This is a genomic window from Nonomuraea sp. NPDC004702, assembly GCF_053601695.1.
Map to the genome: position 1 here is coordinate 113,090 of NZ_JBSGCE010000012.1, position 55,339 is coordinate 168,428.

General features: G+C 71.9%; 56 protein-coding genes and 1 riboswitch (1 of these 57 only partly in view). Of the genes, 26 read left to right on the plus strand and 30 right to left on the minus strand.

Annotated features, from left to right (window positions below; all coding sequences use genetic code 11):
- Window positions 1-3: 3 nt before the first annotated feature.
- The 3 genes from ACWEJ6_RS17665 to ACWEJ6_RS17675 all read right to left on the minus strand — a co-directional run bounded on the left by ACWEJ6_RS17665 (window position 4) and on the right by ACWEJ6_RS17675 (window position 3,512).
- Window positions 4-486 (minus strand): C40 family peptidase, encoded by a 483-nt coding sequence (locus ACWEJ6_RS17665; RefSeq protein WP_387666167.1) that lies wholly within the window; start codon window positions 484-486, stop codon window positions 4-6.
- Window positions 487-616: 130 nt separating this feature from the next.
- A riboswitch (cyclic di-AMP (ydaO/yuaA leader) is annotated at window positions 617-780 on the minus strand.
- Window positions 781-1,130: 350 nt separating this feature from the next.
- Window positions 1,131-2,057, minus strand: coding sequence for a C40 family peptidase (locus ACWEJ6_RS17670; protein WP_358294128.1), 927 nt, complete (start codon window positions 2,055-2,057; stop codon window positions 1,131-1,133).
- 132 nt (window positions 2,058-2,189) lie between these two features.
- On the minus strand, window positions 2,190-3,512 hold the full coding sequence (locus ACWEJ6_RS17675) for an NYN domain-containing protein (protein WP_358294130.1): 1,323 nt from the start codon (window positions 3,510-3,512) through the stop codon (window positions 2,190-2,192).
- 144 nt (window positions 3,513-3,656) lie between these two features.
- On the opposite strand from ACWEJ6_RS17675, the gene ACWEJ6_RS17680 reads away from it, so the two are divergent.
- Entirely contained in the window at window positions 3,657-4,736 is a 1,080-nt protein-coding gene (locus ACWEJ6_RS17680) for a phosphotransferase family protein (protein ID WP_452424674.1), read from the plus strand.
- On the opposite strand, the gene ACWEJ6_RS17685 is transcribed toward ACWEJ6_RS17680, so the two are convergent.
- Both ACWEJ6_RS17685 and ACWEJ6_RS17690 read right to left on the minus strand, forming a co-directional pair.
- Window positions 4,726-5,382, minus strand: coding sequence for a response regulator transcription factor (locus ACWEJ6_RS17685; protein ID WP_352353303.1), 657 nt, complete (start codon window positions 5,380-5,382; stop codon window positions 4,726-4,728). The genes ACWEJ6_RS17680 and ACWEJ6_RS17685 overlap by 11 nt on opposite strands.
- Window positions 5,383-5,402: 20 nt before the next feature.
- The gene (locus tag ACWEJ6_RS17690) at window positions 5,403-6,620 is read right to left on the minus strand and encodes a sensor histidine kinase (protein ID WP_452424676.1); all 1,218 of its coding nucleotides are present in this window, start codon (window positions 6,618-6,620) and stop codon (window positions 5,403-5,405) included.
- Window positions 6,621-6,983: 363 nt separating this feature from the next.
- On the opposite strand from ACWEJ6_RS17690, the gene ACWEJ6_RS17695 reads away from it, so the two are divergent.
- The 3 genes from ACWEJ6_RS17695 (at window position 6,984) to ACWEJ6_RS17705 (ending at window position 9,734) form a co-directional block, all read left to right on the plus strand.
- Window positions 6,984-7,475, plus strand: a complete 492-nt coding sequence (locus ACWEJ6_RS17695) for a PH domain-containing protein (RefSeq protein ID WP_387666152.1) — start codon at window positions 6,984-6,986, stop codon at window positions 7,473-7,475.
- Complete coding sequence (locus ACWEJ6_RS17700; RefSeq protein WP_452424678.1) at window positions 7,472-9,118, plus strand: PH domain-containing protein; 1,647 nt, start codon at window positions 7,472-7,474, stop codon at window positions 9,116-9,118. The genes ACWEJ6_RS17695 and ACWEJ6_RS17700 overlap by 4 nt, the downstream gene beginning before the upstream one ends.
- A gap of 214 nt (window positions 9,119-9,332) precedes the next feature.
- Window positions 9,333-9,734: an FtsX-like permease family protein gene (locus tag ACWEJ6_RS17705; protein ID WP_452424763.1), complete on the plus strand. Its 402-nt coding sequence runs from the start codon at window positions 9,333-9,335 to the stop codon at window positions 9,732-9,734.
- 222 nt (window positions 9,735-9,956) lie between these two features.
- Here the strand turns inward: ACWEJ6_RS17705 and ACWEJ6_RS17710 are convergent, their stop codons facing one another.
- The 3 genes from ACWEJ6_RS17710 to ACWEJ6_RS17720 all read right to left on the minus strand — a co-directional run bounded on the left by ACWEJ6_RS17710 (window position 9,957) and on the right by ACWEJ6_RS17720 (window position 14,706).
- The gene (locus ACWEJ6_RS17710) at window positions 9,957-11,396 is read right to left on the minus strand and encodes a hypothetical protein (RefSeq protein WP_452424680.1); all 1,440 of its coding nucleotides are present in this window, start codon (window positions 11,394-11,396) and stop codon (window positions 9,957-9,959) included.
- A 375-nt stretch (window positions 11,397-11,771) separates the two neighbouring features.
- Window positions 11,772-13,214 (minus strand): serine/threonine-protein kinase, encoded by a 1,443-nt coding sequence (locus tag ACWEJ6_RS17715; protein ID WP_452424682.1) that lies wholly within the window; start codon window positions 13,212-13,214, stop codon window positions 11,772-11,774.
- Entirely contained in the window at window positions 13,204-14,706 is a 1,503-nt protein-coding gene (locus ACWEJ6_RS17720; RefSeq protein WP_452424684.1) for a serine/threonine-protein kinase, read from the minus strand. The genes ACWEJ6_RS17715 and ACWEJ6_RS17720 overlap by 11 nt, the downstream gene beginning before the upstream one ends.
- Before the next feature lie 136 nt (window positions 14,707-14,842).
- Here ACWEJ6_RS17720 and ACWEJ6_RS17725 point away from each other — a divergent pair, with 136 nt between their 5' ends.
- Complete coding sequence (locus ACWEJ6_RS17725; RefSeq protein ID WP_397162238.1) at window positions 14,843-16,567, plus strand: DEDD exonuclease domain-containing protein; 1,725 nt, start codon at window positions 14,843-14,845, stop codon at window positions 16,565-16,567.
- 17 nt (window positions 16,568-16,584) lie between these two features.
- Entirely contained in the window at window positions 16,585-16,872 is a 288-nt protein-coding gene (locus ACWEJ6_RS17730; RefSeq protein WP_125630767.1) for an Lrp/AsnC family transcriptional regulator, read from the plus strand.
- A 279-nt stretch (window positions 16,873-17,151) separates the two neighbouring features.
- Here ACWEJ6_RS17730 and qcrB read toward each other — a convergent pair whose 3' ends face one another.
- Genes qcrB through ctaE form a run of 4 tightly spaced genes read right to left on the minus strand, consistent with a single transcriptional unit; the run spans window position 17,152 to window position 21,393 of the window.
- Window positions 17,152-18,810, minus strand: coding sequence for a cytochrome bc1 complex cytochrome b subunit (qcrB, locus tag ACWEJ6_RS17735; protein ID WP_387666139.1), 1,659 nt, complete (start codon window positions 18,808-18,810; stop codon window positions 17,152-17,154).
- On the minus strand, window positions 18,807-19,922 hold the full coding sequence (gene qcrA / locus ACWEJ6_RS17740) for a cytochrome bc1 complex Rieske iron-sulfur subunit (RefSeq protein ID WP_452424687.1): 1,116 nt from the start codon (window positions 19,920-19,922) through the stop codon (window positions 18,807-18,809). The genes qcrB and qcrA overlap by 4 nt, the downstream gene beginning before the upstream one ends.
- The gene (gene qcrC, locus ACWEJ6_RS17745; protein WP_352326595.1) at window positions 19,919-20,728 is read right to left on the minus strand and encodes a cytochrome bc1 complex diheme cytochrome c subunit; all 810 of its coding nucleotides are present in this window, start codon (window positions 20,726-20,728) and stop codon (window positions 19,919-19,921) included. The genes qcrA and qcrC overlap by 4 nt, the downstream gene beginning before the upstream one ends.
- Before the next feature lie 14 nt (window positions 20,729-20,742).
- On the minus strand, window positions 20,743-21,393 hold the full coding sequence (ctaE, locus tag ACWEJ6_RS17750) for an aa3-type cytochrome oxidase subunit III (RefSeq protein WP_125630774.1): 651 nt from the start codon (window positions 21,391-21,393) through the stop codon (window positions 20,743-20,745).
- Window positions 21,394-21,600: 207 nt separating this feature from the next.
- Between ctaE and ACWEJ6_RS17755 the strand changes: the two genes are divergently transcribed.
- On the plus strand, window positions 21,601-21,999 hold the full coding sequence (locus tag ACWEJ6_RS17755) for a hypothetical protein (protein WP_352353671.1): 399 nt from the start codon (window positions 21,601-21,603) through the stop codon (window positions 21,997-21,999).
- Window positions 22,000-22,005: 6 nt separating this feature from the next.
- The gene (gene trpD / locus ACWEJ6_RS17760) at window positions 22,006-23,052 is read left to right on the plus strand and encodes an anthranilate phosphoribosyltransferase (RefSeq protein WP_358294143.1); all 1,047 of its coding nucleotides are present in this window, start codon (window positions 22,006-22,008) and stop codon (window positions 23,050-23,052) included.
- Between the two features lie 101 nt (window positions 23,053-23,153).
- Here trpD and ACWEJ6_RS17765 read toward each other — a convergent pair whose 3' ends face one another.
- From ACWEJ6_RS17765 to ctaC, 4 genes are all read right to left on the minus strand, one after another.
- Window positions 23,154-24,353: a L,D-transpeptidase gene (locus ACWEJ6_RS17765; RefSeq protein ID WP_387666134.1), complete on the minus strand. Its 1,200-nt coding sequence runs from the start codon at window positions 24,351-24,353 to the stop codon at window positions 23,154-23,156.
- A gap of 141 nt (window positions 24,354-24,494) precedes the next feature.
- Window positions 24,495-24,908 (minus strand): cytochrome c oxidase subunit 4, encoded by a 414-nt coding sequence (locus tag ACWEJ6_RS17770; RefSeq protein ID WP_352353336.1) that lies wholly within the window; start codon window positions 24,906-24,908, stop codon window positions 24,495-24,497.
- Window positions 24,908-26,569 carry an aa3-type cytochrome oxidase subunit I gene (ctaD, locus tag ACWEJ6_RS17775; RefSeq protein ID WP_387666130.1) on the minus strand — a complete coding sequence of 554 codons (1,662 nt, stop codon included), beginning with the start codon at window positions 26,567-26,569 and terminating at the stop codon, window positions 24,908-24,910. Before ctaD ends, ACWEJ6_RS17770 begins: the two co-directional genes overlap by 1 nt.
- On the minus strand, window positions 26,566-27,399 hold the full coding sequence (gene ctaC, locus ACWEJ6_RS17780; protein WP_358294146.1) for an aa3-type cytochrome oxidase subunit II: 834 nt from the start codon (window positions 27,397-27,399) through the stop codon (window positions 26,566-26,568). The genes ctaD and ctaC overlap by 4 nt, the downstream gene beginning before the upstream one ends.
- A gap of 142 nt (window positions 27,400-27,541) precedes the next feature.
- On the opposite strand from ctaC, the gene ACWEJ6_RS17785 reads away from it, so the two are divergent.
- The 3 genes from ACWEJ6_RS17785 to ACWEJ6_RS17795 are packed head-to-tail and all read left to right on the plus strand — an operon-like array spanning window position 27,542 to window position 29,409.
- The gene (locus ACWEJ6_RS17785; protein WP_452424691.1) at window positions 27,542-28,684 is read left to right on the plus strand and encodes a cysteine desulfurase family protein; all 1,143 of its coding nucleotides are present in this window, start codon (window positions 27,542-27,544) and stop codon (window positions 28,682-28,684) included.
- On the plus strand, window positions 28,681-28,926 hold the full coding sequence (locus tag ACWEJ6_RS17790) for a sulfurtransferase TusA family protein (RefSeq protein ID WP_452424693.1): 246 nt from the start codon (window positions 28,681-28,683) through the stop codon (window positions 28,924-28,926). Before ACWEJ6_RS17785 ends, ACWEJ6_RS17790 begins: the two co-directional genes overlap by 4 nt.
- Window positions 28,927-28,980: 54 nt before the next feature.
- Complete coding sequence (locus ACWEJ6_RS17795; RefSeq protein WP_387666124.1) at window positions 28,981-29,409, plus strand: CBS domain-containing protein; 429 nt, start codon at window positions 28,981-28,983, stop codon at window positions 29,407-29,409.
- Between the two features lie 67 nt (window positions 29,410-29,476).
- Here ACWEJ6_RS17795 and ACWEJ6_RS17800 read toward each other — a convergent pair whose 3' ends face one another.
- The gene (locus ACWEJ6_RS17800; RefSeq protein WP_364331808.1) at window positions 29,477-30,463 is read right to left on the minus strand and encodes a carbohydrate kinase family protein; all 987 of its coding nucleotides are present in this window, start codon (window positions 30,461-30,463) and stop codon (window positions 29,477-29,479) included.
- Between the two features lie 108 nt (window positions 30,464-30,571).
- Window positions 30,572-30,925 carry an iron-sulfur cluster insertion protein ErpA gene (gene erpA / locus ACWEJ6_RS17805; protein WP_049566397.1) on the minus strand — a complete coding sequence of 118 codons (354 nt, stop codon included), beginning with the start codon at window positions 30,923-30,925 and terminating at the stop codon, window positions 30,572-30,574.
- Between the two features lie 157 nt (window positions 30,926-31,082).
- Between erpA and nadA the strand changes: the two genes are divergently transcribed.
- Window positions 31,083-32,240, plus strand: a complete 1,158-nt coding sequence (gene nadA, locus ACWEJ6_RS17810) for a quinolinate synthase NadA (protein WP_452424696.1) — start codon at window positions 31,083-31,085, stop codon at window positions 32,238-32,240.
- Between the two features lie 89 nt (window positions 32,241-32,329).
- Here nadA and ACWEJ6_RS17815 read toward each other — a convergent pair whose 3' ends face one another.
- From ACWEJ6_RS17815 to ACWEJ6_RS17840, 6 genes are all read right to left on the minus strand, one after another.
- Window positions 32,330-32,929: an SIMPL domain-containing protein gene (locus ACWEJ6_RS17815; protein WP_452424698.1), complete on the minus strand. Its 600-nt coding sequence runs from the start codon at window positions 32,927-32,929 to the stop codon at window positions 32,330-32,332.
- Between the two features lie 78 nt (window positions 32,930-33,007).
- Window positions 33,008-34,351, minus strand: a complete 1,344-nt coding sequence (locus ACWEJ6_RS17820; protein WP_452424700.1) for an alpha/beta fold hydrolase — start codon at window positions 34,349-34,351, stop codon at window positions 33,008-33,010.
- 25 nt (window positions 34,352-34,376) lie between these two features.
- Window positions 34,377-34,934, minus strand: coding sequence for a PspA-associated protein PspAB (pspAB, locus tag ACWEJ6_RS17825; protein WP_352323078.1), 558 nt, complete (start codon window positions 34,932-34,934; stop codon window positions 34,377-34,379).
- Window positions 34,935-34,941: 7 nt separating this feature from the next.
- Window positions 34,942-35,841: a zinc metalloprotease HtpX gene (htpX, locus tag ACWEJ6_RS17830; RefSeq protein WP_358294153.1), complete on the minus strand. Its 900-nt coding sequence runs from the start codon at window positions 35,839-35,841 to the stop codon at window positions 34,942-34,944.
- A gap of 5 nt (window positions 35,842-35,846) precedes the next feature.
- A complete protein-coding gene (gene pspAA / locus ACWEJ6_RS17835; protein WP_352323076.1) occupies window positions 35,847-36,125 on the minus strand; it encodes a PspA-associated protein PspAA in 279 nt (92 codons plus the stop codon).
- Window positions 36,122-36,925, minus strand: a complete 804-nt coding sequence (locus ACWEJ6_RS17840) for a PspA/IM30 family protein (RefSeq protein ID WP_364331825.1) — start codon at window positions 36,923-36,925, stop codon at window positions 36,122-36,124. The genes pspAA and ACWEJ6_RS17840 overlap by 4 nt, the downstream gene beginning before the upstream one ends.
- A gap of 151 nt (window positions 36,926-37,076) precedes the next feature.
- Between ACWEJ6_RS17840 and ACWEJ6_RS17845 the strand changes: the two genes are divergently transcribed.
- Window positions 37,077-37,661 carry a DUF3043 domain-containing protein gene (locus ACWEJ6_RS17845; RefSeq protein WP_358294154.1) on the plus strand — a complete coding sequence of 195 codons (585 nt, stop codon included), beginning with the start codon at window positions 37,077-37,079 and terminating at the stop codon, window positions 37,659-37,661.
- Window positions 37,662-37,770: 109 nt separating this feature from the next.
- Here the strand turns inward: ACWEJ6_RS17845 and ACWEJ6_RS17850 are convergent, their stop codons facing one another.
- Window positions 37,771-38,727 carry a hypothetical protein gene (locus ACWEJ6_RS17850; protein WP_452424703.1) on the minus strand — a complete coding sequence of 319 codons (957 nt, stop codon included), beginning with the start codon at window positions 38,725-38,727 and terminating at the stop codon, window positions 37,771-37,773.
- 56 nt (window positions 38,728-38,783) lie between these two features.
- Between ACWEJ6_RS17850 and ACWEJ6_RS17855 the strand changes: the two genes are divergently transcribed.
- A complete protein-coding gene (locus ACWEJ6_RS17855; RefSeq protein WP_452424705.1) occupies window positions 38,784-39,782 on the plus strand; it encodes an aldo/keto reductase family protein in 999 nt (332 codons plus the stop codon).
- Between the two features lie 62 nt (window positions 39,783-39,844).
- On the opposite strand, the gene ACWEJ6_RS17860 is transcribed toward ACWEJ6_RS17855, so the two are convergent.
- Window positions 39,845-40,051: a hypothetical protein gene (locus ACWEJ6_RS17860; protein WP_352323071.1), complete on the minus strand. Its 207-nt coding sequence runs from the start codon at window positions 40,049-40,051 to the stop codon at window positions 39,845-39,847.
- A 204-nt stretch (window positions 40,052-40,255) separates the two neighbouring features.
- Here ACWEJ6_RS17860 and ACWEJ6_RS17865 point away from each other — a divergent pair, with 204 nt between their 5' ends.
- Window positions 40,256-40,855, plus strand: coding sequence for an SCO2322 family protein (locus ACWEJ6_RS17865; protein WP_452424707.1), 600 nt, complete (start codon window positions 40,256-40,258; stop codon window positions 40,853-40,855).
- Window positions 40,856-40,929: 74 nt separating this feature from the next.
- The gene (locus tag ACWEJ6_RS17870) at window positions 40,930-41,916 is read left to right on the plus strand and encodes a bifunctional adenosylcobinamide kinase/adenosylcobinamide-phosphate guanylyltransferase (protein ID WP_452424709.1); all 987 of its coding nucleotides are present in this window, start codon (window positions 40,930-40,932) and stop codon (window positions 41,914-41,916) included.
- Between the two features lie 23 nt (window positions 41,917-41,939).
- On the opposite strand, the gene ACWEJ6_RS17875 is transcribed toward ACWEJ6_RS17870, so the two are convergent.
- Entirely contained in the window at window positions 41,940-42,740 is an 801-nt protein-coding gene (locus ACWEJ6_RS17875) for an ABC transporter ATP-binding protein (RefSeq protein WP_352323068.1), read from the minus strand.
- A gap of 35 nt (window positions 42,741-42,775) precedes the next feature.
- On the opposite strand from ACWEJ6_RS17875, the gene ACWEJ6_RS17880 reads away from it, so the two are divergent.
- Window positions 42,776-43,519, plus strand: coding sequence for an adenosylcobinamide-GDP ribazoletransferase (locus ACWEJ6_RS17880; protein WP_452424711.1), 744 nt, complete (start codon window positions 42,776-42,778; stop codon window positions 43,517-43,519).
- A 199-nt stretch (window positions 43,520-43,718) separates the two neighbouring features.
- Here ACWEJ6_RS17880 and ACWEJ6_RS17885 read toward each other — a convergent pair whose 3' ends face one another.
- The 3 genes from ACWEJ6_RS17885 to ACWEJ6_RS17895 are packed head-to-tail and all read right to left on the minus strand — an operon-like array spanning window position 43,719 to window position 45,912.
- Window positions 43,719-44,606 (minus strand): CPBP family intramembrane glutamic endopeptidase, encoded by an 888-nt coding sequence (locus tag ACWEJ6_RS17885; RefSeq protein ID WP_452424713.1) that lies wholly within the window; start codon window positions 44,604-44,606, stop codon window positions 43,719-43,721.
- Complete coding sequence (locus tag ACWEJ6_RS17890) at window positions 44,603-45,568, minus strand: hypothetical protein (RefSeq protein ID WP_452424714.1); 966 nt, start codon at window positions 45,566-45,568, stop codon at window positions 44,603-44,605. The genes ACWEJ6_RS17885 and ACWEJ6_RS17890 overlap by 4 nt, the downstream gene beginning before the upstream one ends.
- On the minus strand, window positions 45,565-45,912 hold the full coding sequence (locus ACWEJ6_RS17895) for a GntR family transcriptional regulator (protein WP_352353377.1): 348 nt from the start codon (window positions 45,910-45,912) through the stop codon (window positions 45,565-45,567). Before ACWEJ6_RS17895 ends, ACWEJ6_RS17890 begins: the two co-directional genes overlap by 4 nt.
- A gap of 105 nt (window positions 45,913-46,017) precedes the next feature.
- Here ACWEJ6_RS17895 and ACWEJ6_RS17900 point away from each other — a divergent pair, with 105 nt between their 5' ends.
- The 9 genes from ACWEJ6_RS17900 to ACWEJ6_RS17940 form a co-directional block, all read left to right on the plus strand.
- On the plus strand, window positions 46,018-47,487 hold the full coding sequence (locus ACWEJ6_RS17900; RefSeq protein ID WP_358294170.1) for a leucyl aminopeptidase: 1,470 nt from the start codon (window positions 46,018-46,020) through the stop codon (window positions 47,485-47,487).
- Between the two features lie 51 nt (window positions 47,488-47,538).
- Window positions 47,539-48,903, plus strand: a complete 1,365-nt coding sequence (lpdA, locus tag ACWEJ6_RS17905) for a dihydrolipoyl dehydrogenase (protein WP_358294172.1) — start codon at window positions 47,539-47,541, stop codon at window positions 48,901-48,903.
- A gap of 38 nt (window positions 48,904-48,941) precedes the next feature.
- Window positions 48,942-50,405 carry a 2-oxoglutarate dehydrogenase, E2 component, dihydrolipoamide succinyltransferase gene (sucB, locus tag ACWEJ6_RS17910; protein ID WP_397162258.1) on the plus strand — a complete coding sequence of 488 codons (1,464 nt, stop codon included), beginning with the start codon at window positions 48,942-48,944 and terminating at the stop codon, window positions 50,403-50,405.
- Window positions 50,406-50,470: 65 nt separating this feature from the next.
- Window positions 50,471-51,364, plus strand: coding sequence for a TIGR01777 family oxidoreductase (locus tag ACWEJ6_RS17915; RefSeq protein WP_452424718.1), 894 nt, complete (start codon window positions 50,471-50,473; stop codon window positions 51,362-51,364).
- A gap of 36 nt (window positions 51,365-51,400) precedes the next feature.
- Entirely contained in the window at window positions 51,401-52,138 is a 738-nt protein-coding gene (locus ACWEJ6_RS17920; RefSeq protein WP_358294177.1) for a Type 1 glutamine amidotransferase-like domain-containing protein, read from the plus strand.
- 37 nt (window positions 52,139-52,175) lie between these two features.
- Window positions 52,176-52,868 (plus strand): lipoyl(octanoyl) transferase LipB, encoded by a 693-nt coding sequence (gene lipB / locus ACWEJ6_RS17925; protein ID WP_358294179.1) that lies wholly within the window; start codon window positions 52,176-52,178, stop codon window positions 52,866-52,868.
- Window positions 52,869-52,924: 56 nt separating this feature from the next.
- Complete coding sequence (locus tag ACWEJ6_RS17930) at window positions 52,925-53,908, plus strand: M48 family metallopeptidase (protein WP_452424720.1); 984 nt, start codon at window positions 52,925-52,927, stop codon at window positions 53,906-53,908.
- Window positions 53,909-53,950: 42 nt separating this feature from the next.
- Complete coding sequence (gene lipA / locus ACWEJ6_RS17935) at window positions 53,951-54,880, plus strand: lipoyl synthase (protein WP_352353393.1); 930 nt, start codon at window positions 53,951-53,953, stop codon at window positions 54,878-54,880.
- 113 nt (window positions 54,881-54,993) lie between these two features.
- Window positions 54,994-55,339, plus strand: partial view of an AraC-like ligand-binding domain-containing protein gene (locus tag ACWEJ6_RS17940; protein ID WP_387666085.1) — the 5' portion only. The gene runs 611 nt beyond the window's last position; only the first 346 of its 957 coding nucleotides appear in the window; it begins with the start codon at window positions 54,994-54,996; its stop codon lies off the right edge, out of view.

The window sequence follows — 55,339 nt, forward strand, 5'->3', positions numbered from 1 at the left end:
TTGTCACGCGCCGGGACGCACCGCGCCGACGAACGACGACTTCCGCCATCCGCCCAGTTTGTCGATGCGCACCCGTTCGCCGGTCCGCGGCGAATGGACCATCTTGCCGTGGCCGACGTACATGCCGACGTGGCCCAGCCCGTTGAAGAACATCAGGTCGCCCGGCTTGAGATTGCGCCAGGAGACCTTGCGCTTGATGCGGGCGAACTGGCTGTTCGTCACGCGCGGGAGTCGTACCCCGGCCTTCTTCCAGGCGTATTGGACGAGTCCGGAGCAGTCGAACGCACCAGGGCCCGTGGCCCCGTACCGGTACGGGTCGCCGACCTGATGCTTGGCGACGGCGACGGCCCTGCGGGCCTTCGACGCCTGCCGCGCGGCCTTGGCCGACTTGGCAGACCTGACGGTCTTCGCCGACCTGGCCGACTTCGCAGTGGCCGCCTTGGCGGTGCTGGACACCGCGGTGAGCCTGGCGGCCGATTCGCTCACCGTCTGCGCCCCGGCCGGCACGGCATGGAGAACCGCACCTCCGGCCGTCACGGTCATCGTGAGTGCGACGCCCCTCAGGGCAAGACGGGACAGACGGGGGTTATGCAGGGAGGTAGACAGGATTTCTCCTTGTGTCTTCCACGAACGCCTACCGGGTTAGCTGACGGATTCGGGCCTGGAAGTCGCCCTACGGCGCGAAGACGCGCCGATTCACCCCTGATCCCGGGGGATGACGGGATCTTTGGGTCCCCGGCTCCGTGCCTCCTGGCTGCACGGACTCGGCAGGTCGCCGCCCGATGGTTGTGCCTGAACGGGGATATCGGCGGCGACCGCTGGATTTCTATCTGGTCCGCATCGGGGTTCCGATGTCGATCCGCGGTGCGCATGGCTTGCTGACCGCGACGCCAGAAACTACGCCGAGGGGTCAAGATTTGGCAAAGGGAGACTCGGCCTGTAAAGATCAGATAAAGGTGCAAGTAAAGGGTGAAACCCCTGCTGGACCTCAGGACTCCATTACCGCTTTGTGACCCTTCTCACACTTCCCGGCACAGCTGATTGTCAGGGCCCTTTCGCCCCGTTTGCCCCTTTCGCCGCAGCGCTCACGGGCATGCCGAAGCCGCCCGAGATTTCGGGCGGGGGCCGAGTCAGGGGCGGATGGCTCCGACGAGCGGGCGACCGTAGTCGGCGAGGCGGACGACCTTGACGACGTCGCCCGTCTGCGGCGCATGGACGATCTTGCCGCCGCCCGCGTAGATGCTGACGTGCCCGAGCCCCTCGCTGAAGATGAGGTCACCCGGCTGGAGGTCCTTGAGGTCCACCTTCCGGCTCGCGCCCCAGGCCCACTGCTGCCACGTCGTACGCGGCAGTGAGACGCCGGCGGCGCGCCAGGCGGCCTGCGTCAGCCCTGAGCAGTCGTAGCCGCGCGGGCCCGTGCCCCCGTAGATGTACGGCTTGCCCACCTGGGCGAAGGCGAAGTTCAGGACGGCCGCCGCGCTGCCCGAGGCGGGACCGGTGTACTTGATGCCGGTGCTGTTGGGATTGCCCGGGTTGTAGGCCCCCAGCTTGTCCAGGAGCTTCTTCTGCTGGCCGACCAGCTTCAGCACCTCGGCCCGCTCCCGCTGGACGGCGTCCCGCTCCTTGTCGGCGTCGGCGAGCGCGGTCTCGGCGTTGTCGCGCTCGGCCTTGAGCCCCTTGTTCTCGCGGTCGAAGGCGGCCAGCTTCTCCAGCCGCTCGCGCGAGAGCTGCCCGGCCATGGCCAGCCCGGCCAGCAGGTTCTCTGGGTCGTCGACGCCGACCATGCCGGGCAGGGAGGTGACGTCCCCGCCCAGCTTGTAGGAGTCCACCGCCACCCTGATGATCTCGGCGCGGAGGTCGGCGACCGTCTGCAGCTTCTGCTTGTAGCGGTCGTTGAGCCTGGTGTAGGCGTCCTTGGCCTTCTTGTAGTTCTCGGTCGCCGTGTTGTACCGGTCGACCACCTTGTCGGCCTTGTCGTTCAGCTTCTCCAGCTTGGCCTTGGCCTGTTTGAGAGTGGGCTTGGGATCAGCGAGCGCCGCACCCATCGGGACCGTCATCAGTCCGATCGCGAGACCCGCGGCCACCGTCACCCGGCCAAACCTCACAGCGTCGCCTCCCAGGGATTACACCTGGGGCGAAATAGTACAGAAGTGGCGGGTTGGGTCTCGCCAATAGTGCTAATTCGTAACTTATGCGCGGCCCAGCCGGCGCAGCAGCAGACCGGACGGAACCGGTCTGGCGCCCATCCGGCGTACGGACTCGGCGACCTCGCGGTCGGAGGAGACGACGGCCATGGCCCGGCCGGGCGGCTCGGCCCGGACGAGCTGACGGATCAGGTCGTCGGCGATCTCCCCCGGCGCGCTGAACAGCACCCGCACCCCGCGCGGCGCCACCACCTGCACCGGCGCGTTGAGCTCGGCGCCGTCGAAGACCACCGTCACCTCGACCCGGGTCTGGGCGACCAGTCCGCCGAGGCCGGTCATCAGCCGGTTGCGCTGGTCGGCGAGGGTGAGCGTGCCGTAGCCGGTCTTCGTGACGTTGTAGCCGTCGATGATCAGGTGGACCTGCGGCAGCGCCAGGAGCTGGTCGAGGAGCTGCGGGTCGTCGTCGGCCAGGGCCCGCGCGGGCACCCCGCGCACCCCGGGACGCTCGCCGGTGCTGGCCGCGACCGAGTCGGCGGGCCTGCTGATCGTGGTGGGCAGCGCCAGCTCCCTGCGCAGCCCGGCCGAGGCGTCCTGAAGGGCGTCGAGCAGCACCCTGATGCGGGCGTCCTCGATGCTGCGGCCCTCGCGGGCGGCCCGGCGGGAGGCTTCGAGCTGCCTCTCCACGTCGGCCAGGCGCTCGCGCAGGCGGCGCAGCTCGGCCTCGCCCGCGTTCCCGGCGGCGGAGGCGGCGTGCCGGGCGTCGTCGGCGGCCTGTTCCATCTCCTCGGCCCTGCGGGTGGCGGCCTTGGCCCGCTCGCGGGCGTCGTGGAGCTTGCGCCGCAGGTCGGAGTTCTCGGCGCGGGCCGCCTTGATCTGCTCGCGCAGCCGGTCGGCCTCCTCCTTGGCGGCGGTCTTCTGCGCGGCGAGCTGCTCGCGCAGCCGCGTGACGGCCTCCTCGCGCTCGGACCCCTCGGCCGCCACGGCGGACTGCTCCAGGTCGGCGCGGGCGGTTTCGATCATCTCCGCCCAGCCGGGGGGCCTGGTGAGATAGGCTGCGGCAGCCACCAGCACGGGGTCGGCGGCGGGCGGCACACTGCCCTCGGCCAGCGCGGCGACCAGCTCGGGCCATCCGGCGGCGACGGACTCCGCGACCAGTTCGCGGAACTTCTTGTCGTTCTCCAGTTGCGCGGCGATCGGCGCGCTGCCCAGCTTGGCGCGCTTGCGCGGGTCGAACTTCGCGATGCCGCGCAGCGGCGGCGGCACGGAGACGGCGGGCATCGTGCCGAGAACCTGGGCGGCCAGGTCGACGACGTTGAGGCGCACCTGCTCGGGAAGCGGGCGAGACAGGCCTTCACCCGCTGAACTCATCCCACTTGTCCCTTCGTGACATGCCCTTTCAGACAAGGGTACGGCTCTTGCGTACCTGACCGTAACGGTCCCTTGAACCTAGACAAGCGCTTGGTAGGGGGTATACGACTGAGCCGGGGCAGCGGTGCGGCCTGGAGGTGAGCGGTGACGGAACAGATGCGCACGTCCACGCGTGACCTGGCGGAACTGCGCGAGCGGGCGTCCCGCTGGCTGCGCGGACGGGTCGGCGGGGACGCCACGGTGTCGGAGCTGTCGCGGCCCTCGGGCAACGGCATGTCGAGCGAGACGCTGTTCTTCACCGCCACCTGGGCCGCCGGGACGCGGCGGTGCGTGGCCAGGCTCGCACCTGCGGCGGAAGCCGTTCCGGTGTTCCCCTCCTACGATCTGCGGGCCCAGTTCGAGGTCATGCGGCTGGCCAGGGAGAAAGCTGGGATCCCAGCGCCGAGACCGCTCTGGTTCGAGCCCGACCCCGCGCCGCTCGGGACGCCGTTCTTCGTCATGGAGCGGGCCGAGGGCGACGTGCCGCCGGACGTCATGCCGTACACGTTCGGGGGCTGGCTGCACGACGCCTCCCCCGGCGACCGGCGGCGGCTGCAGGAGGCGAGCGTCGGGCTCGTGGCGGCGCTGCACGAGACGCCGTACACCGGGCAGGAGGTCGCGGTGCTCGGCCCGCTCGCCCCCGGCGGCACGGACGGCCTGCGCGCGCACGTCGAGGCCCAGCGCGCCTACTACCGGTGGGCGCACGGCACCCGGCCGATCCCCGTGCTGGAGCGGGCCTTCGACTGGCTCGGCTCACACTGGCCGGACGACCCCGGCCCCGACGTCCTGACCTGGGGCGACGCCAGGATCGGCAACGTGATGTACCGCGACTTCACGCCGGTGGCGGTGCTCGACTGGGAGATGGCCGCCGTGGGCCCGCGCGAGCTGGACCTCTCCTGGATGATCTTCCTGCACCGCTTCTTCCAGGACCTCGCGGTGACGATGGGCCTGCCCGGCATGCCGGACTTCATGCGCCGCGACGACGTTTGCCAGAAATATTGCGAAATAACTGGCTACGAGCCCCGCGACCTCGACTTCTACGAGATGTACGCCGCCCTCCGCCACGGCGTCATCATGGCCCGGGTGTGGCAGCGCAGGATCCACTTCGGCGAGCAGCCCATGCCGGACGACCCCGACGACCTGGTGCTCCACCGGGCCGCCATCGAGGAGCTGCTCACCCGCTAGCGTCGTAGACCAGCAGCGCGATCTGCACCCGGTTGTTCAGGTCGAGCTTGGTCAGGATGCGCGAGACGTGCGCCTTGACCGTGGGCACGCTCATGAACAGCTCCCGCCCGATCTCGGCGTTCGACCTGCCCTGCCCCACGGCCAGCGCGACCTCGCGCTCCCGCTCGCTCAGCCGGCCGAGCAGCCCCCGCGCCCGCTCGGTGCGGTCGCGGCCGCCCCCGTCGGACACGTGCGAGATGAGCTGCCGGGTCACCGCCGGCGACAGGATCGGCTCCCCCGCGGCCACCCGCCTGACGGCGTCGACCAGGTCGCCGGGCGGGATGTCCTTCAGCAGGAACCCGGCCGCCCCCGCGCGCAGCGCCCGCACGACCTGGGCGTCGGCGTGGAACGTGGTCAGCACCACGACCTCGGGCGGCGAGGCGGTGCGGCGCAGCGCCTCGGTCGCGGTGAGCCCGTCGACGCCCGGCATGCGGATGTCCATCAGGACGATGTGCGGCCGGTGCTCGGCCACCCGCGGCGGCACCTCGGCCCCGTCGGCCGCCTCGCCCACGATCTCGATGTCCGCGGCCCCGCCGAGGATCATCGACAGCCCGGCCCGCACCATCGCGTCGTCGTCCACGATCAGCACCCTGATCGGCGCGTCCATCTGCCCTCCGTCGGTCAACGTCACTCCCCGTCCTGCTCCGGCGGCCACGGCAGCCAGGCGCGCACCCGGAACTCGCCGCCGGTCACGCCGTGCTCCAGCCGGCCGCCGGCCAGCTCGGCCCGTTCGGTCAGCCCGATGAGCCCGGCGCCCGCCCCCGGCATGCGCGGCCCGTGCCGCGACCACACCGGGTTGCGCACCTCGGCCGAGACCCCCTCGCCCGGCTCGCCCGCCACGGCCACGGCCACCGGCGCGCCGTCCGCGTGCTTGCGCGCGTTGGTGAGCGCCTCCTGCACGATGCGGTAGACGTTGCGGCCCACCCCGGCCGGGACGCCGTCCGCGGCGCCCAGGTCGAGGCGGACGTCCATGCCGGCCTGGCGGCACTCCTCGACCAGCGCGGGCAGGTCGGCGAGCGTCGGCTGCGGCCGGTCGGGCACCGGGTCGGCGGCCCCCGGCGGGGTGTGGCGGAGCACGCCGATCACCTCGCGCAGGTCCTGGAGCGCCAGGTGGGCGTTGCTCCTGATCGCCCCGGCGGCCCTGGCGACGTCCTCGGCGGGCGCGTCGGGACGGAACTCCAGCGCCCCGGCGTGCAGGCTGAGCATCGAGATGCGGTGGGCCAGCACGTCGTGCATCTCGCGGGCGATGCGCTCGCGTTCGAGCCGCTTGGCGTCCTCGGCGGCGGTCTCGGCCCGTTGCCTGAGCGACCAGACGAGCTGCCGCCTGGCCCGGATGACGATGCCCCAGGCGTAGACGGTCAGCACGATCGTGACCCCGAACGCCGCCCCCCACAGCGGCGTCAGGTCCTCCTGGGGCCGCAGCAGCACGTACGGGGCCAGGGTGACCAGCGCCAGCAGCGTGACGGGCCCCGACACCTTGAACGGCCGGTGCACCGCCACGGTGAACAGCGCCACCAGCGAGGCCCCGCCGACCAGCTCCAGGTAGGACGACAGCAGGATCGTCACCAGCGCGAACCCCACCGGCCAGCGCCGCCGCAGCCACACCCCCGCGCACGCCAGCGCGCCCACGATCTGCTCGACGACCAGCAGCGGCTCGGGCTCGTTCCTGATCTCCTCCAGGCTGATGAACGTCACGCCGCAGGCCAGCAGGAACAGCGCGATGTCGGAGACCCAGTCGAGGGTCGAGCGCCGCACCCGGCCCCCGCGCCCGTCGCCGAGCAGCGTGGACGGCAACGCCCACCGGTATTCCAGGGCCGGATCGCCCTCCCCCCGCAGTTCCCTCACATTCGTCGAGGTTATGCCCTGCGCGGGAGCCGGCGACAGCGACCAAAGTCGGTGTCGCCGCAGACCGATGGCCGAGGCCGGCGGGCCGCCGCGGCGGCGAGTGTGGACGGCATGAAAGCGGTGGTGGAGGTGTTCGGCTGGCTGCTGATCCTGCAGGGGGTCGGCGGGCTGCTCAACACGCTGTTCGGCTGGTGGGGGTGGGCGCACGGCCTGCTCGTCGTCAATGTGCTGCCCTTCCTCGACGGTTACGAGGTCTTCGCGGCCGTCGTGATCGGCGTGCTCGGGTTCGCGCTGCTCTCGGTCGCCGGCGCGGCCGGGCGGACGGCCGGCGGGGCGGACGGCCGGCGGGGCGGAGGAGGGCCGATGAGCGGGACCGCGCTGCGTCCGCCGCGGCACCGTCCCGACCGCCGGGCGGTGGCGTGGTGGACGGTGCAGTGGCTCGTCCTCATGGTCCCCGTGGCGGCGGCGGCCGTGGGCGCGTACCTGGTGTTCACGCCGCGCACGCCGGGGCTGGGGGTGGCGGCGGCGGCGTTCGCGGCGGCGTGCCTGCTGGTGGCGCTGGCCGAGCCGCGGGCGGCCTACCGGGTGCAGCGGTGGGAGGTCACCGAGGAGGCGGTCTACGTCCGCCAGGGGTGGCTGACGCACACGTGGAAGGTGGCGCCGATGTCGCGGATCCAGCGGGTCGACACCGAGCGGGGGCCGGTGCAGCGGCTGTTCGGGCTGGCCGACGTCACCGTGACCACCGCCTCCTCCGCCGGAGCCGTCAAGATCACGGCGCTGGACCACCGGCTCGCCGCGGACCTGGCCGAACGGCTCACCGCGCGCACCCAGGCGACGCCCGGGGACGCGACGTGACCGGCTGGCAGCGGCTGTCGGGCCGGGGCCTGTGGAACGCGGCCGCCAGGTCGCTGGCGTTCGCGGCCGGCGCCGTCGCCGCGCTGGCGCGGTTCCTGGTGGGCCAGGACTGGGAGGCGGGCGGCGTGGTCGCCGCGTGCGCGGGGGCCGCCGTGCTGATCGTGGCGGGGGCGGTGGCCTACGAGGCGGCCCGGCTGCGGACGACCGCCTGGCGGCTCACGTCCGACCGGCTCGAACTGCGGTCGGGCGTGACCGTGCGGCAGCACCGCGCGGTCCCGCTGGACCGGGTGCGCAGCGTGGACCTGCGCGCCGACCCGGTGCGCCGGGCGTTCGGCCTGACCGTGGTCAAGGTCGGCACCGGCGAGCGCGCGGCCGAGGGCTCGGAGCTGGTGCTGGACGCCCTCGACCGGCACTCGGCCGAGATGCTGCGCCGCACGCTGCTGCGCCAGGACGCGCCCGCGCCCGAGGACGGTCCCCTGGCCGAGCTGCGCTGGTCGTGGATCCGGTACGCGCCCCTGTCGGTCTGGACGTTCACCGGGGCGGCGGTGGTCCTGGGCGCGGCCTACAAGGGGCTCGGCGCCGTCGGGCTCAAGGACTTCACCGACCGGGCGGCGAGTGGCCTGTGGGGCTGGGTGAGCGCGCAGCCGTGGCTCGCCGTCCCGCTGGTCCTGGCGCTCAACGCGGCCGTCGGCGCGCTCGGCGCGTTCCTGCTGTACGCCGAGTCCTGGGGCCGCTACCGCCTGGAACGCGAGCCCGGCCGGCTCAGGCTGCGCCGCGGGCTGCTGACCACGCGTTCGCTGACCCTGGAGGAACGGCGGCTGCGCGGCGTCGAGATCAGCGAGCCGCTGTTGCTGCGGCTGGGCGGCGGCGCCCGGGTCAAGGCCGTCGCGACCGGCCTGGCCAAGACGGAGGACGAGACCGAGGACGTGGCCGCCCTCACCCCGCCGCTCCCCCGCGCCGAGGCCACCCGCGTCGCCGCCGCGATCGCGAACACGACGACGGGCGCCGGGACAGGCCCGGAGATCGGCGCGGGGGCGGAGATCGGCGCGGGGGCGGAGATCGGCGCAGGGGCGGGGATCGGCGCAGGTGCGGGGATCGGCGCGGGGGTCGCGTCTCTGGTCGTGCATCCGGTGGCGGCCGGGCGGCGGCGGGTCGTGCGGGCGCTGGTGGCCACCGTCGTGCTGGCGGCGGGCGCGGGGCTCGCCTGGTGGCTGCTGCCCGCGTCGTGGCCGCGCGCGTGGGTGTGGGCGGCGCCCGTCCTGGCGCTCCCGGTGGGGTTGTGGCTGGCCGCCGAGAGCCGGCGCGCTCTCGGTCACGCGCTGGGCCCGCGGCACCTGGTCACGCGCCGCGGCGCGCTCGTCCGCCGTACGGTGGCGCTGGACCGGGCCGGCATCACCGGCTGGACGTTCCGGCAGTCGTTCTTCCAGCGGCGCTCGGACCTGCTGACCGTCTCGGCCTGCACGGCCGCGGGCGGCGGCCACTACGAGGTCCTGGACGTGGGCCGCGGCGACGGGCTCGACCTGGCGGCACGCGCGGTGCCGGGCCTGCTGGATCCGTTCCTGACCGGCGGACAAGGCGGCGGTCCGGGCGGTCCGGGCGGCGGTCCGGGCGACGGTCCGGGCGGCGGGCGGCAGGCCGCGTGATCCACCACGGTTGCCCATGCCCCTGTAGCGGACAAGCCGTGATCGCGCGGCCCGGCGGCTTTCTGGTCAATACGCTATTTGTCGCGCTTGCAACCGAGTTGCAGCCTTGTTGACCGTTGACGTAGATCGCCCGCCGGGAGGATGATCCCCGCGCCGCGGAGCCGGCCACCTCTTCGCCAGTCAGGGGCCGGGCCTGGCCCTGCTGTTGCTGCTGGTGGCCGCCCTGTCGGCGGCGGTGCTGGCGCTCGGCAGGACCGTGCTGGCCCTGCACACGGCCGCCAAGCGGCGCTGGTACGGGCTGGCCGCGCTGGAGGCGTCGGGCGCGCGGGTGGCGGCGCTGCGGGTCGTGCTGCTGTTGGAGCAGGTGATCACGGTGGCCGCCGGCACGCTGGCCGGGCTCGCCGCCGGGCTGACGGCGGCCAAGGTGGCGCTGGGCCGCATCCCGCAGTTCACCGTGCCGCCGGGCACGCCGCCGCTGCCGCACGAGGTCGCCGCGGTGCCGGTCGCGCTCGTCGTCGGCGCGGCCCTGCTGGTCAGCCTGCTGGTCGTGGGGGTGGTGCCGGAGCTGCTCCTGTGCGGCATCCGCATCGAACGGCTCCGCGAGGCCCCCGCGTGACCTCCGGCCGAGGGCCGAGCGAGGCCCGCGTGACGTCCCGGCCGAGGGCCGCGTGAGGCCCGCGTGACGTCCGGCTGAGGGCCGCGTGAGGGCCTCCTGACGCTCGCGTGCGGGCCGCCTGACGCCCACGCCCTGACGTCCGCGCCCTGAAATCGGCGCCCTGACGCCCACGCCCTGACGCTCGCGCCCCGACGTCCGCGCCCTGGGGTTCGCCGCGTGGGATCAGCTTCCGGCCGGCTGTTTGGCCAGCTCGGCCAGGTACGCCCTGGCCAGGGCGAGCGCGCCGTCCTGCGCCTCCTTGCGGGGCATGAGCCGGGCCTTGGGCGAGTTCGCCGGCTCGCCCTTGGGCCGCTCGGCGCCGGAGTAGTCGACCCTGACCACCAGCGCGCCGGTACGCGCGATCACCGTGCCGCTGGAGGCCGACACCTCCCCCTGCCTGGTCTGCACGAACTGGCCGTAGGCCTGCTCGCCGAGCCCCTCGATGTCGCTCAGCTCGCCCCACGTGATGCCGCCGATGGACGATTCGGCGGTCTTCTTGGCGCCGCCGTACTCGCCGGCGTAGTAGGCCTTGGCCGCGCCCGGGTCGATCGCGCCCGCCCGGTTGGTGAAGCGGTGGGTGGTGATCAGCATGCTGCGGATCCTGACGTTCCCGGCCGCGCCCGGCAGGTCGAGGTTGAGCCAGCGGCACTCGGTCTCGTCGTCGTTGCCCGACTCGGTGGCGCGCGCCCTCGTGGTGGGCTTCGGCACCAGGCGGGTGGCTGCCTCCGTGACGGCCTGGCAGGCGGGCGGGAAGGCGGCCAGCTCCGTGGGCGAGGGCGTCGGGCGGGCGGCCGGGCTCTGGGTGGCCGGGGCCTGGTCGGCCTTGGCCAGCACGCCGGGGTGTTGCGCCTGCCAGGCGGCCACGCCCTTGGCGAAGTACGCGATCAGGCCGCTGACCTCGCGGATGGCGTTCTCCTCGGTGATGGACCTGGTGCTCTCGTTGGACAGGATCTGCGCGTCCTTGCGCTGCTGCCCGGCCTGGAACTTGACCCGGATCGTCATGTCCCCGACCTGGGCGTGGGCCTGGCCGAAGGAGTACCACAGCAGCTTGCCGTCGCGCCGCCAGGTGTACTGGGCGAACGCCCCCTCGCCGACGCCGGTGACGTCCTTGACCGGGGAGACGTACTCCTTCTCGTCGGGGTCGAGCGAGGGCTTGGCGGTGGCTCCGTACTTGGCGCCGCGGTAGTCCATCTCGTAGGAGTTCTGGGCCATCGAGCGGCCGGTCTTGGCGCCCTCGCCCTTGTGCTGCTCGATCCTGACGTCGATCTCCCTGCTGCGCCAGAACTCGCCGAACGAGATGCGCTGGTTCTGCCAGTTGCAGGTGAAGGCGACGGTGTAGTCGGAGTCCCTGGAGGACTTGGTCACCGTCGCGCCGGGCGCCAGCCGTTCGGCCTCGTCCGCGGGCAGCATCGAGCAGGCGTCCGGGCCGGGCGCGGCGGCGGCCGGCGCCACGGACCGCGCCGCCGACGACGGCCCGGCGGCCGTCCCGCCGCCGCCCTTGCCGGACAGCAGCAGGTAGGCCCCCACGCCGCCGCCGGCCACGACCACCACCAGGGCCGCGGCGAGGGTGGGCAGCAACCACGCCGGGCGGCGTCCGGGCCGACCGGCGGGCGGCCCGCCCATCGGCCCCGTGGGCGGCTCCGGCGGCGGCCCCCACTGCGGCCCTGACGGCGGCCCCCACTGCGGGCCGGACTGAGGAACAGGCTGAGGAACAGGCTGTGGGCCCGGCTGTGGGCCCGGCTGCGGGCGGGGCGGCGGGCCCGGTTGCGGACCGGGGGGCGGGCCCGGTTGCGGACCGGGGGGCGGACCGGGGGGCGGGCCGGGGGGCGGGCCGGGGGGCGGTGTCGGCGGCCTTCCCTGCGGCTCGAACCGCCGGCCCGGCACCGGATGAGGGGTGGTCGGCGGCTCGTAATCGCTACCGGGATTCACTGCGACTCCTGAGATTGCCCTGACTTGCGGTGAGACATGGCGAAACGCCCCTTGCAGCACGCACGACGATCATCCCGGCAGCGCCCCGGAGACCACCCGGGCGATCCGCAGCGCCGTCTCCTTGTCGACCGGCGCCTTGACCGACACCTCGTCGCGATGCCAGATCACCTCGCCGAGCAGGTTGCTGGACCGGAAGAGCACGATGCTGTCGAACCGGCCGACCGTGCTGGAGGACATCAACAGCTCGAACCGGTTCTGCACGAACGCCGCCTCCCCCACCCCCGCGACGTCCACGACCTCACCGGCGGCCATCCGCGCCCGGGTGCCCTGCGCCGCGTTCCTGGTGCCCTTCTCGCTGGTGAACCGGCGCGCGGCCACCTGCGGCCCGCCGAGGTCGCCGTCGGGCTTCTCGATCCAGGTCCGTACGGTGATCCGCCGGCCCCGCCGCTCCTCCAGCCCCGCGACCCACTGGCACTCGCCGTCCCGCGTGGCGCTGCGCCGGACGGCGCCCTTCGCCAGCTCGGCGGCCTGGGCGTCGCTCAGCAGGCGGCAGGGGTCGGGGGCGGCGGCGTACCGGCCGGTCTCCGGCTGACCGGCCAGGGCGTCCACGGCGTACCAGCCGGCGCCGAGCACCGCGACGCCGGACGCGACGGCCACCGGCAGCAACCACCGCCGGCGACGCCCGGGGACCGGGCCGGAGCGCACCGGCGCGCCACTGAGCACCTGCCGGACCTGGGCCGCCGTGGGACGGGCGGCGGGCTCCTTGGCCAGCATCGCCATGAGCAGCCCGCCGAACTCGCGGCCCGCCCGCGCGGGGAAGGGCGGGTCGTGCAGCAGCACCGCCGCCGCGACCGCCGCGGGCAGCTGCCGCTCGAACGGCGCCCGACCCTCCACGGCGGTGTACAGGCTCGCGCCCAGCGACCACAGGTCGGACTCCGGGCCCGGCGCCTGCTCGTTGAGCCGCTCGGGCGCCATGTAGCCGGGCGAGCCGCCGCTGCCGGCGCCGTCGCCCTGACCGCCCATGGGGACGGCGATGCCGAAGTCGGTCAGCATGGCCGAGCCGTCGGCGTCGAGCAGGATGTTGGCCGGCTTGACGTCGTGGTGCAGGATGCCGTGGGAGTGCGCGACCTCCAGCGCCGACAGCACCTGCAGCCCGATGCGGGCCGCGTACGGGGGCGGCAGCGGCCCGTTCTCCCTGATCACCTTGTCCAGGGACCGGCCGGTGACCAGGTCCATGATGATCCACGGCTGGTCGCCGTCGAGCACCACGTCGTGCACCAGCACGATGGCCGGGTCGCGCAGGCGTCCGGCCGACCTGGCCTCGTGGATGGCGCGGTCGGCGAACTCGGCACGCTGGTGGGGGCTCAGCCCCGGCGGCACCCGCACCTGCTTGACGGCGACCTCGCGGTCGAGCATTTCGTCCAGCGCCCGCCACACCGTGCCCGCGCCGCCCTGCCCGAGCTGCTCGACCAGCCGGTAGCGGCCGGCCAGCAGGTAGTGGTCACTTCGCACGGCGCAACGCCTGCTCGCTCGCCCGGGCCGCCTTGATCGCCGCCTGCCGGACGTCCTCGTCGGTCGGCTTGTCGGCCAGGGTGGCGTACTGGACGGCCACCACCAGGTTGGCGATCCGGTAGTAGACGTGAGCCGAGTGGACGCGGCCGGTCTTGCCCTTCAGCTCGAACGCGAACGCCTCCTCGCCGAGGCCGGCCAGGTCGTGGACGGGGGTGCGGGTGGAGCGCATGTCGGTCTTGACGCCGATCTCCGGCCAGGTCCAGTCGATCTGGTCGTACTTGGCCCAGTAGCGCTTCTGGTTCTGGAACAGGGTGCGGGCCGTGGCGGCGGTCATCGACCAGGGATCGACGGTGTCGGAGTCCTTCTGCACCTGGAGCCCGATGCCGGTGCCGGCGGTCGGCCAGCCGCATTCGGGGCCCACCTCGTTGCTGTCCGGCTGGGCCTTGGGCGGGCTCTGGGTGCGCAGCAGGCCGCCGACGTCCTGCGGGGTGAGCAGGGTGCACACGTCCATCGGCACGGTGAACGCGGCCGGCGGCCCGTCGTCGTCGCGCAGCACGACGAAGCCGGTGGCCCCGGCGGCGACCACGAGCACGGCCGCGACCGCGACCCACAACAGCAGCGGCCGCCCGCGCCGCCCCACCGGGCGGGGCGCGGTGGCCTGCTCGCCGGCCGCCAGGACCGGCGGCGGGCCGCCCGCGGCCAGCTGCCTGAGCGCGTGCACGACGTTGCGCGGATCGGGACGGGCGTCAGGATGGCGCGCCATCATGGCGGCCAGCAGCGGCCCGAGCGGCCCCGGCGCGACCGGCACCGGCTGCGTCACGGTCGCCCTGACCCGCTCGGCGACCGAGCCCTGGTAGGCGTTCCCGCCGGTCACGGCGGCGAACAGGGTCGCGCCGAGCGACCACAGGTCGCTGGACGGGCCGCCGGGCTCGCCCTCCAGCCGCTCGGGCGCGATGAACCCGGGCGAGCCGATCATGAGCCCCTGCTCGGTGAGCGCGGCCTGCCCCTCCTGCCGGGCGATGCCGAAGTCGGTCAGCACCACCCTGCCGCTGTCGGTCAGGAACACGTTGCCCGGCTTCACGTCGCGGTGCTGCAGCCCCTGGGCGTGGGCGGCCTGCAACGCCTCCAGCACGTCGGCGCCGACGCGGGCGGCGTACTCGGGGGGCATCGGGCCGAACTCGCGCACGGTGTCGGCCAGCGTACGGCCCCGCAGCAGCTCCATGACCAGCCACGGCCGCTCGTGCTCGACGATGACGTCGTGCAACGCCACGATGCCGGGATGGCGCAGCCGGGCGGTGGCCTGCGCCTCGCGCACGGCCCTGGTGACCGCGTCGGCGCGATCCTTGGACGGCATGCCCTCGGGCAGGGTGAGCTCCTTGACCGCGACCTCGCGGTCGAGCATCTCGTCCTTGGCCAGCCACACCTTCCCCATGCCGCCGGCGCCGAGTGGGCGCAGCAGGGCGTAGCGGCCGGCAAGTCTTCCCGCGGACATAAAGGGAAGGGTAACTAAGGATCAAGAAGGATGGTTATTCGAGCACGTCCCCCCATGCCGTCCCGGGCCCCCTTCCCCGCGCTCCGGCGTGGTCCGGCGGAGTAACTGTCGGTCCCCCTCTCTATGGTCTTGGAACGTGGACGCGGTACAAGGCACCCTCGACGAGCTCGGCACCCCGCTGAGCGACGTCACGTTCGTCGTGTTCGACCTGGAGACCACCGGCGGCTCGCCGGCCGAAGACTCGATCACCGAGATCGGCGCGGTCAAGGTGCGGGCGGGTGAGGTGCTGGGCGAGTTCTCCACCCTGGTCGACCCCGGCGGGCCCATCCCGCCGTTCATCTCGGTGCTGACCGGCATCACCGACGCCATGGTGGTGGCCGCCCCGCGCATCGAGGCGGTGCTGCCGAGCTTCCTCGAGTTCATCAAGGGCTCCACGCTGGTGGCCCACAACGCGGGCTTCGACACCCGCTTCGTCAAGGCCGCCTGCGCCGCCCACGGCTACCCGCCGCCCGCCAACCCGGTCGTCGACACCGTCGACCTGGCCCGGCGGGTGCTGACCCGCGACGAGACGCCCAACGCCAAGCTGTCCACGCTCGCCCGGTTCTTCCGCAGCCCCACCGAGCCGTGCCACCGCGCCCTGCAGGACGCCAGGGCCACCGTCGACGTGCTCCACGGGCTGATCGAGCGGGCCGGCTCCTTCCAGGTCCACACGCTGGAGGAGCTGAAGTCGTTCGTCCGCGCCCCCACGCCGGAGCAGCAGCGCAAGCGCCACCTGGCCGAGTCCGTCCCGCACGCCCCGGGCGTCTACTTCTTCGAGGACGACCGCGGCGAGGTGCTCTACATCGGCAAGAGCACCAACCTGCGCAACAGGGTGCGCTCCTACTTCACGGCCGCCGAGACCCGCCCGCGCATCCGCGAGATGATCGGCATCGCCGAGCGGGTGCGCCACGTCGTCTGCGCCACCGGGCTGGAGGCCGAGGTCAGGGAGCTGCGGCTGATCGGCGGCGCCAAGCCGCGTTACAACCGCCGCTCGCGCTTCCCGGAGAAGGTCGTCTGGCTCAAGCTCACCGCGGGTCCCTTCCCCCGCCTGTCGATCGTGCGCGAGCTGAAGGACGACGACGCCACCTATCTCGGCCCGTTCAGCAGCTCCCGCCTGGCCGACGAGGCCCGCATCGCGCTGCACGAGGCCGTGCCGCTGCGCCAGTGCACGCAGCCGATCAGCCTGCGCACCCGCCGGGCGGCCTGCGTCCTGCACGAGATGGGCCGCTGCGGCGCGCCCTGCGCGGGCAAGGAGAGCCCGGAGGAGTACGCCGCGCACGTCGAGAGCGCCCGCCGGGCCATGACCTCCGACGCCTCGCTCGTCTACACCGCCGTCTCGGCCCGCATGGAGCGCCTGTCGGTCGAGCAGCGCTACGAGGAGGCGTCCGTCGACCGCGACCGGCTGGCCGCGTTCGTCCGGGCGGCGGCCCGCATGCAGCGCCTGAGCGCCATCACCCGCATCCCCGAGCTCGTGGCCGCCAGCCCGGCCTTCGACGGCGGCTGGGACATCCACGTCGTCCGCTACGGGCGGCTGGCCGCGGCGGGCGTGATGCCGAAGGGCGCCCACCCCACACCGTTCGTCGCCTCGCTCAAGGCCATGGCCGAGGCCGTCATCCCGGGCCCCGGCCCGGTCCACGCGGCCAGCGCCGAGGAGACCGAGTGCATCCTGCGCTGGCTGGAGTCGCCGGGCGTGCGGCTGGTCGAGGTCGACGGCGTGTGGTCGATGCCCGCCCGGGGCGCCGCCCGCCACAAGGCCCGCATCGACCTGGCCTACCGCGGGCTTGATCAGCGGCGCGACCGAGAGGGACGTCCTTTGCGATGACCGGATACAGTTAATACATGGTCACGGCAATCGTCCACATCAAGGCCGAGGTAGACCGGATCCCGGAGGTCGCCCAGACGATCGCCGAGATCGACGGGGTCAGCGAGGTCTACTCCATCACCGGCGAATGGGATCTGCTCGCCATGGTCAGGGTCGCCCGCTACGAGGAGGTGGCCGAGGTCATCCCCGGGCGGGTCAACAAGGTCGACGGCGTCGAGCACACCGAGACGCACATCGCCTTCCGCACCTACTCCAGGCACGACCTCGACGCCGCCTTCTCGATCGGCTTCCCCGAATCCGACTGACCCGCTCCCCCGCGGTCCCCGCGTAAGCCCCCGCATCCGCCTCTACGTCGGCGTCTGCGCCCGCTTCTGCTTCGGCGTCCGTCTTGGGTGCCCGCCTCGGGCGTCCGTCTTCGGTGTCCGTCTTGGGCGTCCTTCCTCGGCGTCCGTCTTCTGGGCCCGGCCGTCCTTCGGCCGGGCCCGACGCGTTCCCGGGCCCGATCGTCCCCGGCCGGTGGGCCGGAACGCGGAACGGCCCGGACGGGGAAACCCCGTCCGGGCCGATCTCGATCAGGCGAAACCCTAGTGGGTGAGGCTCCGGTCGTCGCCGGAACCGATCGCGGCGTGCTCGCCGTGCTCCCCGTGCTCGCCGTGGTGCCCGTCGTCGAGCGGGATCTTCTCCCCGCCGTACGCCTTGGACATCCGGCCGCGGAGCTTGCCGAGCGGGCCGCGCATGCCCTTGGGCGGGATGCCGGAGGCGTCCTCGTCCACGGGCAGGGCCGCCACCGCCTCCTTGCCCCGCATGTGGGCCTCGAGGTCGTCGGACGGCGGCGTGTGCACCTCGATGAACTCACCGTGCGGCAGCCGCTTGATGACACCCGACTCCACACCGTGCCCGATGACCGCGGCGTCGCTGCGCTGCAGGCCGAGGCACATGCGGTAGGTGATCAGGTAGGCCAGCGCCGGCCCGACGAAGACCAGCACCCGGCCGATGTACGTCGTCCAGTTGAGGCTGACGTGGAAGTTGGCCGAGATCTCGTCGTTGGCGCCGAGCAGCCACAGCACACCGTAGAACGTCATCGCCGAGATGCCGATCGCGGTGCGGTGGGGGTTGTTGCGCGGACGGTCGGCGACGTGGTGCTCGCGGTTGTCCCCGGTGACCCACCGTTCGATGAACGGGTAGAGCGCGAGACCGGTCATGATGATGCCCATCGGCACCAGCGCCGGGATGATCACGCTCATCGGCAACGTGCCCGCGTGGGCCGTGCCGAACAGGTTCCACTCCCACGGCGGCATGAGCCGCAGCGAGCCTTCGAGGAAGCCCATGTACCAGTCGGGCTGCGAACCGGCGGAGATGTCCGCCGGCGTGTACGGCCCGAACAGCCAGATCGGGTTGATCTGGGCGAACGTCGCCAGCCCCGAGACCACGGCGAGCGTGAACAGGAAGTAGGCGCCGGCCTTGGCCATGAAGGCCGGGTAGAACGGCGCGCCCACCACGTTCTTGTTGTTGCGCCCCTTGCCCGGCATCTGCGTGTGCTTCTGCACCCACATGAGCACCATGTGAGCCGAGACCAGCGCCAGCAGGATGCCCGGGATGAGCAGGATGTGCAGCGAGTAGAACCGGGAGATGACGTCCTCGCCCGGATACTCCCCGCCGAACAGGAAGAACGTGATGTACGTGCCCACCAGCGGCAGCGAGATCGCCACGCCCTCGGTGATCCGCAGACCGGCGCCGGAGAGCAGGTCGTCGGGGAGGGAGTAGCCGGTCAGGCCCTCGGCCAGCGCCAGGGTCAGCAGCAGCACGCCGATGATCCAGTTGAGCTCGCGCGGCTTGCGGTAGGCGCCGGTGAAGAACACCCGCAGCATGTGCACCGTCATGCCGGCCACGAAGAGCAGGGCCGCCCAGTGGTGCATCTGCCTCATCAGCAGACCACCCCGGACGTCGAAGCTGATCTCCAGCGACGACGCGTAGGCCTCCGACATCATGACGCCCTTGAGCGGCGCGTACGAGCCGTCGTAGGCGATCTCGCCCATGCTCGGCTTGAACCACAGCGTCAGGAACGTACCGGTGAGCAGCAGGATGATGAACGAGTAGAGCGCGATCTCACCCAGCAGGAACGACCAGTGGTCAGGGAAGATCTTGCGCAGGTTGCGCTTGAGGAAGTTCGCCCCGCCCAGACGGTCGTCCAGGAAGGTCGACGGCCCGGCGATGGCCTTCGGTACGGCGTTCAGGTCGCTCATGCCTGGCCTCCCTTCTCCCTGGCCTCGGCCTCGGCGTCGCCGCGCTCCCAGTAGCTGGGACCGACGGGCACGTTGAAGTCACCCTGGGCGATCAGATAGCCCTCGCTGTCGACGGTGATGGGCAGCTGCGGCAGCGGCCGGGCGGCCGGGCCGAAGATGACCTTCGCGCCGTCGGCCGCGTCGAAGGTCGACTGGTGGCACGGGCACAGGATGTGGTGGGTGGTCTGCTCGTAGAGCGCCGCCGGGCAGCCGACGTGCGTGCAGATCTTGGAGTAGGCGACGATGCCGTCGTGCGTCCAGTTCTGCTTGACGCCGCTCTTGAGCTCCTCCGGACGGAACTTGATCAGGATCAGCGTGGCCTTGGCGAGCGCGTTGAGGTCGTGCTCGTAACCCTCGGGCACCACCGACAGGATGCCGCCGGGCGAGTTGAAGTCGGCCGCGCGGATCGGCTGGCCGGTGCCCTCGACGACCAGGCGCAGCGGCTTGCCCTCCTTGGTCTTCTCACCCCAGACGGTGTGGCGCAGCAGCTTGTTGAACTTCGCGCCGGGCATCTTGGAGTTGTCGAGGTCGCGCAGCAGCACCAGCGGCACCAGGCCGAGCGGCGCGGCGGCCAGCAGCAGCGTGCGGCGCATCAGCTTGCGCTTGACGAAGCCGCTCTCGTTGGCGCCCTGCAGGAAGGTCTCGGAGACGACCTCGCGGTCGTCCTCGTCGGAGGCCATCGTGTGGCGCTCCTGGACCAGCGCGTACTTCGGCATGATCTGGCGGACCCAGACCACGATGCCGACCGCGAGGCCGAGGACGGCCAGGGTCAGCGTGCCGCCGAGGGCGAGGTTGGAGACCCCCGTCGCCTCAGGGCTGCCGACCTGGAACATCACGTAGGAGATGAGGAAGGCGATGCCGGCCAGGAACGTGATCGCGAAGCAGAGCGCCACGATCTTCTCGGCCTTGCGGGCCTTGCTCTCGTCCTGCAGCGTCACGCCCGGGACGTCGCGGTCGGCGACGTCTTCCTTCTCCGCGGCGCCCAGCATCGACGTGCCCGGCGCGGGAGTGCCGATGACGCGCTTGGGCACGCGTTCGTCCGGCTGCTCGATCTCGTGCTCGTTGTCTGTCATGACTTCTGTCGCTTCTTCGCGGTGATCCAGATGGCGGCGAGGGCTAGGGCGGCGATGCCTACCACGAACGCTACGAGACCTTCGGTGACCGGGCCGATGCGCCCGAGGCCGAACCCTCCGGGGTCCTTCTGCTCACGTACCTGGGTGATGTACGCGATCATGCTGCGCTTCTCCTCAGGCGTGATCGTCGAGTCGTTGAAGACCGGCATCGCCTGCGGGCCGGTGACCATCGCCTCGTAGATCTGCGTCGGTGAGGACTCGTTGAGGTTGGGCGCGTACTTGCCCTGCGTCAGGGCACCGCCGGCGCCCGCCCAGTTGTGGCACTGGATGCAGTTGGCCCGGAACAGCTCGCCGCCCTTGCCGGCGTCACCGAGCTTCGGGTCGACCTGCTCCTTGCCCGGGACCTGCGGACCGCCGCCGAGCGACTGCACGTAGGCGGCGACCTGACGGGTCGTGTCCTCGTTGACCCAGTGGGCCAGGGGCTTGCGCGGCGCCTGCGGGCCGGGGTTGCCGGCGGGCATGCGGCCGGTGCTCATCTGGAAGTCGACCGCCGCGGCGCCGACACCGACGAGCGTGGGGGCGGTGTTGGTGCCCTCCGCGTTCATGCCGTGGCAGCTGGAGCAGTGGGCCACGAACAGGCTCTTGCCCTCGGCCACGTCGTCGACCTTGCCTGCCGCCAGCGCCGCGTCGGCAGGCTTGCCCGCCTGGACAAAGGCGGCGTATACCATCCCGACCAGCGCCAACGCCAAAATCAGGACGGCGTATCTCGCGAGGGGATGCCGCCGCCAAGCGGTGATCCTAGTCACAGAGATCCCGTTCCTTAACGAATGATGTAGATGGTCGCGAAAAGACCGATCCAGACGACGTCTACGAAGTGCCAGTAGTAGGACACGACGATCGCGCTGGTGGCCTGCTCATGCGTAAAGCGCTTCGCGGCGTACGTGCGTCCCAGCATGAACAGGAACGCGATCAGGCCACCGGTCACGTGCAGGCCGTGGAAGCCCGTCGTCAGGTAGAACACCGAGGTGTAAGCGTTGGCGGACAGGGTCGCGCCCTCTGACGCCAGCTCGCCGTACTCGTACAGCTGACCGGCGACGAAGATCGCGCCCATCAGGAAGCTGACGATGTACCAGAAGCGGAGCTTGCCGACCTGCCCCTTCTCCGCGGCCCACACGCCCAGCTGGCACGTCACACTCGACAGGACCAGGATGATCGTGTTGACCGTCGCGAACGGGATGTTCAGGTGAGCGCCTTCTGCCTCAACGCCTGCAGGAAGGAAGGCAGGGCCCCACTCGATGCCCTTCCCCTCGCTCACCGACCGGATGGTGAAGTACATCGCGAACAGCGCCGCGAAGAACATGAGCTCAGAGGACAGCCAGACGATCGTCCCGACACTGACCAGGTTCGGCCGTCGGTACGACTGTGCTGTCGTCGTCGAAGTTATTGCGGATGCTGTCGCCACGGGCAGCATTATTGCGGCTCCGGTGTTCGGTCCGGCCAACGACCCCCCGTTAGGAGGAACAAACCGGCCATCAACCTGGGATAATTGGGACAAAACGCCTGTCAGACCCGGCGGCCTGGGATTGCATCCCGGCGCAACGGTACGATCCAGGTGACCATACAGCTTCGACCGATAGTGAGCGCGACAGTGACGTCCTCTGGGAGCACCGACGACACGATGAGGGTCCTCGTCTACAGCGACGACGCGACCACCCGGGCCGAGGTCCGCCAGGCGATCGGCCGGCGGCCGGCGGCCGATCTGCCCCTCGTCGAGATCATCGAGTGCGCCACCGAGCCCAAGGTCCACCAGTGGCTCGGCTCCGGCGAGATCGACGTGGCGGTCCTCGACGGCGAGACCCAGCCCGCCGGCGGCATGGGCGTCTCCCGTCAGGCCAAGGACGAGGTCTACGACTGCCCGCCCGTGTGCCTGATCATCGCCAGGCGGGACGACCGCTGGCTGGCCGAGTGGTCCAAGGCCGACGCCGTCGTCCCGCAGCCCATCGAGCCCATGGTCCTGGCCGACACCGTCGCCGACCTGATGCGCCGCCGTTCCGCCACCCGACTCAACGCGAAGTAGGTGCCCATGGACTCCCGGACGACCTGGCCTGCCCTGTTCTCCGCGCTCCTTTCCGGCGAGCACCTGTCGGCCGACGAGACGGCCTGGGCGATGCGGGAGATCTTCTCGGGCAACGCCACCTCCGCCCAGATCGCGGGCTTCGCGCTGGCCCTGCGGGCCAAGGGCGAGACGGTGGCCGAGGTGGTGGGCCTGGCCCGGACGATGCTGGAGTTCTCCACGCCGCTGACCGTCGAGGGGCCCGTCCTCGACGTCGTCGGCACGGGCGGCGACCGCGCCCACACCGTCAACGTCTCCACCATGGCCGCCATCGTGGCCGCCGCGGCGGGGGCCAGGGTCGTCAAGCACGGCAACCGCTCGGCCTCCTCGCTGTGCGGGGCCGCCGACGTCCTGGAGCACATGGGCATCAGGCTCGACCTGACGCCGGAGCAGACCGCGCGGGTGGCGCGCGAGGCGGGCATCGCCTTCTGCTTCGCGCCCGTCTACCACCCGGCGCTGCGGTTCGCCGGCCCGGCGCGCAAGGAGATCGGCGTCCCCACGGTCTTCAACTTCCTTGGCCCGCTGACCAACCCGGCCCGGCCCAGCGCCCAGGCCATCGGCGTCTACGACGCCCGCATGCTGCCCGTCATCGCCGGCGTCTTCGCCGAGCGCGGCGTGTCCGCCCTGGTCTTCCGCGGCGACGACGGGCTCGACGAGCTGACCATCACCGGCACCTCCACCGTGTGGGTGGTCCGCGACGGCACGGCCACCGAGGCCAGGTTCGACCCCGCGATCCTGGGCATCCCCCGAGCCGACGCGAACGCGCTGCGCGGGGGCGACGTGCAGTTCAACGCCCAGGCCGTGCACGACGTGCTGGGCGGCAAGAAGGGGCCGGTGCGCGACGCCGTCCTGCTCAACACCGCCGCCGCGCTGGTCGCCCACGACGGCGCCGGCGACGACCTCGACACGGCGATGATCAAGGGCTACGAGCGCGCCACGCAGGCGATCGACTCCGGCGCGGCCGCCGACACGCTGCGCCGCTGGATCGAGGTCAGCAGCTCCTACCGCCCCTCGTGACCGCGAGCGCGCCCCTGAGGCGCGCTCACATCCTTCGGCGGTAACGAGGTGCCCGAGGGTCCTGGCAGAGCCTCCAGGGCCTGCTCAGGGCCGGGTGGCGGTCAGAAGGTGATGCTCGGGCCGTCCTTGAGCGTGCTCCACTTGAGCCAGTCCTTCCAGTTCTCCTGCCAGTGGCCCCACCCGTTGGTGGGCTCCAGCTTGCGCGGCGAGCCTGTGATGATGATCGGGTCCCCGATCAGGGTGTTCTTGATGAACCAGGCCGCGTTCTCCGGGCTGACGTTCACGCAGCCGTGGCTGACGTTGGAGTTGCCCTGGGAGCCCACCGACCAGGGCGCGCTGTGCACGTACTCGCCGCTGTTGGAGATGCGCACGGTGTTGTAGACGGTGAGCTGGTAGTAGCCCGACTGTCCCGGGCCGATGCCGGGCGAGGTCATGACGGTCACCGGCTCCCGCGACATCGCCAGGTGCACGCCCGAGGTGGTGTAGTACTTCCACTGGCCGCCCTGCCCGGCGCTCATCGGCATGGTGCGGATGCGCTTGCCGTCCCGGCGGACCGTCAGCACGTGCTCGTCGGTGCTGCCGCGGGTGATCTGGGAGCGGCCGATCTTGAAGTCGAGGGTGACGTCGCGCTTGCCGTACAGGCCGGGGCCGCCGCGCACGCCGGCCAGCTTCGCCTCCAGCCGCACCTTCGTGTACGCCGGCCAGTACTCCTCCGGCCGGAAGTCCACATGGCTGTCGTCGAACCAGTGCCAGGCCCCGTCCACCGGCTTGGAGCTGCGGATGGTCAGGTTGCGCTCGACGGCCACCCGGTCGCTCACGGGCTTGTCGAAGGCGATCATGACGGGCATGCCGACGCCGACCGTCAGCCCGGTGTCGTCCTTGTTGGGAGTGATCGTCTGGATGTCGAATGTCTTGTCGCCCTTGACCGTGGTGAACGTACTGGAGGTCTCGCTCTGCTTGCCCGAGGCGTCCACGCTGACGACGGTGACCGTGTAGCCGGCGCTCGGCCGGGCGGTGGTCGTGCTGCGCCAGCGGGTGCCGTCACCGCTCAGGACGCCCTTCAACCGGCCCGCCTTGCCGCCGTCCACCCGGACGCTCTTGATCGTGCCGCCGTGCGCGGACACCACCACGGGCTGGTCGGTGGCCACGTTCACGGCCTTGTCCTGGGGCGTGACGCCCACCGCCGGCTGCCGCGCGACCGCGGTCAGCTCCTTCGTCTCGTTCGCCGCGCCGCTCAGCGAGCACGCCGTGAGCAGCGCCAGGGCCAGCAGGCCGGCCGATCCATTCGCCACGCGTCTCACGAGTGACCCCCTCGCCCAAGATCCAACCTTCTCCTCCCTTATTACCCTGAGTGATCTATTCACGACATCCGTGACCTGGTAAAGAACACGAAAAAGCGGGCGTCCTCCCCTATGGGAAGGACGCCCGCTTCGAGCCGCTTGTCAGTGCGAGAAGTTGCCCCGGTAGTACTGGAACACGAACCCGATCATGGCCATGATGATCAGGAACACGCCGATCAGGAACATCCAGAAGCCGATCACGAACCCGGCGAAGGCGAAGGCCGCCGCCAGGCACAGGAACAGCGGCCACCAGCTGCTCGGGCTGAAGAAGCCGATCTCGCCGGCGCCGTCGCTGATGTCGGCCTGCTTGTCGTCCTCCGGCTGGGCGCCGATGCGCCGCGCGGTGAACATCAGGTAGTAGCCCACCATGAAGGCGAACCCGACCGAGATCGCCATGGCGGTGGTGCCCACGGGCTCACCGTGGCCGGTCGCGGCCTTGGTCCAGAACCAGTAGCCGACGTCGACACCGGCGAAGAACAGGCCGCACAGCAGGAACAGCCAACCCTGGACCTTCATCAGGCCTCCACCTCCTGGGCGGACTTGGCGGACATGTGCGGGTAGTGCAGGTCGAACGCCGGGCGCTCGGACCGGATGCGCGGCAGCGAGGTGAAGTTGTGCCGCGGCGGCGGGCAGGAGGTCGCCCATTCGAGCGAGCCGCCGTAGCCCCAGGGGTCGTCGACGGTGACCTTGACCCCCGACCGCCAGGTCTTCCAGACGTTGTAGAAGAACGGCAGCGTGGAGGCGCCCAGGATGAACGCGCCGACCGACGAGATCATGTTCAGGTCGGTGAAGCCGTCGGCCGCGCTGTAGTCGGCGTACCGGCGGGGGAAGCCGACCATGCCCAGCCAGTGCTGGACGAGGAAGGTGGTGTGGAAGCCGATGAACAGCAGCCAGAAGTGCACCTTGCCCAGCTTGTCGTCGAGCATCTTGCCGGTGAACTTGGGCCACCAGAAGTAGAAGCCGGCGAACATGGCGAACACGACCGTGCCGAAGACCACGTAGTGGAAGTGGGCGACGACGAAGTAGGTGTCGCTGATCTGGAAGTCCAGCGGCGGCGAGGCCAGGATGACGCCGGTCAGGCCGCCGAGCAGGAAGGTGATCAGGAAGCCGACGGAGAACAGCATCGGCGACTCGAACGACAGGTGACCCCGCCACATCGTGCCGATCCAGTTGAAGAACTTCACGCCCGTCGGCACCGCGATGAGGAACGTCATGAACGAGAAGAACGGCAGCAGGACCTGCCCGGTCGGGAACATGTGGTGCGCCCAGACCGTGATGGACAGACCGGCGATCGCGATGGTGGCGCCGACCAGGCCGATGTAGCCGAAGATCGGCTTACGGCTGAAGACCGGCAGGATCTCGGTCACGATGCCGAAGAACGGCAACGCGATGATGTACACCTCGGGATGGCCGAAGAACCAGAACAGGTGCTGCCACAGGATCGGCCCGCCGTTGGCCGGGTCGAAGATGTGGGTGCCGAGCTTGCGGTCGGCCTCCAGCGCCAGCAGCGCGGCGGCCAGCACGGGGAAGGCCATCAGCACGAGCATGCTGGTCAGCAGGACGTTCCAGGTGAAGATCGGCATGCGGAACATGGTCATGCCGGGGGCGCGCATGCAGATGATCGTGGTGATGAAGTTCACCGCGCCGAGGATCGTGCCGAGGCCCGACAGGGCCAGGCCCATGATCCACAGGTCGCCGCCGATGCCGGGCGAGTGGATCGCGTTCGACAGCGGCGTGTAGGCGAACCAGCCGAAGGAGGCCGCGCCGCCCGGGGTGAGGAAGCCGGACACGGCGATGACGCTGCCGAACAGGTAGAGCCAGTAGCTGACCATGTTCAGGCGCGGGAACGCCACGTCGGGGGCGCCGATCTGGAGCGGCATCAGCTCGTTGGCGAAGCCGGCGAACAGCGGCGTCGCGAACATCAGCAGCATGATCGTGCCGTGCATGGTGAACAGCTGGTTGAACTGCTCGTTGCTGGTGATCTGCAGCCCCGGCTGCGCCAGCTCGGCCCGCATGATCAGCGCCATGACGCCGCCGATCAGGAAGAAGGCGAACGACGTGATCAGGTACATGTGCCCGATGATCTTGTGATCGGTCGAGGACATCCACTTGGCGATGATCTGGCCCTTGGTGACGGGCCGGACCGGCGCCCGAAGCGGTTCTTGGATGGCGGTCACTGGGCACTCCCAGCCTGGGTCGCGATGTACTGGTCGAACTCAGCCTGCTTGACGAGCTTCACCGAGAACAGCATCCGGCTGTGGTCGACGCCGCACAGCTCGGCGCACCGGCCGGCGTAGACGCCCACGCGGTCGTCGCCGAGCGTCTTGATCTCGAACTTGCGCCCCGGGTTGCCCTCGGGGATGCCGGGGATGATGTCCCGCTTGAACAGGAACTCGGGCACCCAGAACGAGTGGATCACGTCGTCGGTCGAGAGGTCGAACTCGACCTTGGTGTTCGTCGGCAGGACCAGCTGAGGGCCCTGGTGGTAGTCGTGCACCGGCATGCCGGACACGGGCTGCGTCGTCTTGCCGTTGTAGGTCGTGGTGAAGCGCCAGCTCCACTGGTAGGCCTCGACCTTGACCTTGACGGGCGCGTCACCCGCGACGTCCGTGAGGGCCTTGCTGTCGCGGGCGGTGAAGAAGAAGAACACCGACACCATGACGAGCGGGACCACCGTGTAGAGGATCTCGATCGGCAGGTTGTAGCGCACCTGGGGCGGCAGTTCGGCCTTCCCCCTGCGCTTGCGGTGGAAGATCGCGGCCCAGACGATCAGGACGATGACGACGACGCCCGTGGCGAGTGCGGCGATCCAGGCCCCGTTCCACAGATGCTGAACGACCTTGGCCTGCTCGGTCACGCCCTCGGGCAGCAGGCCGTTGGACCAGTCGAACTTGGGAACGTCATTAGCACACGCCGTAGCAGTGGCCAGCAGCAACGCCAAAGCGGCGGCGCGCGGCACCCTGCGCCGGGCCAACGAACGCCGCGTCGTACGGCGAGTCGGACTCACGGATCGCCTACCCCACAGATGAAGCCCAAGAGTCTTTCCCTTGGGTGCTCGTATTTCCAAATGCACAGCTGATTGCAGACACATTAGCGTGCAGGTGTCCCGCCCTACCGCGCGACCCCTCGATGGCGCCGCAAGTGGGACGATGAGTCTCGTGGCGTATTTCGACGCGGCCTCGAGCGAGCCGCTCCACCCTCAGGCACGCGAGGCGCTGCTGGCGGCGATCGACGTCGGCTGGGCCGACCCCGCGAGACTGTACACCCAGGCCCGCCGCGCTCACCTGCTGCTGGAGCAGGCCCGCACGGAGGTGGCCGAGGCGCTCGGCGCGCGCCCCGACGAGGTGTCGTTCACCTCGTCCGGCACGCAGGCCGCGCATCTCGGCGTGCTCGGCACCCTACACGGCAGGCGCAGGGTCGGGCGTCATCTGGTCACCAGCGCGGTCGAGCACTCCAGCGTGCTGCACGCGGCCGGCGTGCACGAACGCGACGGCGGCACGGTCGAGACCGTGGGCGTGAGCCTGGAGGGGCGGGTCGACCTCGACGCGTTCGCCGAGGCCGTCGCGCGTCCCGGCACGGCGCTGGCCTGCCTCCAGACGGCCAACCACGAGGTGGGCACGGTGCAGCCGGTCGCCGAGGCCGCCGCCGCGTGCCGGGCCACCGGGGTGCCGCTGCTGGTCGACGCCGCCCAGACGGCCGGCCGCATGCCGATACCGCCGGGCTGGTCGGTGCTGACCGCCAGCGCCCACAAGTGGGGCGGCCCGGCCGGGGTGGGCGTGCTGGCGGTGCGCAAGGGCACCCGGTTCCGCTCGTTCCTGCCCGAGGACGAACGCGAGCGGCGGCGGGTCCCCGGCTTCGAGAACGTGCCGGGCATCGTGGCCGCGGCGGCGGCGCTGCGCGCGATGAGCGCCGAGGCGGCGCAGGAGCAGGCCCGGCTGTCCACGCTCGTCGCCCGGATCAGGGAGACCGTGCCGAAGGTCGTGCCGGACGTCGAGGTGATCGGCGACCCGGTCGGCCGGGCGCCCCACATCGTGACCTTCTCGTGTCTCTACGTCGACGGCGAGGCGCTGCTCACCGAACTGGACAAGGCGGGATTCGCCGTATCGTCCGGAAGCTCGTGCACCGCTAGTACGCTTCGTCCATCGCACGTCCTCGAAGCGATGGGCGTGCTGACGCATGGGAATGTCCGGGTGTCGCTGCCCAGGGGCACGTCCGCGGCCGAGGTCGACCGGTTCCTGGCCGTGCTGCCCGATCTGGTGCGCCGCATCCGGCACGACGCAGGAGTCGCATGACCGAGGTAACTCAGCCGTCATTGACGATCGACGCGCTCGGGAAGAAGTGCCCGATCCCGATCATCATGCTCGCCGAGCAGATCAACCACGTGCCGCTCAACGCCGTGGTGGCGGTGCTGGCCGACGATCCGGCGGCCTTCACCGACGTGCCGGCGTGGTGCCGGCTGAAGTCCCACCGCCACGTGGCCTCGTACGAGCTGCCCGAGGGCGGCTGGGCCATCCACGTGATGCGCAACTACTGACGGTTTGTGGGTAGGGCCCTCCCCTGACGGCACAACGACCATTCGGGGGAGACCATGGCCAAGGGGAACGAGACCGCCCGTGACGTGATGAGCACGGGCGCGGAGTGCATCGCCGCGCACGAGACGCTCGACCGGGCGGCTCAGATGATGCGCAACAACGACGTGGGCGCGCTGCCCGTGTGCGGCCCCGACGATCGGGTGACCGGCATCATCACCGACCGCGACATCGTCATCAAGTGCGTCGCGGCCGGTCACGACCCGGCGCAGGTGACCGCGGGCGAGCTGGCGACCGGCCTGGTCTGGGTGACGGCGGACGCCACCGTGCAGGAGGCGCTGTCGCGCATGGAGCAGAACCAGATCAAGCGGCTGCCGGTGCTGGAGAACGAGCGCATCGTCGGCATGATCAGCGAGGCCGACCTCGCCCGGTGCCTGCCGGACGACCAGCTCGCCGAGTTCGTGCACCGGGTGTACGCCAAGCGCTGACACCCGTACGGGGATCGCCCCGCCACGCCTGCGGCGGGCGGGGCGTACGCGTGTCAGGGGTGGTAGCTCAGGGGTGGTAGCAGCGCACCTGGCCGGCGATGTCGGCCGCGGCCTCGGCGCCGTAGGCGGCCGTGAAGCGCTCCAGGAAGACCTTCTGCCCCAGCTCGTACTCCTGGCCGCCGACGCGCTCCAGCACGTGCGTGGCCGTCAGGTTGCCGATCTGGCCGCAGCGCTCCAGCGGCAGGCCCCAGGCCAGGCCGGACAGGAAGCCGGCGCGGAAGGCGTCGCCGACGCCCGTGGGGTCGGCCTTGCCGCGCTCGGGGGCCGGGGCGACCTGGATGGACGGCTCGCCCTTGCGGTCGATGACGGCGCCCTTGGGGCCGAGCGTGGTGACGCGGACGCCGACCCGGTCGAGGATCTCCTCGTCGGACCAGCCGGTCTTCTGCTCGATGAGCCCCTTCTCGTAGTCGTTGGAGAACAGGTAGGCGGCTCCGTCGACGAGCTGCCTGATCTGCTCGTCCTCCATGCGGGCGAGCTGCTGGGAGATGTCGGCGGCGAAGGGGATGCCGCGCTGGCGGCACTCGTCGGTGTGCCGCAGCATCGCGTCGGGGTCGTTGGGGCTGATCAGCACCAGGTCGAGGCCGCCGACCCGGGCCGCGACCGGCTGCAGCTCGATCAGCCGCGCCTCGGCCATCGCCCCGGTGTAGAAGGAGGCGATCTGGTTGTGGTGCTCGTCGGTGGTGCACAGGAAACGCGCGGTGTGCTGCGTCTCGGAGATGTGCACGGACTCGCAGTCGACGCCGTGGCGCTCCAGCCAGGAGCGGTAGTCGGCGAAGTCGTTGCCGACGGCGCCCACCAGGATCGGCTTGAGGCCGAGACAGCCCATGCCGAAGGCGATGTTGGCCGCGCAGCCGCCGCGACGGATCTGAAGGTCGTCGACCAGGAACGAGAGCGACACCCGGTCGAGCTGCTCGGCGATGAGCTGATCGCCGAAGCTTCCTGGGAACGTCATCAGGTGGTCTGTCGCGATGGAGCCGGTTACGGCGATGCGCACGGGATTCTTCTTCCTCGTTGTCAGCAGGCCAATGAGCCCCACGAGAATACGCGAAGGTCCCGCTCGCACAAAGGCGGGCGGGACCCCACAGGCCGAAGCCGTGACCCCTTAGTTGAACGAGTCGCCACAGGCGCAGGAGCCGGTGGCGTTGGGGTTGTCGATGGTGAAGCCCTGCTTCTCGATCGTGTCGACGAAGTCGATGCTGGCGCCCATCAGGTAGGGGGCGCTCATGCGGTCGGTGACCACGCTGACACCGCCGAAGTCCGTCACCACGTCACCGTCCATGGAACGGTCGTCGAAGAAGAGCTGGTAGCGCAGGCCGGAGCAACCACCCGGCTGCACGGCGACCCTCAGCTGCAGACCTTCCTCACCCTGCTGCTCCAGCAGGCTCTTGACCTTCGCGGCGGCCGCGTCAGTCAGGATCAGGCCCTGCGTCGTGGTCTCGCTGCTCTCAACCGTCATCTGCTGACTCCCTAACCCGGCTGTCTGTTTCCGACGTCCTACTGATGACGCTACCAACACCTCGCCCATGCCACACATTCCCGGGTCCCCTACCCCCGGAATAACCACGTTCGTCCGTGTGTCATAGTGAGTATCGTCAAAACGACGATAAGGGGGTATGGCGATGGCCACCCAGACTGGGCTGCCGCTCTTCGTCCTCGGGCAGGGCGCCGATCCGCACAGCGAGAAGGGCGTCGACTGTCCCGGCGAGCTGCCGCCCGCGTCCGACCCTGACCTGGTCGAACGCGCCCGCAAGGCCAAGGAGGCGCTGGGCGACCGCCTGTTCGTGCTGGGCCACCACTACCAGCGCGACGAGGTCATCCAGTTCGCCGACGTGACCGGCGACTCCTTCAAGCTCGCCCAGCAGGCCGCCGCGCGGCCCGAGGCGGAGTTCATCGTCTTCTGCGGCGTGCACTTCATGGCCGAGTCCGCCGACATCCTCACCGGCGAGGCCCAGAAGGTGGTGCTGCCCGACCTCGCCGCCGGGTGCTCCATGGCCGACATGGCCACGTTCGACCAGGTGGAGGAGTGCTGGGAGGCCCTTGAGGACGCCGGTCTGGCCGGCGAGGTGGTCCCCGTCACGTACATGAACTCCAGCGCCGACATCAAGGCGTTCTGCGGGCGCAACGGCGGCGTGGTGTGCACCTCCTCCAACGCCAAGAGGGCGCTCGACTGGGCCTTCGAGCAGGGCCGCAAGGTGCTGTTCCTGCCCGACCAGCACCTCGGGCGCAACACGGCGGTGCTGGAGATGGGCATGTCCCTGGAGGACTGCGTGGTCTGGAACCCCCACCGCCCCGACGGCGGGCTGACCCGCGAGCAGCTCGACCGGGCGCGGATGATCCTGTGGAAGGGCCACTGCTCGGTGCACGGCCGCTTCACGGCCGAGTCCGTCGACGACGTGCGCGCGCGCATCCCCGGCGTGAACGTGCTGGTGCACCCCGAGTGCCGGCACGAGGTGGTGCTCAAGGCTGACCACGTGGGCTCGACCGAGCACATCATCAAGACCCTCCAGGCCGCTCCCGCCGGGTCGAGCTGGGCCGTCGGCACCGAGCTGAACCTGGTCAAGCGGCTGGCCACGATGTTCCCCGACAAGAACGTGTCGTTCCTGGACCGGACGGTCTGCTACTGCTCCACGATGAACCGGATCGACCTGCCGCACCTGGTGTGGGCGCTGGAGTCGCTCGTGCTGGGCGACGTCGTCAACCGGATCACGGTGGACGAGGACACCGCCCACTGGGCCAGGGTCGCGCTGGACCGCATGCTGGCGCTCCCGTAACGCCCTCCCCCGACGGGCCAGGCCCGTGGCGAGGAGCGCCCGCCCTCGCCGCGGGCCCGGCCCCTGTTCCGGCTCTTTCTCCGGCGCGGTCAGGCGAAGTCGTAGCCGACGCGGACGCCGACCGTCAGCGTCTGGCGGCCGGGGCTGACCGAGGACGCGCTCTCGGCCGCCGCGGCCATCGCGACCAGCGGCTGGGCGCCGCCCCTGAGCTCCTCGGAGATCGACACGACCGGGCCGAGCGGGCGTCCGGCCAGCTCGGCGTAGTGGGCGGCCTTGGCCGCGGCGTCCCTGAACGCTCTCGTCCTGGCCTCGCCGAGCACCGACGCCGGGTCGGACAGCTCGAAGGTCACGCCGTTGAGCCGGGCCTCCTCGCCCACGCCGGCGACCGTGTCGATGACGGCGTCGGCCCGCGACAGGTCCCTGACGACCACCTCGACGCCCTGGGCCGCCCGGTAGGCGGAGACCTTCGGGTAGACCTCGTACTCGGGGCCGAGCGAGAGCTCGACCGTGCGCACGTCGTGGGCCGCGACGCCGGCCCCGGCCAGCGCGTCGGCCAGCCGGGCCGCGGCGGCCCTGACCGCCGTGAACGCCTCGGACGCCGACGCCCTGCGCACCTCGACGCCCGCCAGCAACCGCAGGACGTCGGGCGCGGCCTGCACGCTGCCCTCACCGACGACGGAGATGTCCACGCCTGCCCCCTAAGACTGGGTTCGCCTCGATCCTACGGGCGTGTCCTGCCCCCGCCCACGGCCGGTTCACACAGCGGTTCAGACGGCGTCGACGATCGCGCCCGGATCGTCGAGCTCGACCTGGTGCCCCGAGCGGGGCAGCAGCACCAGCTTGGCGTCGAGGCGGGCCGCCAGGCTCTGCCTGCGGGCGTCCCGGCCGCCCGCGCCGAGCACGGTGACCGGGATGTCGGGAAAGGGATGGCCGGCCCGGATGTCACGGAGGTCGGCGGCCATGTCGCGGCGGGCCAGCCACTCCCCCGCCACCGCCGCGGGCACCTTGCCCATCCGGTACACGCCGAAGGGGTCGCCCATGCCCGTGACCAGGCGGTGCGCCGGCGGCCCGGTCAGGCGGGCCAGCACGTTCGCGCCCCACGTGCCGCCGAGCGCGGGCAGCCACGCGCCCAGGACGGCGGCGAGCGCGAGCGGCCGGCGCACGGGCGGCGGACTGGGGTCCACCAGGACGAGCTTGGCCACGCAGAGCGGGTGCAACCGGGCGAACGCCTCGGCGTGCCAGCAGGACAGGCCGTGCGCGACCAGGGTGACCTGGGACGGCTGCGCGGGGACCAGCGCGGCCAGCCGGGCCACCTCGCCGTACAGGGTGGGCCGGTCGGTCGCGGGCGGGCTGAGGCCGAGCCCCGGACGGTCGAAGCGGACGACCCGGTGGCAGGCGGCCAGGCCGGCGGCCACGGCGTCCCAGTGGAACCAGGCGCCCCCGAGACCCGCCGTGATGAGCACGCCGGGGCCCGCGCCCTGGTCGAGGACGTGCGGAGGACCGCAGGGGGCCTCCTCGTCGTCGTGGACGAGCAGCCGGAGCGCCACGTACACGACCCAGACGGCGACCATCGTGAGCTGGATCCGGTGGGCGACGCCGGCCAGCCGCCCGGCGGCCAGGGCGGCCAGCATGAGCCCGGTGGCCCCCACGTTCAGGCCGGTGAACAACCACGACACCCACGAGCGCCAGCGCGCGGAGAGCACCGCCATGGCGGTCAGCACGGCCGTCGTGGCCAGCGCGCCGGCCACCATGTGGAGCCGGTGCGAGACCGTCTCGCCGCGGCAGGCGGGGTCGCTGAGCACGGCGCAGTCGAGCGGGACCAGGCCGGAGACGACCGTCAGCAGCCCGAAGGCGGCCAGCGCCAGCCAGCCGGCCCACTCGCGCGCCACCCTGGGCAGCGTCGCCACGGCGGCCAGGCAGGCCAGCCCGGACAGCACGTCGCTGACCCGGAACAGGCGCGTCCACGGCTGGTCGCGGGCGGCCAGCTCGCTCACGTAGCCGTCGGTCCTGTCCACGGCGGGCGTGGTGAACTGGCCGGTGATCCAGGCGCTGTACAGCACGGCCGCCACGATGAGCGCCGAGGCCGCGGCGACGAACAACCTTCGCTCCACGTGATGATTAGAACACCATCCGTGGTCAAAGGCCCGGAGCACCCCATACCGGGAACCATCGGCCGAGGTCGGCCTCCAGCGGCAGTTCGCCGTCCAGGACGCCTCTGGCCTGCAGTTCGAGGGCGTTGTCGCGCCTGTTCCCGGGCAGCGGCGCGAACGGGTAGAACGTGCCTCGCTTGTACAGGTACACCACCGCCAGCCGCCTGCCCGCCGGATCGGCGAACGACACCAGCGAGCACAGCAGCGAGGGCCCGAACCCGGCCGACTCCAGCGAGGAGTTGACCGCGTGCAGCTCGGTGACCAGGTCGCTGACGTCGTCCGGCGCGCGGCGGACCAGCAGCCAGGTGTAGCCGTAGCCGTCGTCGGACTCCTCGACGCGCCCGCCGAGCAGCGCCTTGACGTCGCTCTCCAGCGTGGCGAACGCGCCGCCCTCCGCGGCCCTGAACGACACCGAGCCGAGACCGGTGGGGACGAGACCGGTCGCGGCCTGGAGCGTCACGGCGGCGGACGGCAGCGCGAACAGCGCGTCGAGGTTGGGCTTGACCGGCTTGGACCGGCCCAGCAGCGAGTCGAGCCAGCCCATGCGCACCTCAGCCCCTTCCGAGCTGCTTGGAGATGGACGCGAGGAGTTCGAGCCGGCGCTCCAGCGGCGGATGCGTGGAGAACAGGTTCGCCAGCGTCTCCCCCCTGGCCAGGGCCGGGGCGAAGTAGAAGGCGTTGAACGGCGCCGCCTCGCGCAGGTCGGTGGTCGGGATCCGGGCCATGTCGCCGGTGACCTTGGTCAGCGCGCTGGCCAGGGCCGAGGGACGCTGCGTGAGCAGGGCTCCGGCCCGGTCGGCGGCCAGCTCGCGGTAGCGCGACAGGGCTCTGGTGAGCAGGAAGCTGACGGCGTACACGACGAGCGAGACGAACATGATGATCAGCCCGACCGGCACGCCGCCCTGGCCGTTGTCCCGGCGTCCGCCGAAGCCGGCGTACAGGGCGAACCTCGTCATCAGCCCGGCGACGATGCCCAGGAACGAGGCGATCGTCATGACGGCGACGTCGCGATGGGCGACGTGCGACAACTCGTGCGCCAGGACGCCTTCGAGCTCCTGCGGCTCCAGGCGGCGCAGGATGCCCGTCGTCACGCAGACGACGGCCCGCTTCTGGTTACGGCCGGTGGCGAAGGCGTTGGGGACGTCGGAGTCGGCGATCGCCACCCGCGGCTTGGGCATGTCCGCCAGCGCGCACAGCCGGTCGATCAGGCCGTGGAGCTCGGGGGCCTCCTGTGGGGAGACCTCCCGTCCGTGCATCGCGAACAGGGCGATGCGGTCGGACAGGAAGTACTGCACCAGCAGCAGCCCCCCGGCGAGCACCAGCACGGTCAGCGCGCGCACGCCGAGGGCGATCAGCACGCCGACGAACGCCACGTAGAGCAGCCCCAGCAGGAACATCGTCACGACCATGCGGCGGGTCAGGCCGCTGTCGGACGCGAACCGCGTGCCCACGGGACTCAGCCCGGGATGAGGCCTTGGTCGCCCAGCATCTCCCGGACCTCCTCGATCGAGGCGTCCGCGGGGGGAAGGATCAGCTCTGACGGCTCAAGGCTGTCGTCGGGAAGCGCCTTGCCCACATGGCGCACCTTGTCGAGCAACGCGTGCAGCTTGACGCGGAAGGCCCCCTCGTCACCGGTCTCGATGGCGGCCTCCAGCTCGCTGTCGAGCTCGTTGAGCACCGCGATGTCGTCCGGCGAGATCTCGACCTGGCCCTCGCCCATGATTCTGACGATCATGCGTTCTCCCCGGGCTGACGCAGCTGCTGGGTGTGACCCTGCTGCGGCTGGGCCTGCTGCTGGGGCTGCCCCTGCTCGATGGCGCTCTTGGGCGCCGGGCCCTGGCCCAGCTCGGCCTTCATCCGGGCCAGCTCCAGCTCGACGTCCATGCCGCCGCCCATGCGGTCGAGCTCGGCCTGGATGTCGTCGCCGCGGGTGCCGCTGAAGTCGTCGAGCGCGCCACTGGCCAGCAGCTCGTCGATCGCGCCCGCGCGGGCCTGCATCTGCGCCGTCTTGTCCTCGGCGCGCTGGATCGCCAGGCCGACGTCGCCCATCTCCTCGGAGATGCCGGAGAACGCCTCGTTGATGCGCGTCTGGGCCTCGGCGGCGGTGTAGGTCGCCTTGATCGTCTCCTTCTTCGTGCGGAAGGAGTCGACCTTGGCCTGCAGCCGCTGGGAAGCCGTGGTCAGCTTCTCCTCCTCGGCCTGCAGGTTGTCGTGCTGGACCTTGAGGTCGGCCATCTGCCCCTGCAGATTGGACCGCCGCTGCAGGGCCTCGCGCGCGAGGTCCTCGCGCCCGACGGACAGCGCCTTGCGTCCCTGCTCCTCGTAGCGCCTGGCCTGCGCCTCCAGGCCGTTGATCTGCAGTTCTACCCGCTTGCGCGAGGTGGCCACGTCGGCCACCCCTCGACGCACCTTCTGCAGCAACTCGAGCTGCCGCTGATAGGAGTAGTCAAGCGTCTCGCGCGGATCCTCCATCTTGTCCAGGGCCTTGTTGGCCTTGGACTTGAAGATCATCGAAAGTCTCTTCATCACGCTCATGCGCGTCGGCCGTCCCCTTCTAGGTCGTGCTGGTGTTCACCCAATGCAGCGCAGCCGCCTTGGGATTACCCTACGCATAACGCACGGGGGCGTCACTAAGTTGCAGTCCAGGTAGGGTTGACGTGTGTTGCGACGCCGATCCCAAACCTCCGTGGACGACACCCCCGTCCCCGTTGACGATCCTAAGCCCCAGGGTAAAGGTCGTCCCACACCCAAGCGCCGGGATGCCGAGGGCAGACGACGCCAGCCGGTCTCCGCGCCGAAGGACCGCAAGGAGGCCTATCGGCAGATGCGCGCCAAGCAGGCCGCCGAGCGCGACCGGGCCCGCAAGGGCATGCTCGCAGGTGACGAGCGTTATCTTCCGGTTCGCGACAAGGGTCCGGGGCGCAAGTTCGCGCGCGACTGGGTCGACTCGCGGCGCCTGCCCAGCCAGTACTTCCTGCCGTTCTCGCTACTGATCCTGCTGGCGACCTGGATCCCGTGGCCGATCGAGATCCGCGCCAAGGTGCTCAACATCGTGATCGCGGTCGGCTGGCCGATCATGATGGTCGGCGTCCTGGCCACCTCCCTCTACGTGGCGTGGAAGGTGAAGAAGGAGGTCGCGGCCAAGTTCCCGAACGAGAGCGTGAAGGGCGTCGGCTTCTACGCGGCCATGCGCGCTTTGCAGATCCGCAAGCTGCGGTTCCCGCCGCCCACGGTGCTGCCGGGCGGGAAGCCCGCGCCGCCCAAGAAGTAGCCCCGTTTTCCCGATTTTTCGGGAAAACGGCTTATCGGCGACGTCCGCGTGCCCATCACCGTCCGGTGGTGGGCACGCGTGCTTCCCGCCTTTCGCCGTGCGTCCCCGCTCAGCGGGCCGGTTTCCAGCGCAGGACGCCGCCGGCGACCACAGGGCGGCGGCCGTCGATCGCGCCGCCCCGTTCGAGGGCGTCGGCCACGGTCCGCAGCAGCGTGTACGACGACCGCAGCCGCCTGCCCGTGACCCCGGACACCGTCCCGTCGGCCGAGCTGACGGTGGCGTACGCCGTGGCGCCGTCGGCGGCCGTGTAGGACAGGATCGGGATCAGCAGGCCGTCCCAGGACCCGGCCGGACGGCGGGCGCACATCTCGCGCCAGGCGTCCCTGATGCCGCGGACGGTGAGATGGTCGCCGACGCCGGGGCGGAAGCCCAGGACGCCGGCGCCGCGCGCGCCGTTGTGGCGCAGCAGGGAGGCGCGCAGGGCGTCGGGGAAGTCCACGCCCATCTGCGACTCGGCCACGGCGATCGTGCGCGCCCTGACCGGCCCGCCGAGCGTGCGGTAGGTGCGGGGCGCGTTGCTCCTGAGCCAGCGTTCGATGCGCCGCCACTGGGCGTCCACGGCCCGTTTGACGTCGGGCGCGACCCTGCGGGGGTCGATCGGGCGGCGCCGGGGCGCGCAGTTGGGCGCCTGTGCGGCGGAGGCGGCGGGGGTGGGCTGCGCGGTCGACACGGGCTCGGCCGGCGGCTCCACGGGCGTCACTGCCGTCAGGGGCGTCACGGGCTCGGGCCCCGCCGGGGGCGGTTCCTCCTGTTCGGTGACGGCGCGCACGAGGGCCAGGGCGCCGCGCTGCACCGACGTCCCCATCAGGGCGAACCCCAGCGTGAGCGTCACGACGACCGCGATGACCAGCCACGACAGGACCGTTCCCGCACGTCGGCGCCGCGGTGCGGGCGCCGGGACGGACGGCGGCGGCTCGGCCCGCGGCAGGCGGGCCCGGCGGCGCAACCGCACCGCGAGGGCGATCAGGACGGCCGCGGTGAGAGCCTGACGGACGAGCTTGAGCACGTCGCGCACCCTATCCCGAATCGAATCGGCTCATGTGACGCTCTAAGGTCGAACGTATGGAATTCCGACACCTCGGCCGCAGCGGTCTCATGGTCAGTGAGATCAGCTACGGCAACTGGCTCACCCACGGCTCCCAGGTCGAGGAGGACGCCGCCAAGCTGTGCGTGCAGGCGGCACTCGACGAGGGCATCACCACCTTCGACACCGCCGACGTCTACGCGGGGACGAAAGCCGAGGAGGTGCTCGGCCGGGCGCTCAAGGGCGTCCGCAGGGAGTCGCTGGAGATCTTCACCAAGGTCTACTGGCCCACCGGCCCCGGCAAGAACGACCGCGGGCTGTCCCGCAAGCACATCACCGAGTCGATCAACGCCTCGCTGCGCCGCCTCCAGACCGACTACGTCGACCTGTACCAGGCCCACCGCTTCGACAACGAGACGCCCCTTGAGGAGACCCTCAAGACGTTCGACGACCTCGTACGCCAGGGCAAGGTGCTCTACGTCGGCGTCAGCGAGTGGACGGCCGAGCAGATCGGCCGCGCGCTGAAGATCGCCGACGAGATGGGCTTCGACCGGATCGTGTCGAACCAGCCGCAGTACTCGATGTTGTGGCGGGTCATCGAGGCGGAGGTCGTGCCGCTGAGCGAGCGCGAGGGCCTCGGCCAGATCGTCTGGTCGCCGATCGCGCAGGGCGTGCTCACCGGCAAGTACCTGCCCGGCCAGCAGCCTCCGCAGGGCTCGCGGGCGACCGACGCGAGCGGCAGCGCCATGATCGCGCGGTACATGAACGACGACGTGCTCACCCGCGTTCAGGAGCTGCGGCCGATCGCCGACGACCTCGGCCTGACCATGGCCCAGCTCGCCGTGGCCTGGGTGCTGCAGAACCCGAACGTCTCCAGCGCCATCGTCGGCGCCACCCGCCCCGAGCAGGTGCGCGACAACGTCAAGGCGGCCGGCGTCAAGCTGGAGGACGACGTGCTCAAGCGCATCGACGACGTGCTCGGCACGGTCGTGGAGCGCGACCCGGCCAAGACGGTGAGCCCCGCCACCCGTCCGTGACCCGGAAAACGAGAAACCCCTTGAGCCACAATGCGCTCAAGGGGTTTCCGTTTTTTCGCGGATCACTCCGGACGCAATGACAATCCCGTGTATTCGACGCGGTCCTCGTCGAGCAGCGCCACCTGCTCGACGCCGGATTCGAGCAGCTCACGCCAGTTCTCCCCGAGCCAGGACTCCGCATCGGCCTGACTCGGGAAAACCTCTCGCGGCAAAGGGCGGTCCGTCACCTCACCACCATTTGCATTTTCATAACGCCACCGCCATGTCATGCCATACGCTCCTTCTCCGCGGGTTCGCCGGCGCCTTCCCTCCGACGGCACTGGAACCCTACTCCCGAGCTCGGAGGTCCATCGATGCTGCGCGCGGGCCGTGTTGCCGCGGCGGTCGTCCTGGGGGCGGCCGCCGTAGTCCTTCTCCCCTCCTCCGCGCTCGGCTCACCCTCCTCGCGACCCGGCGGTCCCGCGCCTGGGGTCGTGCGGCTGTGGGGGGTCTGGCGCAGCGACGGCACGGCGTGGCTGGCGTCCACGGCCGCGTACGAGCCGGCGGACGGCTCGGTCGTCGGGTGGCGCTTCGCGGTCTCGGCCGACGGGTCGGTGGGCGAGCCGCCGGGGGGTGAGCTGCCGTCGTTCCCGGCGGTGTGCGTCCAGGACGCGGCCGGCTCGGGGCACAAGCGGGTGGCGGTCGCGGTGGACTTCGGGGACGGGGAGGGCGACGTCCCGTCCGGTGAGCGGCCGCCGGCGCACCCGCTGCTGCGGTGCGTGACCGGCGCCGAGGACGCGACCGCCGCCCAGCTCCTGGCCTCCGCGGCCAGGGTCGGCGTGAACGGGCGCGGCGAGGTCGTGTCGGTCAGCGGCTACCCGTCCCAGGGCGCCGGGACGGGCCCGTCCCAGGAAGCAGGGGCGGCCCCGTCCCGGGAGGCGCATGCCGCCGAGCGGGCCGCCGCGCCCCCGAGCGCGCCCGGCGGGGCTCCGGCGATGCTGATCGCGGGCGGTGCGGGGGCGCTGTTGCTGCTCGGCGGGGGCACGGCCCTGGCCACCCGCCGCCGCCCCGGCCGGGCCGGTCGGGCCGGTTGACCCGGCAGCTCGTGTCGGCCCGATCGCCCCTCGCGCCGGTCGGGCTGGTCGGGCCGGTCGGTAGCCTCTGGGCGGTGAAGATTCTTCTCTCCGGGACCGGGGGTGCGGAGGGCTGGCCGGTGGACGGGTGCCCGTGCGCCTCGTGCGCCCGGCTCCCCCAGGACCGCCGTCGCCGCCCCTTCGAGCTGCTCGTGGACGACACGGCGCGGTTCCCCTTCACCGGCGGCGGCGCGTTCGGCGGCGGGCTCGGGCTGGTGGCGGCCGACGGCGCGGCGGTGCTGTGCCTGCCGGCGGGCCGGGAGGCCCCCTCGGACGGTCCCGCCCGCTACGACGCCGTCGTGCTGGACCTGCTGGACCGCCCGCAGCGGCTCGGCGAGCTGCGCCGCGCCGGGCTGGCCGACGACCGGACCACAGTGGTGGCCGCGTGGCTGGACCACCGGATCAGGTCGGAGGAGGAGCTGGCCAGGCGGCTGCGGTTGTGGGGGGCGGTGGCCGTGCCGGACGGGACGGTCCTGGGCAGCGGCGGAACGGTCCGCGAGACGCCGCCGCGGCGGGCGTTGCTGCTCGGCGGGTCCAGGTCGGGCAAGTCGGCCGAGGCCGAGCTGCGGCTGGCGGCCGAGCCGTACGTCACCTATGTCGCCACCGGCGGCGACGGCGCGGCGGACGGCGAATGGGCGGCACGGGTACGGGCGCACCGGGAACGGCGGCCCGCTCACTGGGACACGGCCGAGACGACGGACCTGACCGGGGTCGTCGCGGCGGCGCGCACGCCCCTGCTGATCGACGGGCTGGGCACGTGGCTGGCGGCGGTGTTCGACGAGCACGGGGCCTGGGACGGCGACCGCACGCCGGTCGCCCGGCGCTGCGCGGAGCTGGTCGAGGCGTGGCGCGGCACGCCGGTGCCGCTCGTGGCGGTCTCGGACGAGGTGGGGATGGGCGTGGTGCCCGCCACGTCCGCCGGCCGGGCCTTCAGGGACGCGCTCGGCAGGCTCAACGAACAGCTCGCCGCCGAGTCGGAGTACGTCGCCCTGGTGGTCGCGGGACGTCCGCTGGAACTGTGACCCGTGGCCTCCGGGAGCCGGGGCTACGGGCGTACGGCTCTGGCGTACCAGCGGCCGTCGAGGCGGTCGACGTGCAGCGGACGGCCGAAGCACTCCGACAGCAGGCCGGGGGTGAGCACCTCCGACACCGGCCCGGCGGCCAGCAGCCGCGAGTCGCGCATGAGCAGCGCGTGCGTGGTGGTCGCGGGCACCTCCTCCAGGTGGTGGGTCACCGTGACCGTGGTCAGCACCGGACGGGTGGCGGCCAGCTGCTCGACCGCGGTGATGAGGTCCTCGCGGGCCGGCAGGTCGAGCCCGGCGAACGGCTCGTCGAGCAGCAGCACGGCGGGCTCGGCCATGAGCGCCCTGGCCACCCTGACCCGGGCCCGCTCCCCTTGCGAGCACACCCGGAACGGGCGCTCGACCAGGTCCTTGCAGCCCAGGTCGGCCAGCAGGCGGGTGGCGCGCTCGCGCTCGTTGTCGCCGTACTTGTCCCACAGCGGGACGCTCGTGCCGGTGTGGCCGGTCAGGACCACCGTGTGCGCGGTGGCGCCCTCCTCCTCCAGCAGGTCCTCGTCGATCAGCCGCTGACTGGCCGCGACCAGGCCGATGTGGCGGCGCAGCTCCCGCAGGTCGACCCGGCCGAGCCGGTGGCCGAGCACGCTGACCGCGCCCTCGCTCGGGTGGCGCACCGCCCCGGCCAGCGAGAGCAGGGTGGTCTTGCCCGCGCCGTTGGGGCCGAGGATCACCCAGTGGTCGCCGTACGCCACCTGCCAGTCGATGCCGTCGAGCAGCGTTTTGCCGACAACCCGGACAGCTACACCTTCGAGTTCAAGCACGTGCATTCCCGCCACATTAGTCGGCCCTAGGATCGGTCGTTATGCCGCTTGCTGAGCTGACCCATGGGCTGCGCTTCGCGATCGGCATGCTCAGCGCCGTTCCCGTGCGGGTCGACAGGGTCGATCGGGAGGTCGCCGGGCCGGCCATGGTGGCGGCCCCCGCGGTCGGGCTGGGGCTCGGCGCGGTGGCGGGCCTGGCGCTGCTGCTGCCGGGGCCGCCGCTGCTGGGCGCGGCGCTCGCGCTCGGGCTGCTCGCCGCGCTCACCCGCGGCCTGCACCTGGACGGGCTGGCCGACCTCGCCGACGGCCTGGGCAGCGGCCGGCCCGCCGAAGACGCCCTCGACATCATGAAAAAGTCGGACATCGGGCCGTTCGGGGTGATGACGCTGGTCATCACGCTGCTCGTCCAGGCGGCGGCGCTGACCGGGGCCGGTTACCCCGCCCTGGTGACCGCCTGTGTGGCCGGGCGGCTGACGCTCACCTGGGCGTGCCGGGCGGGCGTGCCCGCCGCGCGGCCCGGCGGGCTCGGGGCGATGGTGGCGGGCACCGTGAGCGATCCGGCGGCGTGGCTGGCCACGGCGGCCGCCCTGGCCGTGACCGCCGGGCTGGGGCTGGCGGCCGGGACGTGGGCGCCGCCGATAGCGCTGGCGGCCGGGCTCGGGGCGGCGCTGCTGCTGCTCCGGCACGCCCGTCGGCGGCTCGGCGGCGTCACGGGGGACGTGTTCGGCGCCCTGGTGGAGACCGGGACGACGGCCGCGCTGGTGGTGTGCGCGATCCTGCCCTGACCGCGCTGACCGGGCTGACCGCGCCGACCGGGCCGACCGCGCCGACCGGGCTGACCGCGCCGACCGGGCCGACCGGGCCGACCGGGCCGACCGGGCCGACCGGGCCGACCGGGCCGACCGCGCTGACCGGCAAACTGGCGGACCGGCGGCGCGGTCGCCGCGCCCGGCGCCCGGCTCCCGGCTTCCGGCGCAGGCCGGGTCAGGCGGCCGGTTGCGGGGCGCGGGCCGGGAGGCGGCGCACGAGCACCACGCAGAGCAGCGCGAGCGGGACCCAGCCGACCAGCCCGGTGAGCCCGGACACCGCCGTGTCGGGCGGGGCCGCGGCGTCCCCGAGCAGCAGCACGGCGGGCAGCACCGCGTTCAGCGAGCCGTGCGCGACCACGCAGGGCCACACGCTGCCCGTACGCAGCCGCAGCCAGCCGATCGCGATGCCGGCCAGCACGCAGAAGCCGATGAACTGCAGCGCCGCCCACGACCCGAGGCTCGGGTAGTTGTAGCCGAGCAGGGTGAGCGGGGCGTGCCACAGCCCCCAGATCGCCCCGGACAGCGCCAGGCCGCCGAGCGGGCCGTACGTGCCGGACAGCCGGGGCAGCAGCCAGCCGCGCCAGCCCCACTCCTCACCCAGCGCCGGGACCGCGTTCAGCACCGGGCCCGCCAGCACGCCGATGGCGATCTGCAGGTAGAGCGCCGGGCCCGGGTCGGCCGGCGGTTGCACGCCCCCGGCCGCGAGCTGGGCCCGGAACAGGCTGAACCGGTCGAGGTCGAGCGGGAACAGCCCGACGGCGGTGCTGAGCCCGGCGCAGACGGCGATCAGCAGCGGCACGCCCAGCCAGGCGGCCAGCACGTACCGGCCGGTGCGGCCCTTGCTCTCGCCCAGCGTCAGGCCGGTCTCGGCGGCCCAGCGCCGCCAGGGCGCCCGCGACAGCGCCCACACCCCGAGCACCCCGGCGGTCGGCGTGAACATCATGACCGCGGCCAGCCCCTTGGCCGCGGGCGAGCCCAGGCCCGCGCCGAGCCAGATGGGCAGCGCCACCAGCCAGGACAGCCCGAAGGCGAGGACGAGGAAGACGGGAAGCTGTTTTCTCATGACCGTGCACGCTCCGCGACGAGGGCGTTGATGAGGGACGCGCCGCGCTCGGCGTCGTCGATGCTGATCGCCAGCCGCCCGCCGGAGCGGTAGCCGACGACCAGGCACTCGCCGCCGCGCAGCATGATGGTGGCCGCGCCGGGCAGGCCGCGGAAGCCCCAGCCGCCGACCTCGCTCGGCCTGCGGTCCTCGGTCCAGGCCCGGTCGATCCGCGACAGCGGGATCCTGCGCGCCGGGACGCCGAACGGCCCGAAGCCGATGACGAGCGCGTCGTCGCCGACCCGTACGGACAGCGTCGCCGTCGCCAGCCCCGCGACCAGCACGATCACGGCCCCGGGCAGGGCGGAGGCCATGGTCGCCGCCGGCACGACGCCGGCCAGGCGCAGCCCGCAGAGCACGACGATCGCCGCCGCGGCCACCAGCGTCAGCGCGACCAGCCAGGGGTTGACCAGCCGGCTGACCCAGACCGTGCGGCGACCGGGCCGCAGCTTCATGGCCGGTGGCGGCTGAACGGCCTCGACCGGGTCGGGCCCGCCCCTGCCGAGGTAGCCCGCGAACACGCCGACAGCGAGGGATCCGACGACGACCAGCGGGACGTGCCAGCCCGGCAGGCTCGCGGCCGTCCAGTCGGGCACGTCGAGGTTGGCCGCCAGCGTGGAGGCCTGCGTGCCCAGCACCAGGACGCCGCCGCCGAACAGCCCGCCCCACCACAGCGCCCGCCCGTTCCGGTGCCGCAGCGCCCAGCCCCGCGCGGCGACGGCCAGGAACACGATCCACACCACGGTCCACACCGCCGCCACCGTCAGCACGTGGGCCTGGAAGGACGCCGAGCCGTCGACGCCCGCCGCGCCCCAGTGGGTGGCCAGCGGGTCGGGCAGCCGGTCGCGCAGCCCCATGGGGGCCAGGAGCAGGGCCGCCGTGACGGCCGCGCCCCACCCGGCCGCGGGGATTCGGGGGTTCATGGCAGATCCTCCAGGATGGTGATGAGGTCCTCACGGCGGTAGCCGTGCCTCTCGGCCTCCTCCAGCAGCTCCCGGGCGCGCTGCACGAGCAGCGCGCGCCCGTCGGCCTGGCCCGCGACGCTGACCCCGCGCCCCCGCCTGAACTCCAGCAGCCCCTCGTCGCGCAGGTCGCGCAGGGCGCGCAGCACGGTGTTGGGGTTGATGCCGAGCGCCCTGGCGAGGTCGCGGGCGGGCGGAAGGCGGTCACCGGGCGTGTAGGAGCCCTCGCCGATGGCGCGGCGGATGGCGCCGGCCACCTGTTCGTGGAGGGGCCGTGCGTCGTTGAGATCGAGCGCGAGCAACATGATGCTAATGACACTAGCACCATGAAACGGAATGCGTCCGACCAGCATTTGTAGGATGAACCCCTGTTTGTGAGTACGCAGAAACCGTGGATAGCATCGGTTTACGTGACCACTGTGCGGCTGAACTCAGCAGACCCAGTCTCTGTCGACACCGACGCCCTGATCGTCGGCTTCCGGCCCGGCCAGGACGGCCCCCGCCCGGCCACGGGCGCTGAGTCCCTCGACGCGGCTTTCGGCGGCAACCTCGCCACCTCCCTCAGCTCGCTCGGCTTCTCCGGCAAACCCGGAGAGCTGGCCAAGCTGCCCACGTTCGGCGCCGTCCAGGCCCCGGTGCTCGTCGCCGTCGGCCTGGGCGACTCCTCCGACCACGAGTCCCTTCGCCGCGCCGCCGGCGCCGCCGTGCGGTCGCTCGCCGGCACCGCGCGCGCCGCGCTGGCCCTGCCGGCCGACGACGACGCCCAGGCCGAGGCCGTCGCCCTGGGCGCGCTGCTCGGCGCGTACGGCTTCGACCGCTACCGCACGGGCGAGCCGCCGAAGGCCCCCGTCTCCGAGATCACCGTCCTGTCCGGGCAGGGCGAGTCCGCCGCCGAGCGGGCCGGCGTGCTGGCCGAGTCGGTCTCGCTCGTCCGCGACCTGGTCAACACGCCGCCGTCCGACCTGTGGCCGGCCAAGTTCGCCGAGATCGCCGAGCAGGAGGGCGCCAAGCACGGGCTGACCGTCGAGGTCCTCGACGAGAAGCAGCTCAAGGACGGCGGCTACGGCGGCCTGGTCGGCGTCGGCCAGGGCTCGGTCAACCCGCCGCGCCTGGTCCGCGTCGCCTACAGCCACCCCGAGGCGGGCAAGACGCTGGCGTTCGTGGGCAAGGGCATCACGTTCGACTCCGGCGGCCTGTCGCTCAAGCCGTCGGCCGCCATGGACTGGATGAAGTCCGACATGGGCGGCGCGGGGGCCGTGCTCGGCGCGCTGGTCGGCATCGCCCGGCTCGGCCTGCCGGTCAACGTCGTCGGCTACCTCTGCCTGGCCGAGAACCTGCCGAGCGGCACCGCCCAGCGCCCCTCCGACGTCATCCACAGCTACAGCGGCAAGACCGTCGAGGTGCTCGACACCGACGCCGAGGGCCGCCTGGTGCTCATGGACGGCATCGCGCGCGCCGCCGAGGACGACCCCGACCTGATCGTCGACATCGCCACGCTGACCGGCGCGCAGATCGTCGCGCTCGGCTGGCGCACCGCGGGCGTCATGGCCAACGACGACGCCGTCCGCGAGCTGGTCGTCGAGGCCGCCACCGCCGCGGGCGAGGGCGCCTGGGGCATGCCCCTGCCGGAGGAGCTGCGCAAGGGCCTCGACTCGCCGGTCGCCGACATCGCCAACCTCCACCCCGAGCGCTTCGGCGGCATGCTCACCGCCGCCATCTTCCTCAAGGAGTTCGTGCCCGACGGGGTGCGCTGGGCGCACATCGACATGGCCGGACCGGCCTACAACAAGGGCGAGGCGTACGGCTACACCCCCAAGGGCGGCACCGGCGCCATCACCCGCACCCTCATCGGACTCGCAGAGCGGCACGCGAGCATCTGAAACAAATGAAAAGATGACGGCATCACGAACACCCCGACAAGGAGCCTTCCTGTGGCCTATGACATCGTCGTCCTAGGTGGCGGCAGCGGCGGTTACGCCTGCGCGCTTCGGGCGGCCGAGCTGGGCAAGTCGGTCGTCCTCATCGAAAAGGACAAGATCGGCGGCACCTGCCTCCACAGGGGATGCATCCCCACGAAGGCCCTGCTGCACTCGGCCGAGGTCGCCGACGAGACGCGCGAGAGCGCGTCCTTCGGCGTCAAGGCGAGCTTCGAGGGCATCGACGTCCAGGGCGTGCACGCGTTCAAGGACAAGATCGTCACGCGGGCCTGGAAGGGCGTCCAGGGCCTGCTCAAGGGCGCGGGCGTGACGGTGGTCGAGGGCGAGGGCCGTCTGGTGGGCCCGCGCAGCGTGCAGGTGGGCTCGGAGGTCTACGAGGGCGCCAACCTCGTGCTGGCCACCGGCTCGGCCCCCCGCACGCTGCCCGGCCTGGAGATCGACGGCGAGCGCATCATCACCAGCGAGCACACCCTGAAGATGGACCGCGTGCCGTCGTCGGTGATCGTCCTGGGCGGCGGCGTGATCGGCGTCGAGCTGGCCAGCGTCTACCGCTCCTTCGGCGCCGAGGTCACGATCGTCGAGGCGCTGCCGCACCTGCTGCCCACCGAGGAGGAGTCCAGCTCCAAGCTGCTGGAGCGGGCCTTCCGCCGCCGCGGCATCAAGTACGAGCTGGGCGTCTTCTTCGACTCCGCCAAGACCACCGAGACGGGCGTGGTCGTCACCCTGGCCAACGGCAAGACCCTCGACGCCGAGCTCCTGCTCGTCGCGGTCGGCCGCGGCGCGGTGTCGTCCGGCATGGGCTTCGAGGAGCAGGGCGTGACCATCGAGCGCGGCGCCGTCGTGGTCGACGAGCACTGCCAGACCTCGGTCCCCGGCGTCTACGCCATCGGCGACCTGATCCCCACGTTGCAGCTGGCCCACGCCGGGTTCGCCGAGGGCATCATGGTGGCCGAGCACATCGCCGGCCTCAACCCGCCGCCGATCGACTACGCCGGCGTGCCCCGCATCACCTACTCCGACCCCGAGGTCGCCTCGGTCGGCATCACGTCGGCGCAGGCCGCCGAGCGCGGCATCGAGATCGTCGAGCAGGTCTACGACCTGGCCGGCAACCCCAAGAGCCAGATCCTCGGCACCTCCGGAGCGGTGAAGGTCATCGCCCAGAAGGACGGCCCGGTCGTCGGCGTCCACATGGTGGGCCGGCGCATCGGCGAGCTCGTCACGGAAGGCCAGCTGATCTACAACTGGGAGGCGCTGCCCGCAGAGGTCGCCCAGCTCATCCATGCACATCCGACCCAGTCCGAGGCAGTCGGTGAGGCGATGCTGGCCCTGGCCGGCAAGCCGCTGCACGTACACAACTAGTCCAGCCCTCGAGATCAGAACGCGAGAGAAGAATAACGATGCCGGTCTCCGTACAGATGCCCCAGCTCGGCGAGAGCGTGACCGAGGGCACGGTAACCCGTTGGCTGAAGAAGGAGGGCGAGCGCGTCGAGGCCGACGAGCCGCTCCTCGAGGTCTCGACCGACAAGGTCGACACCGAGATCCCGTCGCCTTCCGCGGGTGTCCTCACCAAGATCGTCGTGGCTGAGGACGAGACGGTCGAGGTCGGCGCCGAGCTCGCCATCATCGACGAGAACGCCCAGCCGGGCGCCGCCGCCCCGGCCCCGCAGGCCGCTCCCGAGCCCGAGCCGGAGCCCGAGCCCGAGCCCGCCCCGGCTCCCCCGGCCTCCTCCATCCCGCAGCCGGCCCCGGCCCAGCCCGCTCCCCAGCAGGCCGCCCCGGCTCCGGCCCCGCAGGCCCCGGCCCCGCAGGCCGCTCCGGCTCCGGCCCCGCAGGCCCCGGCCCCGCAGCAGCCCGCCGAGCCCACGCCGCTGCCGTCCTCGGGCGACAGCCCCTACGTGACGCCGCTGGTGCGCAAGCTCGCCAACGAGCACGGCGTCGACCTCGACTCGATCAACGGCACCGGCGTCGGCGGCCGCATCCGCAAGCAGGACGTGCTGGAGGCCGCCAAGTCCCAGCGCGCCCAGGCCGCCGCCCCGGCCGCGGCTCCGGCCGCCCAGCCGGCCGCCGCCGCGCCGGCTCCCGCCGCCGCCCAGGCCCCGGTCGCCGCGGCGCCCGAGCCGGTCGAGGTGGACACCACGCTGCGCGGCCGTACGGAGAAGATGACGCGGCTGCGTCAGACCATCGCCAAGCGCATGGTCGAGTCGCTGCAGACCGCGGCGCAGCTCACGTCGGTCGTCGAGGTCGACGTCACGAAGATCGCCCAGCTCCGGGCGCGGGCCAAGGACGACTTCTTCCGCCGCGAGGGCGTGAAGCTGACCTTCACCCCGTTCTTCGCGATGGCCACCGTCGAGGCGCTCAAGCAGCACCCCAAGCTCAACGCCACGATCAACAACGAGACCAACGAGGTCACGTACTTCGACGTGGAGAACCTGGGCGTCGCGGTCGACACCGAGCGCGGCCTGCTCGCGGCGGTCGTCAAGAACGCCGGCGACCTCAACCTGGCCGGCCTCGCCCGCAAGGTCACCGACCTGGCCGAGCGCACCCGCAACAACCAGGTGACGCCCGACGAGGTCACCGGCGGCACGTTCACGCTGACCAACACCGGCAGCCGTGGCGCGCTGTTCGACACGCCGATCCTCAACCAGCCGCAGGTGGGCATGCTCGGCACCGGCGCGGTCGTCAAGCGGCCCGTCGTGCTCGACACGCCGGAGGGCGAGGTCATCGCGGTGCGGTCGATGGTCTACCTGGCGCTGACCTACGACCACCGCCTGGTCGACGGCGCCGACGCCGCCCGCTTCCTGACGACGATCAAGCGTCGCCTGGAGGAGGGCCGCTTCGAGGCCCAGCTCGGGCTCGCGTAGTCATCGCTCATGAGGCCGGGTGGCTCCTTCGGGGGGCCGCCCGGCCTTTGGCGTACTGTGGGGCCATGGCGATCATCGTGACCGGGGCGTCGGGCCTGATCGGTACGGCGCTGGTCGGGGCGCTGCGCGACGAGGGGCGGGAGGTCGTCCGCCTGGTCCGGCGGGAGCCCGCGGGGCCCGGAGAGGCCTTCTGGGACCCTTCGGCGGGGGTGATCGACCGGGCCGCGCTCGAAGGGGCCGAGGCCGTGGTGCACCTGGCCGGGGCCTCGGTCGGCGACCGGCGCTGGACCGCGGACTACAAGCGCGAGCTGGTGCGCAGCCGCGTCGAGGGCACCCGGCTGCTGGTCGACGCCCTGCGCGCGCTCGGCAGGCCGCCCGAGGTGCTGCTGTCGGCCTCCGGGGTCGACTTCTACGGCGACACGGGCAGCCGGGAGATCGACGAGAGCCAGGGCAAGGGCCAGGGGTTCCTGGCCGAGCTGTGCGAGCGCTGGGAGCGGGAGGCCGAGCGGGCCGCCGAGGCCGGCTGCCGGGTCGCGCGGCTGCGGACGGCGATGGTGCTGAGCCGGCACGGCGGGGCGCTCGGGCGCATGCTGCCGATCTTCCGCATGGGGCTGGGCGCGCCGCTGGGGACGGGCCGGCAGTACTGGTCGTGGATCTCCTTGGACGATTGGGTGGCCGCCGCACTACATATCCTGGAAAATCGGGATATTGAGGGTCCGGTCAATCTCGGGTCCCCTTCTCCGGTCACCAACGAAGAATTCACCCGGACTCTGGGTAAATGCCTGCGTAAAGGCACAGTCCCCATGCCGGTACCGGCGTTCGCCCTGTCCATCGGGGTGGGCGAATTCGCCCGCGCGGGGCTGCTGCCGAGCCATCGCATGATCCCGCGGAAACTGCTTGACAGCGGCTACGGCTTCACGCATACCCGTCTCGACGAGGCGCTGCGCGCCGTACTGTAGGGTGCCGTTCGTCCTTCAGCACGCAGGAGATCCGACATGAGCAGGTCCGGGCAGTCGCACATTCTGGCCATCGGGGGCGGGTCGTTCCGCCCGAGCGAGCGTCACAACTTCATCGAGGCGAGCGGGTTGCTGCGGTACGGCCTCGACCTGACCGGCCAGGACCGCCCCAAGCTCGGCCTGGTCGCCACCGCCGTCGGCGACTCCTCCGACTGGCTGCTGAAGATGTACGGCGCCTTCTCCGGCTGGGACGTCGAGCTGAGCCACCTGACCGTCTTCCCCATGCCCAACGTGGAGGACGCGCGGGCCTGGGCGCTCGAACAGGACATGATCTACGTCAGCGGTGGCAGCGTGGCCAACCTGATGGCGTTGTGGCGGCTGCACGGCCTCGACGAGGTCTTCGAGGAGGCCTGGCGGGCCGGCGTGGTGCTGTCCGGGCAGAGCGCGGGCGCCCTGTGCTGGCACGTGGGCGGCAACACCGACTCCTTCGGCCCGGCGCTGCGTCCGTGGGCCGACGGGCTCGCGCTGCTGCCGTACTCGTGCGGGGTCCACTACAACGCCGAGCCGCAGCGCCGCCCGCTGCTGCAGGAGTCGGTCGCCTCCGGCGAGCTGCCCGGCGGGTACGCCGCCGACGAGGGCGTCGCCCTGCACTACGTGGGCACCGAGTTCATCCAGGCGGTCACGGTCGACCCGCGGGCGTACGCGTACCGGCTGGAGTACGACGGCGCCAACGGCGTCAAGGAGTTCAGGATCGAGCCACGCCTGTTGACCCCCTGATTACCCGGACAGGGTGAGGGAACGGCACAATAGGCTCATGCGCCCCATCCACGGGGACGATCCCCACGCGCTGGCCGTCGTCCGCCTTGGTGTGGACGTCCCCTACGAGCAAGCCTGGTCGTTGCAGCGCTGGATGCACGGCAAGCGGGTCGCCGGCGAGCTGGGCGACGCGGTCCTGATCCTGGAGCACGCCCCCGTCTACACCGCGGGCAGGCGCACCCTGCCCGGCGACCGCCCCTCCGACGGCACCCCCGTCGTCGACGCCGACCGGGGCGGCCGGGTCACCTGGCACGGCCCCGGCCAGCTCGTCGCCTACCCCATCGTCGCCGTCGCCGACGTGACCCGTTACGTCTGCGCCCTTGAGGAGACGATGATCCAGGTGTGCGCCGACTTCGGCGTCACCGGCCGGCGGGTGCCGGGGCGTCCGGGCGTGTGGGCGGCCGGCGACGTCGCCCTGGGGCTGCCCGACCGGCAGCTCGGCGCGGTCGGCATCCGCGTCGCGCGCGGCGTGACGATGCACGGGTTCGCGCTCAACTGCGCCAACGACCCCCGGTGGTTCAACCGGATCACGCCGTGCGGGCTGCCCGACGCGGGGGTCTCCTCGCTGTCGGCCGAGACCGGCCGCCGGATCGTGGTCGAGGAGGTCATCCCGATCGCCGAGAAGCGGCTGGCCGACGCCCTCGGCAGGGAGCCGTTCGACCTGCACGAGGAGGATCTGCTGCGCAGGTGACCGAATCGGCATCGAACAGCGGTTGAATCTGGATCTTTCCGGCTTAACATCGCCGTGTGAAGCGTTCCGCCGCTCTCGTTCTCGCGCTCCTGGTTCACCTGCTCACGCTGGCCTTCCTCGCGCTGGGCGCGTGGGCCGTGCTGGCGCACCTCGACTCCCTCGTGGCGTGGCTGGTCGGCGGCGTGAGCCTGGCCCTGGGATGGGCGCTGCGGCCCCGTCTTCCCCGTCTGCCGGCCGACGCCGAGGTGCTCGACCGCGCCGCGGCCGGCGAGCTGTACTCGCTGGCCGACCGGGTGGCCGACCGGGCCCGCGTCAAGAGGCCGCGCAAGGTCGCGGTCCGGGACCTGGCCACGGAGACCGTCTATGACCATGTGGGCGTGCCGCGCACGCCGGTGCTGGTCATCGGGCTGCCGTTGTGGCTGGCCCTGACGCCGCGGCAGCGGGTGGCGCTGCTGGCCACCGCGTACGCGCGCACCCCCGCCGCCGAGGAGCTGATCGTGGACGGCGCCCTGTTCACGCTGGCCTCCTGGCACGACGCGCTGCTCGGGTCGAGCGCTCCGCTGAAGATCAGGGAGGAGGCCCAGGCCAAGATCGCCGCTTCGTCGCTGGGCGCGATCGACCAGCCCGGCACGACGTACGAGGCGGCGGGGTTCTTCGGCCGGATGATCGGGCGGGTGCTGGGCGGCCCGGTGCTGCTGGCGGAGTACGCGCTGACGGCGCTGGCCCGCGCCGGGCGGCCCCGTGCCGAGCAGCGGCGGGAGGCGATCGCCCGGCGGGTCGTGTCCGAGGCCGAGCTGGACGAGCTGCGCGGCCTGGCCGCCGGCGGCTACCTGGCGCCCATCCAGGCCGCGGCGCTGCGCGGCGAGAGCGTCACCGAGATCAGGCAGGGCGCGCTGGCCCGCCACCGGCTCACCGACGACGGCGTGCTGACCTCGGCGCCGCACTCGGAGCTGCTGGACACCGCCGGGTCCGCGCTGATCGACGAGGAGCTGCTGCGCCACTACACCAGGGCGATCCGCGGCTTCGGGCTCATCACCTGACCCTCGACCGGTCCGGTTCCGCGGCGGACGTAAGCTGGACGGGTGACCGTTGCTCCTGATGGCCGAAAGCTCCTCCGCCTGGAGGTGCGCAACGCCGAGACCCCTATCGAGCGCAAGCCCCCGTGGATCAAGACCAAGCTGAAGACGGGCCCCGAATACACCGAGCTGAAATCGCTCGTGCGCCGGGAGGGCCTGCACACGGTCTGTGAAGAGGCGGGCTGTCCCAACATCTACGAGTGCTGGGAAGACCGCGAGGCGACCTTCCTCATCGGCGGCGACCAGTGCACCCGCCGGTGCGACTTCTGCCAGATCGACACGGGCAAGCCCAAGGAATACGACCGCGACGAGCCGCGCCGGGTCGCCGAGTCCGTCCAGCAGATGGGCCTGCGCTACGCGACCGTGACCGGCGTGGCCCGCGACGACCTGCCCGACGGCGGCGCCTGGCTCTACGCCGAGACCGCCCGGCAGATCCACTCCCTGCTGCCCGGCTGCGGCGTCGAGCTGCTGGTGCCCGACTTCAACGGCAACCGCGACCAGCTGGAGGAGGTCTTCTCCAGCAAGCCCGAGGTGTTCGCCCACAACGTCGAGACGGTGCCGCGCATCTTCAAGCGCATCCGCCCCGCCTTCCGCTACGAGCGTTCGCTCGGGGTGATCACGACGGCCCGCGAGGCCGGGCTGGTCACCAAGTCCAACCTGATCCTGGGCATGGGCGAGACCCGCGAAGAGATCGTCGAGGCGATGCGCGACCTGCACGCCGCCGGCACCGACCTGCTGACGATCACCCAGTACCTGCGGCCGACGCCGCGCCACCACCCGGTGGAGCGCTGGGTCAAGCCGGAGGAGTTCGTCGAGCTGCAGGCCGAGGCCGAGGCGATCGGGTTCGCCGGGGTGCTGTCGGGGCCGCTGGTGCGCTCGTCGTACCGCGCGGGCAGGCTCTACCAGCAGGCCATCGCGGCCCGCCAGACCACCTGATCCAGGCTGACCCCAGCCGATCCCGCCTGATCTTGCTTGAGCGGAGCCCCGGGCCGTTGCCCGGGGCTTTTCGCGTCCCTAGCATGGCAGGGCTGCCGAGGGAGGGCGAGGCCATGGCGACCGTGATCCGCACCAGCGACCTGCCCGCGCGCAGCCGTCACGACGCCTGGCGCGGCATCGTCTGCGACACGCTCGGGCCGCTCGATCTGCGCATCGATTCCGGCGCGCCGCTGCGGGGCGAGATCGAGCTGGGGCAATTAGGCCCCGTGGGCGTGGGCCGGGTGCGCACGTCCACGCCGCACAGCGTCCACCGCACGGCGAAGTTGATCCACCGCGACAACCCCGAGCTCTACCGGGCCGTGCTGGCCGTCTCGGGCAGCCCGGTGCTGCGCCAGGACGGCCGCGAGATCCGCCTGGACAAGGGCGAGTTCGCCATCTACGACTTCACCCGCCCCTACG

Coding starts and splice junctions, on each gene's coding strand:
- ACWEJ6_RS17895 (WP_352353377.1), bottom strand. CDS start 45,912: ATGTTGCTCGCGCTCGATCTCAACGACGCACGGCCCCTCCACGAACAG.
- ACWEJ6_RS17675 (WP_358294130.1), bottom strand. CDS start 3,512: ATGAGTTCAGCGGGTGAAGGCCTGTCTCGCCCGCTTCCCGAGCAGGTG.
- ACWEJ6_RS17920 (WP_358294177.1), top strand. CDS start 51,401: ATGAGCAGGTCCGGGCAGTCGCACATTCTGGCCATCGGGGGCGGGTCG.
- ACWEJ6_RS17855 (WP_452424705.1), top strand. CDS start 38,784: ATGGAATTCCGACACCTCGGCCGCAGCGGTCTCATGGTCAGTGAGATC.
- ACWEJ6_RS17730 (WP_125630767.1), top strand. CDS start 16,585: ATGGTCACGGCAATCGTCCACATCAAGGCCGAGGTAGACCGGATCCCG.
- qcrA (WP_452424687.1), bottom strand. CDS start 19,922: ATGACAGACAACGAGCACGAGATCGAGCAGCCGGACGAACGCGTGCCC.
- ACWEJ6_RS17880 (WP_452424711.1), top strand. CDS start 42,776: ATGCCGCTTGCTGAGCTGACCCATGGGCTGCGCTTCGCGATCGGCATG.
- ACWEJ6_RS17710 (WP_452424680.1), bottom strand. CDS start 11,396: ATGGGCGGGCCGCCCGCCGGTCGGCCCGGACGCCGCCCGGCGTGGTTG.
- pspAB (WP_352323078.1), bottom strand. CDS start 34,934: ATGGGCTGGCTCGACTCGCTGCTGGGCCGGTCCAAGCCGGTCAAGCCC.
- trpD (WP_358294143.1), top strand. CDS start 22,006: ATGGACTCCCGGACGACCTGGCCTGCCCTGTTCTCCGCGCTCCTTTCC.
- ctaE (WP_125630774.1), bottom strand. CDS start 21,393: ATGCTGCCCGTGGCGACAGCATCCGCAATAACTTCGACGACGACAGCA.
- qcrB (WP_387666139.1), bottom strand. CDS start 18,810: ATGAGCGACCTGAACGCCGTACCGAAGGCCATCGCCGGGCCGTCGACC.
- ACWEJ6_RS17695 (WP_387666152.1), top strand. CDS start 6,984: ATGAGCGGGACCGCGCTGCGTCCGCCGCGGCACCGTCCCGACCGCCGG.
- ACWEJ6_RS17685 (WP_352353303.1), bottom strand. CDS start 5,382: ATGGACGCGCCGATCAGGGTGCTGATCGTGGACGACGACGCGATGGTG.
- ACWEJ6_RS17785 (WP_452424691.1), top strand. CDS start 27,542: ATGAGTCTCGTGGCGTATTTCGACGCGGCCTCGAGCGAGCCGCTCCAC.
- ACWEJ6_RS17790 (WP_452424693.1), top strand. CDS start 28,681: ATGACCGAGGTAACTCAGCCGTCATTGACGATCGACGCGCTCGGGAAG.
- ACWEJ6_RS17755 (WP_352353671.1), top strand. CDS start 21,601: ATGAGGGTCCTCGTCTACAGCGACGACGCGACCACCCGGGCCGAGGTC.
- lipB (WP_358294179.1), top strand. CDS start 52,176: ATGCGCCCCATCCACGGGGACGATCCCCACGCGCTGGCCGTCGTCCGC.
- ACWEJ6_RS17915 (WP_452424718.1), top strand. CDS start 50,471: ATGGCGATCATCGTGACCGGGGCGTCGGGCCTGATCGGTACGGCGCTG.
- ACWEJ6_RS17720 (WP_452424684.1), bottom strand. CDS start 14,706: ATGTCCGCGGGAAGACTTGCCGGCCGCTACGCCCTGCTGCGCCCACTC.
- sucB (WP_397162258.1), top strand. CDS start 48,942: ATGCCGGTCTCCGTACAGATGCCCCAGCTCGGCGAGAGCGTGACCGAG.
- nadA (WP_452424696.1), top strand. CDS start 31,083: ATGGCGATGGCCACCCAGACTGGGCTGCCGCTCTTCGTCCTCGGGCAG.
- ACWEJ6_RS17840 (WP_364331825.1), bottom strand. CDS start 36,925: ATGAGCGTGATGAAGAGACTTTCGATGATCTTCAAGTCCAAGGCCAAC.
- ACWEJ6_RS17890 (WP_452424714.1), bottom strand. CDS start 45,568: ATGAACCCCCGAATCCCCGCGGCCGGGTGGGGCGCGGCCGTCACGGCG.
- ACWEJ6_RS17770 (WP_352353336.1), bottom strand. CDS start 24,908: ATGAAGGTCCAGGGTTGGCTGTTCCTGCTGTGCGGCCTGTTCTTCGCC.
- erpA (WP_049566397.1), bottom strand. CDS start 30,925: ATGACGGTTGAGAGCAGCGAGACCACGACGCAGGGCCTGATCCTGACT.
- ACWEJ6_RS17885 (WP_452424713.1), bottom strand. CDS start 44,606: ATGAGAAAACAGCTTCCCGTCTTCCTCGTCCTCGCCTTCGGGCTGTCC.
- ACWEJ6_RS17860 (WP_352323071.1), bottom strand. CDS start 40,051: ATGACATGGCGGTGGCGTTATGAAAATGCAAATGGTGGTGAGGTGACG.
- ACWEJ6_RS17795 (WP_387666124.1), top strand. CDS start 28,981: ATGGCCAAGGGGAACGAGACCGCCCGTGACGTGATGAGCACGGGCGCG.
- pspAA (WP_352323076.1), bottom strand. CDS start 36,125: ATGATCGTCAGAATCATGGGCGAGGGCCAGGTCGAGATCTCGCCGGAC.
- ACWEJ6_RS17875 (WP_352323068.1), bottom strand. CDS start 42,740: ATGCACGTGCTTGAACTCGAAGGTGTAGCTGTCCGGGTTGTCGGCAAA.
- ACWEJ6_RS17670 (WP_358294128.1), bottom strand. CDS start 2,057: ATGACGGTCCCGATGGGTGCGGCGCTCGCTGATCCCAAGCCCACTCTC.